The sequence below is a fragment of the Haloarcula limicola genome, from assembly GCF_010119205.1.
In the GTDB taxonomy this organism is placed as follows: Archaea; Halobacteriota; Halobacteria; order Halobacteriales; family Haloarculaceae; genus Haloarcula; species Haloarcula limicola.
Window position 1 is genome coordinate 115344 of record NZ_WRXM01000005.1, and the last position, 57671, is coordinate 173014.

Below are 57671 nucleotides of genomic sequence, written 5' to 3' on the forward strand. Positions count from 1 at the left end.
TAGAGACGTCCTATGACTGGGATTAGACGACAACTCGCCTCAGTCCTGTGGGTCGGACTTCTCATCGGTAGCTCAGTTGCAGTTGGGGCTGCAGCTATCAGTTCACCCGCTGCGGCAAATACGGAAGGGATGATTCTCGATGTCGACTTAGTTGATGTGCAGGATGCAGACGGTGATGGCAATATCTCCAACTTCAACGTCTCAATCGAAGCGGATACGCGGATCTCTGAAATACAGGGAGTAGGTCAGGGAGAGCCCTACTTCGAGATACAAATTGGGGACGAAACACGAACAACCGTCGTCGTTGACCGGAAGAACGGAACATTTCAATACGAATTCAACGGATCCGGTGTGGCAGCGACTGCTGGAGAGGTCTCGCTCAGTGTAGCGCTGATGGATTCAGAAATTAGTGGCGGTGCAACTGTAGACGAATTTACTGGGACGGTTTCCTATGAACCTGCAGTCGAAGACCTATCTGAGCGGCAGCTCGCTCGTCGAGGTATCGAATCACTCGTACCTACGTACAATGAGTACTCTGGAAAGGTATTCAACAAATCGTTCTGGGGAAGTAACTCTGAGCAGAATATTCAACGGGGCATTGACGCAGCGAACCCGATTCCAGAATCGAGTCGTGACATAGCCATCGAGGGACTCACTCGATACGCAGGTTCGAAGGCTGTGTCGACGTGGACAGCAATTCAGGCAGGAGTCTGGACAGGGATTGCATTCACCGAGTGGAAGATCGAACGTCTACTCGAGCTTCCGAACGACCGCGGAGAAGGGAGTTACAGAGAGTTCTCTACTCAGCTTACGAAGTTAGAAGAAAATACGGAGGCAATTAAACAGGCAGACACTCAGCACGAGCGAGAGCGACTCATCACTGACCGCGCAGAGTTGCTCCGTGACTTTTACTCGACGGAACAAGCATACAAGCGGAATATTCAGGCTTCTATCAATGACGATGAGGGTCTGGATTTAGACGGTGCGTTCTGGGACTTCTGGGAAGTAAACCAGAAGGATTACGACCTCTTTGTATCGGAATTTAGCGACCTGGAGAAACATTTGATCGCAGATTACTACTGGACACAGATGTATCTCAACCCCGGCGGAACTGAGTATACGAATCTCACGACAGCTGGGCCAGGAAATGAGCTACAAAACAGTACACCAAAGCCAGCTGTAATTGATGTCACACACCCAGAGTCAATTCGCGTGGGCGAGACAGCAGAAATATCGGTGGAAGCCACAAACAAGGGTGACGGAGCTCCGTATCAGACGATCGCTGTCTCGTTCCCGGACACCGAAAGCGCTGACAACATCAGAATTTCGGACTCAGGATTCAGTAACCCGAGCTACGCAACGGTCTTCCCAGCAGGAGATTCTCTGAACGGAAAGTATGGTACTGAAGCAAATATTACGAGTCAGTACCCGCTCGCCGAGGTCGGCGGGGCATGGGACAGCGGCGTTCGCCGAACATTTACTGTAGAAGCAACGCCAGCGGAGACTGGGACATACACGTTCTACGTGAAAACTGTTGCACAGGACGGTGCCTGGCACCGTGACCCGTCAATCAACGGGACCGATGTACAAGACCAGCAGCAAGAGTACGTTTACTCGTACACTATCAATGTCTCTGGCAACCAAACTACGTCTGGAGGGGGACAAAATGCCCAATCCGTAGTTACGGTTCGTCAGGTCTCCAGACCGGACTTCCCCGAGGTTACTGCTTATACGAGCGTAAAGGACGCTACTGGCGACCCAATAACGGGGCTCTCGGAAAGCGAGTTTGACGTACTGGAAGACGGTACCGATCAAACGATCCAATCCGTTGAGCCTGTCGAACGGACTGGTGGGCCCGGTGTCAGTGTCTCTCTCGTTCTTGACCGCAGCGGGAGCATGCAGGGTCAAAAGAGTCAAGACTCGAAAGTCGCCGCGAATCAGTTCGTCGACCAACTGGACACAGAGGACGAAGCACAAGTAATCGCGTTCGATACCAATGTGGAGTTCAAACAGCGGTGGACCAAAGACAAAGGCCGACTCTCCACCTCGATAGATTCGATCGCGGTCCGTGGCGATACTGCACTCTGGCAGGCCACAACAACTGGTATTGAACAAGCGGAGCCGAGAGTTGGTCGCTCTGCGGTAATCGTACTTACTGACGGAAAGAATAATCGCCCACCACAAAATGTCGACCGGGCCATCCAACGAGCACAACAAGCTGGCGTTCCGGTCTATACGATCGGTTTAGGCCCAGACGTCAGTGAGCGGAACCTCCGGCGACTTGCCGAAGAGACGGGTGGGAGCTATTACAAATCCCCGAGCAGTTCCGATCTGGCTGCGATTTACAACCAGATCCGACAGAGCCTGGTTGCGGAATATAAGCTCACGTACGAAACGACGAACCAAGCAACCGACGGCTCTACTCGAGACGTTGAGGTCGCCGTTGACGCCAACGGAAACCGTGGCTCGGATACTGGAACGTATGAAGCGCCATGCGCGCCGCTGCCAACCGCTGCGTATGATGTCTCACCTACGTCGCCAGCGGCCGGTGAGCAAGTAACATTCGATGGGAGTGCCAGTTCCCCTAACGGCGGGCAGTTGGTGAGCTACGAGTGGGACTTCGACAATGACGGTGTTGTCGATGCAACCGGAGAACGTGTCACAACTACGTACGCCAATACCGGGACCTACGAGGCGAAGCTCACGGTCAAGAAAACCTGTGGTGCAACTGACGTCAAAGTCGAGCAGATAGATGTCAGTGATGCGTCGTCTGGTCAGGAGTCAGTCACCACGCAAGGCGAGGAAATCTTCGAAGTGATTTCGACCTCTGCTGATGAAACTGTGACCTATCAATTTGTCGTCGAGGGGACGATTGCTGGCGCTGAAGCCGACGGCAACAGTGACGAACTCGGCATGGACGACGATCCATGGGGCGACTCCGTAACGGAACGAAATGGCGAGAAAGTAGTGACTGGTCGCACCGGGACGAACGAAGGCGATGTCTTCGAAATCGATGGCACGATTAAATCATTCGAGCGGGTTAAGGGCCGTTCAGGTCTCCGACTCGAACTCTCTAACAAGGATGTTACGGAGACGCTTGCTGGGGAGAGCGCAACAGGCGGGGCTTCCAGTAGCGGCCCTGGGGCGGGCGGGGAGAGTGAGCCATCGACGTTGGAAATCGTTTCGACCGATGAGGATGTTGAGTTCACCTACGAGATTACCGTTGATGGGACGGCAGAGCGAGCAGAGACGTCTGATGAGGTCTCCTCAATTGGTGAGGACAACGACCGGATCAGTAGTAACGGCGACGGGACGGTGACGATATCCGGCGAGACAGGCAATCTCCAGGGTGATGCATTCGAGATTACAGGGGAAATTGATTCGTTCAAAAAAATGAGCGGTGAATCCGGGGTCGAGCTCCGGCTCGATGGAACGGATGTGACCGATCAGTTCGTCTCCGAAGACGACACTGGGGCGAGTACAGGCTCGGATACCCAATCGGAGTTTGCGATCATCTCGACGGACCAGGACGCCGAACTCAGGTATGAATTCAGAGTCGATGGCGAGGTTGAGCGAGCGGAACTCTCCGACAGTGTGACTTCGATTGATGAAGACAACGATGCGATCACCGAAAATGGTGATGGGACGACCACAGTTACTGGTGAGACTGGGAATGGCGAAGGTGATGCATACACGGTAACTGGTGATATCATCTCATTCGAAAAGACTGATGGTGACTCTTCGTTCCGGCTTGAACTGGATGGTGAGGATGTCACTGACGAGCTTACTGTGGTTATGCCCGTCGACTCGATTGGTGTTGCGGATGTGGGTCCGGTTTTAAAGGTGCGAGTAGGAGACCGGTGAGGAGACTCTGGACTACAATACGGTGGCAGTTCCCAGTCTCTCGGTGACTGGCAATGGGAGTTGTTAGTTCGTAATTGCTGGCACGGACACATCGTCTTTCTGGAAACGCTTCGTATCGCTGAAAGAGGATCGTGAGTGACTGGGAGGACGAAGAACTCCTCCCCTATCGGGACTTCGTCGACCGATTAGTGACGCTCCGAGAACAGGCCACCCAGAGCGACTCCTCCTACGAAGTAGTCGATGTCGCAGACCGGCATGATGAGTCGACTGTCTCACTGACGACTGTGCATGCCGCGAAGGGACAGGAGTATCCAATAGTATTCCTCTGTGATCTGCTGAAGCAATCAACCTTGCCGAAGACACAACATAATCGGTTTATCGCGAACCGACAGCGCGGATTCACGCTCCGTCCGAAAGCATCCGACCTGCCGTTCCCACCGGACGTCTCCTTCCCAACACCGAATGACGACGACAGTGCATGGATTGGCGAGAATCGAGATGTGAGTGGGATTCCAGAATTGACTGGGCCAGTCTGGTTATCTGATGCACGGAACGACACTGGTGACCTCCAGTACCAGAATCCATTGAACGACTATGTCGAAGCAGAACAGGCCGAATTCTGGCGGATGTTCTATGTCGCCTTCACCCGAGCAGAAAACCACCTCTTCCTCGGTGTGTCGCAGTTAGAAGAGTGGATAGATTTTACAGACTATACAACCTGGAACGTCGCATTCAACGAGTTCATGATGCCCACTGGTGGCTGGGAGTCCGATGGAGTGACTGTCCCTATTCAAGGAGGACCAAACGATCCGGGTTCTCTGGGCATTGGGGTCAATGAAATCCCGTCTGGCGAGCCAGAGACAGCTGAGACGATTACTGCCCCAGACTTGGAGATGCACCTGGAAAGCCCGCCGAGTAATCGCCGAGAGACAGTCCCCTTCCGCCCTGCTCGCGTCTCGGCAACACAGGTGCACGAACTCATGGAGTGCCAACGCCGGTATCAGTACCAACACATACAGGAAATATCAGCCAGTCGGTTGCAGGTCACCAGCACAGCCCCACTCGAGGTTGACTCAACAGAGAAACCGACGCCCAGCGGCTTGAGCCCAGACCAGTGGGGGAATAGGGTGCACGAAGCTCTCGAGCGATACATCAAAGATGAGTCGTCGTTGAAAGCCTACCTTCGAAAACTCACTGACCCTGTCCGAGAGACAATTGAGCAAATAATCGCTGATGCAGAAGCACATACCACTGAGTTCCGAGAGGCGACCGATGCCCCGGATCAAGTTTACGCCGAATTCACAGTCTCGACGACGCTCAATGTCAATGGGTCTTCGCTTCGAGTCGACGGCGATATTGACCTCCTCTATCAGCGGAAGGGTACTTGGTATCTAGTCGACTACAAAACTGCAGCGCGGCCCGATGACGAGTATGAGAAGCTGCAATATGAACGCCAGTTACGCACGTACGCGTGGTTACTCGAGCGTGAGTACGACATTTCAGTCCAAGAAGCGACGCTGATATACATCGATCTCGAAAGCGACCCACTCTGTGAGTCTGAGCCAGTTCGTGGGGACTTAGAGACAGACGACTTTGCGACGGAGCTACAGGACCGAATTGCTGGGCTCGAGATTGCTTCCTCAGCGGGGCTTACCGCCGAACCAGCGGAACATCGTTGTAGCCTGTGTCCGTATAGCGCCACTCGAGGTGGGCCCTGTGAAAACGGCTGAAGCTCACGTTGGCATATCGGTCAAGTATCAATCAGTCTTCGTGAACTGCCGCCGAGCGAAGGTCAAGACGAGGGTTGTCGAGCGGTCGAACCGCTAGAGCACGAACCGGGCGATTAGTGTGGCCAAGCGGTGGCCCGAGTTCGCGACTGAACGGACTGAGGGAGTGGCGTGTTCTTCACGAAGGCCGACGTGGAGACCGCGCTGACTGCTGAATTGGGCAAAGAGCCGCACCGACAGACGGTCAAACGTGTCTGGGAGAAATTGATCGAGATTGGTGGTAATGACCTCGTTGAGAAGACTCGGCAAGTGGGCCGAGACCAGGCGAAGACGGAGTTATTGGTGATGGACATAGAGACCGCCGAAGGACTGGTCGAGCAACGCTACGTTGGGCTGGATCTCTTGGAGAATGGCGACCGGAAAGCAACGACTGACGGCGTCACACCCGTTGTTGTGGAGTCGTCGACCTAACCCTGTGATGAGCACGGTCTAAGAAGGGAATCGACACAGAACCGACACTGCTGGACGCGGTGGCACGTGCCCTGCTGCCGCTGACGCTGCTGTGTGCTAGCTGCAGTAACTGGGATCGACCCCATTTGTACAGGCGTGGAGTGAGTGGGCGTCACACGGACAGAGCGACCAGTCCCGGTTCGCTGCTCACAACGGGTGTGGCGCTACCACAAATCCGCTGGAACACAGTGGAACAATCCCTTATTAGAGCGATAATAAAACGATCATCACCAGTAGCAGGTGATACGATGTCGAAAGAGACGAGCCGCCGAAATATCCTGAAGAGTGTCGCGAGCGCAGGCGCCGCCCTCCCGTTGCTCTCGAGCGAGGTTGCGGCCGCTCAGCCAACATGCCGCACCGCGACTGCAACACTCCCCGACGATGCCTGGCCGGCAGTTGGTCACGACGCCGGTCGGACGTACTACAATCCAGGCACTAGTGGCCCGCAAACCGGAATCAGCGAGCGCTGGACAGCGTCGATTCCCACTCGTGAATTCCCAACCGTCGCCGGGGGCAAGGTCTACATCGGCGGCGCGTCACTCCGTGCGCTCGACGTAGACGACGGCAGCCAGACCTGGGCGCGTAGTCCACCGAACTGTCGGTACACGACACCCACTATCGGCCCCGAGGCGATCTACTCGGCCGTGACCAATCAGAACGACGATGGCGAACAGGATGTGACGATCCAAGCCTTCGACGCCTCGAATGGCTCGCGGCGCTGGGCAACTGACCCGCTCGTCGAAGGCGAGTCCGTGGGGGCCTCGGCTCCAGTTCTCGTCGACGGGATGATATTTGGGCTGGTCCAAACTGGGCAGGAACGGTCCTTCTATGCCATCTCAGTAGACTCTCGCGAGGTTGAGTGGCGACACACTGTGGAGCAGCCAGTCGCCGAATTCGCGGTCACGGACGGGACGCTGGTCTACGCGGTCGAGGATAGGGTCCGTGCCATCTCCACCACCGACGACACAGTGCAGTGGGCCGTCAATAGTCCACCTGTCCAGGGCCTTGCGGCCGCGTCCGAGACGGTCGTCGTCGTGTCTGGCAACACCGTCACCGCGCTGGCTATTGGAGACGGCACCGAACGCTGGCGCTCTGAACTCGGGCCGAGCGGCGAGTTGGGCTTCCGTGGAACGAATAGTTTCAGCCAGCCCGCAATCACCGACGGGTCGGTTATCATCGGAACAGTCTCGTCGCTCTTTCCGAGAGTCATACAGGAGGGTGGGGCGACGCTCTACAAACGAGACCTGGTGACCGGTGACCGAGAGGAGTCACGCGGAGTCGTGCTGCGGCCCACCGTCCCGGACGACTTCGACGTCTACTACGAAACGCCACTCATCAGCTACGGCTGGGGGCGCCCGACCGTGAGTTCGGACACGATATTCGTCCCGCAGTTCGGCTCAATAGACGGCAGTTCCACTGGCGACTACCAATCCGGTCTGGTCGCCATCGATAGAGAAACGTTCCAAGTTCAGTGGACCTCGACAGAGATTCCGTTCTTACCCGTCATCCTCGCCGAGAATCGCCTCTTCGCTATTTCGACTCGCTCCTACGAATCCTACCTTACAATGTTCGAAGAGCCAGTAACGGACGAAACGTAAATAGCCTCGCGGTACACGGCGAGGCTTCGAGTCTCGCAGGGTTGCTGTCTGGTGGCTACGGGAGCCGGGAGCGACCCTATTCTTGCAGGCGTGGAGTGAGTGGTCGTCACACGAACGGAGCGACCAGTCCTGATTCGCGGTTCACAACGGTGTGACGGACAGCCTCGAATGGCCATACTGTTTGTTCGTCTTTTTTGAGCTTTGTACTGCGATTCGCCCTCGAACTCTCTGTCGATACAAGGATACTCTACCGATCGAATTCGAGCCTGACCAGCGGTGGCAGTATTGGTGGTAGTGAACCTGCCTACCGCGACTGAGAGAAAGTTCTCACTTACTAAACGAGGGGTCGTCGTACCATTTCAGATGAGCCACATGACAGACCAGCAACCGTGGGCAACGCGAACGACGACTGATCACGACGAAATTCGCGAGTGGGTTGAGGCTAGAGGTGCGACCCCCGCACACGTCACAGCCACGGCCAGCGAAGGCGACCTCGGCATCCTCCGGATTGACTTCCCAGCGGCCGACGTGAACCTCGAGCCGGTCGAGTGGGACGACTTCTTCGCGAAGTTCGACCGGGAAGAACTCGCGTTCCGCTACCAAGAGGCGAAGCGCGACGGCGAGCAGAGCTATTTCCATCGCTTCGTGAGCCGCGACGTGATGCCGGGACGGACGCTGACGACCACCGACCACGACCGCATCCGCAAGTGGGCCGAGGCCCGCGACGCCACGCCGTCACACGTTATCGATACCGGGGCCGGGGACGACGTGGGCGTGCTCAGACTGGACTTTCCGGAGGCGGAACCCGACCCATCCCTCGAGGAGATCGCCTGGGAGGACTTCTTTACCAAGTTCGATCGGGAGGGGCTCGCGCTTCGCTATCAGGAGACCAAAGCGAGCGGCGAGCAGAGCTATTTCCATCGATTCGTCCAACGCGAAGAGCTGGGCATCACCGACGCGGTAGACGCGGACGTTTCGGTGGTGGCCGTCGGAACAGCACCGACTGGCACGACGCCCGAGACCGGCTTGACGGTCGGGCTTGTTGTCGACGAGATACACGAAGACGCCCGTGGGTACGACCATTGGAACAAGAACGACGAGTACCTCGTCTTCCGGAACGAGGGCGACGAGGCACTGGACCTTACCGGGTGGACCGTCCAGAACGAGGACGGTCACACCTACCAGTTCCCCGAAGAGTTCCACTTAGGGTCTCGGAAAACGGTAACGCTCTATACAGGGTCCGGCGACGACAGCGACGACCGACTTCACTGGGGGGCCAAACGTGCGGTTTGGAAGAACACGGGTGACGAGGTTACCGTGAGCGACGATGAAGGACGCAGCGTGATACGAGAATCGTACTGAATGGAGCTGCCGTAGACACTTGGGTCCCACGAGGACGCGGTTAGTCGTGAGATTGGTGCCGCGAACCAGTCCCCGGACGGGCCCGCTGTCTCGACGCTCGTCGTCCGGTCACCGATACAGGGAGTGATAGCCAAGCAAAGTCAAAACCCCGTTCGTCGACGGTTGAACCGCCAGTACACGTACCAGGCGATCAGCGTTGCGAAGCAGTGGCCAGAGTTCGCGACGGAACAGAGAGATGGATGCGGCGTGTTTTTCACCAAGGACGATGTGGCGACCCCGTTGACCGCCGAGCTGGGGAAACGTGCCGGATACAGTAGATGTCTTCATTGCGGATCTCTTGGTTCCTCTCAAACGGTCTCTAAGAGAAAAAGAGATCACTCCTCGCTGTCAAAATAACGACTCAAGCGAGGGGTAGTATCCGATCAGGCGCGACTTCACGGACAAGACTCGACACGGTTTGTGTTGGCATCGTACTCCACCACACCGAAATCATCCATCTTTGGAAGGTGAAGGTGATGAAGTGTGACTGCAACCTGCTTGATGCGCTCTTCAGTGGCTGTGTCCGTATCGTTTTCTCGAGTGGCGACAGCCGCCGCCAGCGCCTCGAGTTCAACCGGGGTAGTCTGTTCCGTGAGTACCTTGAGCGTCGTTCTTCGTCGGTCTGACGAGAGTATTTCGTAGTACTCACTGTTACTCAACTGCTCGAGTGCCGGGTACGCGCTCGTTCCCTGTGGTGTGGACTGGCTCATAGTTGTGCTCTCTCATCCAACCGGCGCCCGCCGGCGTAACTGCTATTCAGACCCCATCGCCCGTAACATCATACTCTACGTGATTAGGCACCGTCCGAGAATATGCTGTATCCCGTCAGTTTCATTTCCGACCTCTCATATTCGGAAATATATAGAAAACCTATCCTCTTCTATTGCACAGGGCACCCTCCAACAGCGGAGTGTTGATACTGGTCGGCCGTGAGTATACTGTAATGGCCAATAGCCCGTTAACGGATGCACTTCGGGAAACACTCGTGCTCTTCGAGGAAGCCGGCGTCCCATGGACGACGACTGAGGTAGCGGACCGCCTCGACCTTGGCCGACGAAGCACATACGAACGATTAGAGCGCCTCGTCGATGCAGACCGACTCGATACCAAGAAAGTGGGTGGGAATGGGCGCGTGTGGTGGCGACCACGTGAGCACTCTGACTCCGCTACACCCGACTGGGAGGCAACAACCGGGTCCCTAGCTAGCAACGTACTCGACACCGCCGACGTCGGTATATTCATCCTTGATTCGGAGTTCGAGGTAGCGTGGATCAACGAGGCCGCCGAGCGGTATTTTGGCATCGAACGTGAGTGGGTGCTCGGCCAAGCTAAGCGGACACTCGTCGACGAGTCCATCGCACCAGTTATCGAGAACTCGGAGTCGTTTGTCGATACCGTCCTGGCGACATATGAAGACAACACGGACACCGAACGCTTCGAGTGTCACGTGACTCCTGGCGACGGACGCGAGGAGCGATGGCTCGAACACCGGAGTACGCCCATCGACTCGGGTGCGTACACTGGCGGCCGGGTCGAACTATATTACGACGTGACTGACCGAAAACGAGAGGAGAGCGCCCACCGGACCGACCGCAAACAATTGGCGTCCCTCGTCAATGCGGTTGAGGAGTATGCCATTTTCCTGCTTGACCCCGATGGCCACGTTCAGACGTGGAATCCCGGCGCGGCGCGTATCAAGGGGTACGATGCCGAGGATATCATCGGCGAGCACATCTCGACGTTCTACACCAATGTGGACTGCACTGCGGGTGTTCCGGCTGAGAACCTAGCGAAAGCAGCCGAAAAGGGGTGGATCGAAGACGAGGGGTGGCGTATGCGCGCCGACGGCTCTCGGTTCTGGGCAAATGTCACTATCACGGCAATCCGAGATGACGACGGGACCCTCGATGGATACGCGAAGGTTACCCGCGACATGACTAGCCGTCGGGAACGGGAACGACAGCTGCGACGTGAACGAGATCTCACCGACCGGATTGTCAACATGAGTCCAGTGGGTATCATGGTCCTCGACAGTGACGGAAATCACGTCCGAATAAACGAACGTGCGAAGGATGTCCTTGAGATACCAGACAATCAAACGGAGTCCTATTCACGTAGCGATCGGACGGTATACGACGTAGATGGGAACCTCGTGTCACCCGACGAGCATCCTGCCGCTCGGACGTTAGAGACTGGCGAAGCCGTATTCGACTGGGAAGCGAAGGTCGAACTCCCGGACGGCGGGCATCGGTGGCTGTCAGTGAACGCGGCACCGGTATTCGATGATAACGGAGTAATCGAACGCGTAATCGTCACTGGCGAGGACATTACACGGCTCAAATCACAGGCCCAGCGTCTCGAACGCCAGCGTGACGATCTCGAAAGTGAGCTCGAAACCATTTTCGAGCGTGTCGACGACGGGTTTGTCGCGCTTGATGACGACCTCCGGTTCACGTACGTCAACGAGCGGGCGGGCGAGTTCTTGAAGCGGTCGCCGGCCGAACTTCTAGGCACGTACATCTGGGAGGCGCTCGAACCGGGGTCGAAAGTGGTAGACGCCTTCGAGGAGGCCCTCGAAACCCAGCAGTCTCTCTCCTTTGAGGAGTTCTACGACCCCATCGGAGCTTGGTTTGAAAGTCATGTGTATCCTTCCGAGGATGGTCTGTCGGTCTACTTCCGCGATGTGACCAGACGCAAGGAGCGAGAACGCCAACTCGAAGAGTACGAGACGATTGTGGAGACGGTGGCCGATGGCGTCTACGCAGTCGACGAGAACTACCGATTTACGGCGGTGAACGAGGGATACACGGAGCTGGTCGGCTACGATCGCGAGGAACTGCTTGGCAGTCATATTACTGCGGTAGTCGACGAAGAAGCACTCGCGGTCGGAGAGCAACGACGCAAAGCACTCCTCGATAGCGAGGACGACACGGGAAGCGTCGAACTCGAAATCGAGACGGCGACCGGTGAACGGCTCACAGTTGAGAGCCGTTATGCAGAACTTCCGTCCGATGGCGAGTTCGAGGGAACCGCTGGCGTTGTCCGAGACATTACCGATCGGAAGAAACGTGAGCGGCAACTCGAGGAATACAGGCGCCACTTCGAGACGCTTATCGAGAACTTCCCTGCTGGGGCCGTCGCCCTTGTCGACGAGAACCTCCGGTATACTACGTTCGCGGGGACGCCAGAGGGAGCGACAAACGTGACGAGAGCGGATCTCGAGGGGTCACTCGCTCGTGATGTCCTCCCATCCCAAATCGCAGATGTCGTCATCCCACGATATGAGGACGCACTTAGTGGTCAAAGCTCCGAGTTCAGGGATGTAATCGACGGGAGGATCTACCAGTTTCACTTCGTTCCCGTCCGCGACGACGATGGCGATATCTTTGCCGCTACGGCAATGTCCCAGGACATCACGGAATTGAAAACACGCGAACGGGAACTCGAGACCCGTGTCCGCCAACAGGAAGTCGTCACTAACCTGGGGCAGCGCGCCTTGGCAGACCGAGACCTCGACGAACTGATGGCGGAGGCCGCCGAGCTCGTCGCGGAAACGCTCGATAACGACTACTGTAAAGTCCTGGACCTCGACGCCGATGCAGAGGAACTCCTGCTCCGTCAGGGCGTTGGCTGGGATGACGGTATCGTCGGCGAGGCGACCGTCTCATCCGCCGAGGCTGATTCGCAGGCGGCGTATACGCTGGCATCTAAGGCACCCGTCAGTACCGAGGACCTCGACACGGAGACGCGCTTCAGCGGACCGGATCTGCTTACGAACCATGACGTCCACAGCGGGATCAGCACAATCATTGGCCCCCATGATGATCCGTGGGGCATCCTGGGAACCCACGACACCGAGTGTACGCGATTCTCAGACCACGACATCAACTTCGTCCAGTCAATTTCCAACATCCTCGCAGGTGCTATCGAGAGTCACGGCCACGAACGGGAACTTCTCCGTCAGCGTGAGGAACTCGCCGCACTGAACAACATCAACCAGGTCGTCCAGGGGATTACCGACGCAGTCATCGACCAGTCAACACGCGAGGAAATCGAAACGATCGTCTGCGAGCGCCTCGCTGCCGCTGATTCGTACTCGTTCGCCTGGATCGGCGACGTCGATGCCACTACGGAGACCGTGGACCTCCGGGCCGAGGCGGGTGTCGAAGGGTATCTCGACGACATCACTATCACCATCGACCCGGACGATGACCGGAGCAAGGGTCCGACGGGACGAGCGTTCCACACCGGCGAGGTGCAGACGTTGCACGAACTCTCAGCTGACGACCGCTACGATCCCTGGCGCAGCACCGCTGAAGAGTATGGCTTCCGGTCGTCGGCTGCGATCCCGATCGTCCACGAGAACACTACCTACGGGGTGTTGAACGTCTACGCCGAGCGCCCAAACGCGTTCAGAGGACACGAGTGTAACGTGATCGTGCAACTCGGTGAAATCGTTGGCCACGCAATCGCCGCCGTCGAGCGGAAACGCGCGCTGTTGAGCGATGAAGTCGTCGAACTACAATTCCAGATCGAGAACGTTTTCGAGTCACTGGGCATTGACGGTCGTGAGACAGAACCGATCTACCTTGAACAGACGGTTCCGATTGCCAACGATGACTACCTCCTCTTCGGGCGGACGACGCCGGCAGGTATTGATACCGTGGAAAAGATAGTCGAGGGAATTCCCTTTTACGAAAGTGTCACCTTCCGCGACGATGGTGATGAGGTTGTGTTCGAACTTCGGGTCTCTGAACCCCCGATTCTGTCTGTCATTGCCTCGCTGGGCGGTTCCATTCCCGAGGCCGTCATCGAAGGGGGCGATTATCGCCTGACGGTCCACCTTCCGCCGAGCGGGGACGTTCGGGAAGTAATCGATCAGATACAGGAGGTGTATCCCAATGCGAATCTGCTGAAGCGCCACCAACGATCGCTCCATGGTCATGGCGAACCCACGGCTCCCGAATTGATGTCCGACCTGACCGCACGACAGCGGTCCGCGCTGGAAACCGCCTTCCATACTGGCTTTTTCCAGTGGCCTCGTGAGACCTCAGGCGAAGAAGTCGCTTCGTTACTCGATGTTTCGCCGCCGACGTTCCACCAGCACCTTCGGAAAGCAGAGCAGAAGGTGTTCGAATCGGTGCTCTCGTCTAGGACTTCGACCAGAACGGCTCGCCGGGCCTGGGTCGTCCTAAACGCGGACTAGGGGAACGCTTACGACGAATGAGGGATGTACATGTATCGATACGCCGTCCCAACCCGAGGTCAGGCAGGTGCCGTAGGCGGAGACGACAGCAACCGATGAGTAGACCTTCGAACCGACGCTTTCGCCACCGGACCAAGAGCGCGATACTGACACGACGGACCATCTGCGACAGTTCGGCTACCTAACCTGAGCGCGCAATGGCTGAATTACTGAAGAGTAAGCTGATCACGTCTGCCTTCTCATCGCTCACCTCGCTAAGATAGCAGGTAGGTCAGGCCACTCGGTCCAAACACAAGCTCACAAACCAGCCCTCACCATTACTCACACCGCCGAACCTGGACCGATTCCGCAGTCACAGTCACCGCACACCCGTTGAACTGCAGGGAGACTTCCGCATGGGACTGTGCCGACCCAGCCACATCGTCAAACATCCTGTTGAGGTGTGGACGAGTGCTGCTCGGCCGAGTGACACTCACATCGTACACACGAAAACGGCTACGTGCGTTGGCTTACAATGGACACATCATGGGCACCGATAAGAAGCGCGTGCAGTTTCGGGCCCCAAATCGACTCATCGACCGAGCCGACGCACTGGCCGCAGTCCTTGGGGAAGACCGAACAGACGTCCTCGTGACCGCACTTCGGGAGTACCTCCAAGACGCCGCTCACGACGACGCACGCACCCAGGAGATTGCTGCCGCCTATTACGACGATGAGATCACCTTCGAGCAGCTCAAAGCGCTCGTCGGCGCCGAAGAGGCGGCAAACCTCCGAGTGTTGAAACAGCAGTTGGACGAGGACTTCATCGACGAAGTCGCTGACGCATAGATGTCGCGGCTTATCGCAGACGCCTCCGCCCTCGTGAGTCTCGGGATCGTTACTGACAACGACCCCGATCCACTCACACTTTGTCTCTCCAAGTACGAGGTCGTCGTCCCAACGGTGGTCATCGATGAACTCCGGGAGATTGCCTCCTACGATGACGTCCATGGGCACGCCGCGTCCGCCGTACTCGACCAAGCGGAGTCATTCACGACACAGTCGGTCGACCTTGATGCCGAGTTTCCGCTCGATGACGGTGAAAACGCGGCGGTCACACTCGCGAACGAACGTGAGGCTGCACTCTTCCTCTGTGACGAATTCAATCAGCTTGGCTTGATTCACGCCTCACTCGCTGATACCCGGCTCGTGATGACACCGACACTGCTCTCAGTTCTCGTTCGAACTGACCACCTATCAGCGGCCGATGCGTGGCTGCTCCTCGATGAGATTAGCGACGCCCGTAGCTGGGGCGCGAACAGCTACGTGCAGCGAGCTCGCTCGTTGCTCGAAGCGCCCTGACACCGAGGCTGTCGCCGCTCGATCTCATCGACTTCCTCCCGCCCCTGAAACCGCACATCGCGTAGACGACATCTCCTCGCTCGAAAATTGGTGGCGCTTCCGCCTCGGTCACTATTCGGTTTCCTCGCTCGGATGTGGCTCGCTGGCGGCGTGGTCGCGCCACGATTCTTTGTCTTCCGTACCGAACTGCTCGTTGAATAGAGCCGTCGCCCGCTCGTAGCCACTATACCCGTCGAGTCGATCGGTGTCATCGGTTATCGCCCAGTACATCGCTTTGTGTTCGACGAGGTCGCGATCCTTCAATCGCGAGAGTGCGGTGCTGACCGCGCCCTCGTCAACATCGATCTGAGAGGCGATCTCACGGGCCTTGAACGCCCGATCTTCGTTGGCAACGAGAAATCCGAGGACTTGATCGGGGACGGAGAGGTCCGCGAGTTCATCCTCGCTCGTGTTCTCGAATGTGTCTCGATCGATAGACATCGTTGAGTGAATCTACGTCGCCCACCGTGAAGAGCGTTAGATTTGAAAACGACGAAAATACTGAAAGCAATGATATTGAATCCGCATGTGACATCCTCCGCACCGTGAACGGTGCGGCTTCCCAGCATCAGAATACCAGCTAAGTGCTGCTGTTGCTGGCAGAGGGTTCCGACCCGTGGAAGGCCGAGAAGGTCATCTGCGAGAGGGTCTCGTTCGTCTCTCGGTGGGTCGTGGCACTGTCACAGGCGCTCCCATTCTGTGAAAGAGGAATCATGCAATCTGCCGGCTCCCGTACGGTGGCTAAATAAATCGACCGTTCAGGCAGAAGCACCCAGAGCTAATCAGTGAGGCGCAACGAAAGACACAGTATTCTGTGCCAGCATAGATTACTGTATGCCCAGTATTACAGTCAATGTGGACGACGACCTCAAAGCGCGAATGGAGAACCACCCGGAAATCAACTGGAGTGAAGTCACGCGACAAGCCATCCAAGAGAAAATCGAAGCGCTCGAAGTGATGGACGAACTCACCGGGGAAAGCGAACTCACCGAGAATGACGTGCAGGAAATCGCCGATAAAATCAACAAGCGTGGACGCCAGCGTGTCGACGAGGAATCGGTGTAGACTCGACGAATGAAGCTGGTCATCGATGCCAACGTCGATATCTCCGCGCTCATCGCGGATTCGAAAACGCGAGCGCTAATCGTTACCCTGGATCCGGATCTGTTGACTCCTGCATTCGTCCACGAAGAAGTCGAGACCTACGAAGACCTGATCGTCGAGAAATCCGGGATGGAACCAGAGCGAGTCACGCAGTTTCTCGATCTCTTGTTCCAGTACATCGAGGTCGTTCCAGCCGACGATTTTTATCCGGTTATCGAGAGAGCAGAAGCAGAACTCGGTGAGACCGATCCTGACGATGTGCTCTATCTCGCGTGTGCACTCGCGAGCGATGCAGCCATCTGGAGCGATGACGCTGATTTCGACGAACAGACGCTCGTGGAGACCTACTCGACGAGCGATGTGGTTGACTCGTTCGACACGCGGTAATCCAAAATCAGCTCCGACTGGTTGACCAAGTTAGGGCCGCCTCTAACACCTTTTGTCTGGTAGCTGCAGGTGCCGGGAGCGACCCACTCTTTTTCAGAAGTGAAGAGTGTTCGTAACACGAATGGAGCGACCAGTCCCGATCTACTGTTCATAACGGGTGTGACATCCTTTCCAGCCGAAGATGTCTATCCAAGACATCTCGGCACAAACGAGAAGCCGTATCGAGACCCTCAACGAATAGACAAGCGTCGTACGATCGCCACAGCGGGTTTCGGTTACTCTTCAAACGGATTGTCGGGCGTCGTGAGACGAGTGATCGCAGCGACACTATCGAATCCGTCATCGAAGCTGTAGAGATAGTCGATCTCTTCTCGCTGCATCGCTGCGACGATGATTGCATCGGTCAGGGAGAGTGACTCGTATCGTCGAAATAACGATCGGCCGGCGTCGAAGTCAACCTTCGGCGTCTGCTGCAGCGAGAACCCACTGCTCTCGATGAGTGCATCGAGCGTTTCAGTCGCGATGTCGTGTCCAGCTCTTGCCTGGAGGTAGTTGAGTGTCTCTTCGAGTACATCACTGAGGACGTACGCCGTCGGGAGTGTGCCTTGGTCGATAGCCTGTGCGATCGCCGCTCCACGCTCGTGGTTTTGGTCGCGAGTGAGACGTGCTGCGATGAGAATATTCGCATCGACAACGACGACGGCCATCAGTAGTCGCCCGCAATGAGATCGTGATCGTCGGCCGCGTCAGTTGGTTCGCCGATATCGACTGGCTCCAACTCCGAGAACGCACCATACTGTTGTTTCACGAGTGTGACTGAGAGTTGCCCGTCTTCGTCGACGTGCCACCGGAGTTTGTCGCCTGCTTCGACACCCGCCTCTCGTCGGATCGCTGCCGGGACGGTAACCGAGAAACTCTCATTCACCGTCGTTTCGTCTTCCACCTCGTGGGACATAGACGCAGATTCGGCGTGGTCACAAAAATAATTTGTCCCCAAATTTGCCCGTTCGTGCTGTCATAGAGTGCAGCAACTGGGTGCGACCCCAGTTGTGCAGGCGTGGAGTGAGTGGTCGTCACATGAACGGAGCGACCAGTTCCGATTCCCGGCTCACAACGGGTGTGACGGACCGTCTCCAGAAAGGGTTTGAGGACTGCTCAAGGCAAGATCACGAGCGTAGCGATAACCGAATCGTGCGAGTGGGCACTCTCCTACAACATTTTTCATAGTGGCCGGCCCAGCGTCTGTATGAGTTCGCCGTACCCGGAGACGCTCCCCAGCCTGTTCGATCAGGCTCTACGGAAGTACGCCGACCGCCCCGCGCTCCAAGACGGGACCCAATCACTAACATACGGAACCATTGACGAGCGGTCGGAGCGGATGGCCAGCGCACTAGCGTCGCTCGGTATCGGGCTCGAAGATCGGGTTGGCGTTCTCCTCGAGAATGCGGCGAACGTGCCGGTCGTCGACATCGGTATCTTACGGGCCGGCGGCACCCGTCTTCCGCTCAATCCACAGCACAGCGTCGACGAGTTACGGTATCTCCTTTCTGACTCCCAGGCGGAGACGGTCGTCTGTGACGCGGCGCGACTTGAAGCGCTCAACGCCGTCTCATCGGCGGTCGACTCGCTCCAACGGTGATTGTTGTCGGTGCCGACGGCGATGACTCGATCTCAATGGACGGCATCGATGTCCACCGATACGAAACCCTCCTTGACAGTCACGACGGCGAGTTCGATCGTCCCTCTCCCTCCCCGGAAGCCATCGCCGGCCACTTCTACACCGGCGGGACAACGGGCGAACCGAAGGGGGTTCTATACACCCATCGATGCCTCGTGGAGAATCTCCAGGCGCATCTGCTCGAGTTCGGATTCGCGGGAGACGATGTCGGGCTGTTGACGACACCACTGTCGCACTCGGCCGGAACGTTCTGTCTGGCGGCGCTTCTCGGGGGTGGCAAAGTGCTGATCCGGGACCAGTTCGATCCGGACGAAGCGGCCGAGATTATCGAGCACGCCGGCGTGACGTGGACATTTCTCGTCCCGACGATGATCTATCGCTTGCTCGACGCAGATAGCCTCGCGGCCGTCAACCACTCATCGCTCACCCGAATTATCTACGGTGCCGCGCCAATGCGGACCGACCGGCTCAAAGAGGGTATCGAGCGAATTGGGCCTGTCTTTCACCAGTTCTACGGACAGACAGAAGTCCCGAACCTCATCACGACGTTTCCGCCGGCAGAACATGCCCAGGCTGCTGAGGCAGGCGACCTCGCCCGTCTGCAGTCCGCCGGGACGCCTTGCCTCCGAGCGACTGTCGAGGTCCGCGACGCGGACACGGATGACCCGCTCCCGCCCGGCGAAACTGGAGAGATTGCCGTCGCCGCGCCGTACGCGTTCGAGGAGTACTTTGGTCGGCCTGAGACGACAGCCGAGACCCGTCGCGATGGCTGGGTGTATACCGGTGATATTGGCAGACTCGACGACGCGGGCTACCTCACATTAGTCGATCGGAGTAGTGACGTCATCGTCACCGGCGGCATGAACGTCTACGGCCGGTCCGTCGAACAGGTCCTGCGGGAGCATCCAGACGTCGCAGAGGCTATCGTCGTCGGTGTTCCAGACGAGGAGTGGGGCGAGGCCGTCCATGCCGTGCTGGTGCCAGCGGAAACGACGATCGACCGCGAGAGTGTCGAGACAGTGGCCGACGAGCGGTTGGCGCCGTACAAGAAACCGAAGTCCTATGAGATCATCGAGTCGCTCCCGACGACTAATCTCGGTAAGATCGACCGAAGCAAAATCAGGGAGCGATATTGGGACGACGAGGCGCGCTCGATTCACTAACCGGAGGTGCCGCTCAGTTCGACAGCGTCGCCTCGACTCGCTCGAACGTCGCGTGTAGCCGGTCGACGATGTCATCGGCCGCTGCGCGGTCGATAGTCAGTGGCGGCTACAGATTCCCGATGACCGAGTCGCGAACGTTATCAGAGACGACCGGATTGCGGCGGTTACGCTCACCGGAAGCACTCGCGCCGGGCGGGCGGTGGCCGCCGAAAGTGGCGAGGCCCTCAAAAAGACCGTCCTCGAACTCGGCGGAAGCGACCCGTTCATTGTCCTCGACGATGCGCCGATCGAAACGGTCGCCGAGCGTGCTGCGTCGGCCCGCACACTGAACGCTGGACAGTCGTGCATCTCCGCTAAACGAATCGTCGTCCACGATGGAATTGCCGACGAGTTTCTCAGCGCGTTCACGCGGGAGATGAAATCGCTTACCGTCGGCGATCCTGCCGACGAAGCGACGGACATCGGCCCCTTAGCCAGAGCCGACCTACTCGAACAACTTGATGAGCAAGTCCAAGCTTCCGTTGATGCCGGTGCTACTATCGTTACGGGTGGCGAACCGCTCTCCCGAACAGGATACTTCTATCCGCCAACAGTATTGACTGCTGTTCCAGATGGGTGTCCAGCTGCTGAGGAAGAGCTTTTCGGACCGGTCGCAACTGTCACCTCCGTCTCCGACGAGGAGACGGCGGTCAGCGTCGCGAACGACTCTCAGTACGGTCTTGGGGCGAGCGTCTGGACCGGAGATACCGACCGCGGTGAAAATCTCGTCTCCAAAATCGAATCTGGGAATGTCTTCGTTAATCAGATTGTACAGTCCGATCCGCGACTCCCTTTTGGCGGTATCGAGCAGTCGGGATACGGGTCGGAACTCTCCGATCACGGTATTCGAGAGTTCACCAATCCGAAAACGGTTTGGGTTGAATGACTCACCTCTTTCTTCGCGAACTGTCGCCAAGCCAAAGTCAAGACGAGGTTCGTCGAGCGCTCGAACCGCTAGAACACGTATCGGGCGATTAGCGTCGCCAAGCGCTGATTAGAGTTCGCCACTGAGCGAACCGACGGGAGTGGCGTGTCGTGAGATCGGTGCCGTGAACCAGTCCCCGGACGGGCCCACTGCCTCGACGCTCTCCGTCCAGTCACCGTTACAGGGAGTGAGAATACGACTCTATTAGCGACTCGCGTTCCCAGGATCGGGGAACCGTCGAGCTCGTCGACAAAGATGGCCTTGAGACAGTCCTGAACGAAGCCGCACGTATCGAGTGGGACAAACAGGTTGCCGCTAACGACTAATGTGGTGCCTCTGGTAGTTATTGTATCCTTAGAGAGGCAAAATTAATACGCTACACCGGCGGTTCGAGGAGTTCATATTCCTCCCCAAGTAGCTCCCATACTTCGTGGGCTTCTGCAAGCGAATCGATGTCTTTCCGAGCGGTTAGGTAGTGGTAGCATCAGATTCGGGCTGAATGTAGATATTGCTGCCACACTTGACCGAGACCCGGCAGCCACTGTAATTAAACGAAAGAATGCCATCAGTGGCTGACTCAGCAACCGCCTCAAGTGCTTCGGGATTGATGGTATTACGAAGCGGAGTGAGAGTGACCGGGTCCTTACCAACGGCAGCCGCGACGGAACAAATAATTAGTGTACTGAGTGGCTGGTCCGAATAGCGTTCCAGATCTACTGCGTACCGCCCATCGTCGAGCTCCTTGAGTTTAATCCCAGTAGTCTGGTCCCGTAATGGGTTCTGTGCGCTCATTCTTGCTACGTCAGTCCGTATTATTAGCTGTCCTATAACCCTGCTCACATATAGTTGATAACCAATCAGTACTATCCTATAAGCAATAAAAGAATGGTTAACAAACAAAGTGGGCCCTGTGCCTGTGGTTGATGGAAGATCAGACCTCTCCAACCGATTTCTCGCTCAACATTCAAGAATCCGATGAGATTGCCGAGGTATTTGTCGGGTATAGAACAACAGATGGGGAGGAAATCATCCTTACCTCAGCAGAACTGCCTGTCAGGGCTACTCTCCAAAGCAGCAAGCTTCAAACCGAATAGCTGTGATTTCAAACAGGAGATGGTGAGTGTTGGAGTGTATTGACATCCGCGAAGCGACGTTCATCCGCGAGACGATGCAAGCCAGAAGTCCCGTGCTTAGCGATGGAGCGGGTGGTACAAACAAGAACAGTCGTCCGTTACGATGTCGAATCGCTTCGTGCGACTAATATTCTTGACAGCCACCAACGACTGAAGTCGTGAGCTTTCTCCTTGCTTTTGTGTAACGGACCGCCGTTCTCTTCTGGTGTCTTTGCCTCGAAGGGGGGCAAATAAGTTACGGATGCATTGAACAGTTGATTGGCAGAGTGGCCCCCGGTATGCTGTGGATTTCACACTTGGGAAACAGGAATCTTATCCGGAAGCGCCTTCAGGGCGCCGCATCGGTAGATGCTTTCTCGTTTCCACTCGTCATTGATTCGATTCACGAGTGCCTCATCGTGGTTCGATGGTGACTGACAGGTCGTCGATATAGTGGGTCGCGTCGGCTTCCCAGATAACGGCGGTTCCGACAGCAAAATATAGTGTGTCAGTCGATAGTTCCGGAGTTGTCCACTCAAAACTGTATTCTCGCCAGCCATCCGACAACCAGAGCGGTTCTCGAAGCCCGCCAAACGGTGTTTCTCCGAATTCGGTTGAATTCACGCCAAGTTGTGGGAAGTCTTCTTCGACTTCCGCGGGTTCCGGACCGAGTCGCATTACTGCATGACGGATCGTGTTGAACGATTCCGACTCGCTCCAGAATTGCCCTGTCGCCTTGATCTGGTATGCCTGTCCGGGTTCAACAGCGATCGGATGGGCTCCCCAAGTCACGCCGTCGTCGTAATCGCCCTCGTTCCATACTCGAAGCGAGCGGTTGCCCTCGGCCGATTCTGCCCCGGAGATGTCTACCTCCCACTCGAAATCCGCGAGGTCTACTTCCGGACCGATTGTCGCACGAGTATCCCACTCACTGAGACCGTCTTCGAATCCTTCGGTAAAGTCAGAGGTGTTACTCTGGCCGATACAGCCCGCAATGCCAGTGATGCCAATTGCGGCACTAGTCTGGAGTAGATCACGACGAAGCACACATCTAAAAATAGTACAAGAGGTATAACTACTGGGTCTCTGTTCACTATTGTATCGCATCAAAATAGCCTCTACAGCGATTAATATTGGCGTAGACCTGGTTTGTGTACGTTTAACGGAGCAATCCCTTGAGACTTGGTTACTCACTCTCTCTCTCTCTCTCTCGAACGGACTGTTAGGCAACCGCGGCCACAGAATCCCGCTGATCCAAGCCATGTATGGTGCACAGAGCGTCACGAAGACACCGGTGAACAGACAGACGATTGCAATTCCCAAGTAGATACTAGCTGGTAGCGCCGACTCTGCTTCGAGGTCCAGAACATGGTCTTTACGCGCATCGACGACGGGAAGATCGTCGAACGATGGGTGCAGCCGGATACGCTTGGCATGCTGGCCCAACTCGGAATCGTCTCACCGCCGAGTGACGTCCCAGTCCAGTCGTGACCGTCTCGGAGACACTTTCTTAAGAGAAGATTCCCATGGAAATCGTATTCATCACGTACGAATCAGCGTTGGCGGTTGACGAGATCGACTCGCTGTTCCGAGAACGCGCCGAGCGGTATCGTGCGATGGATGGGTTGCTCCAGAAGTTCTATCTCCGCGATGAGAAGAATGGACGGGTCGGTGGGATCTACGTTTTCGAGTCCGCGGCGTCTGCAGATGCGCTATTCGAGTCAGACATTCATGCTAGCCTGAGAGAAGCATACAAGGTACGGGACATCGACATCGCACGGTATCAGGTGATGTTCCCCCTCTACGAGTCCGCAGATTTTCCTGAGTCACCCTAGCTTCGATTCTTGACCGCTTTCAGGGCAATCGATTCGCACTGTCATCGGTAGCTGTGAGTCCGTTCACGGAGCGTTTGCGTTGGTGCTGACTACGCGCGGTGTCTGCGTGGGCGACGAAAGGAATAGTATCTTCTAACGAGCTCCGCCCTCGAACTCTCAGCTCACACTTTGGCAGTTACGAGCCGCACCTGAATAGCGTATCTGTATCAGGTATACAGATACAAGAGATGCACGGGACACGACCCACAGATCCGGCCGAACAGTCGCGTCCATCCTGCCCGGCGCTATTGCTACGACCGAAACCTATACATGAGGGTAGAGAAAACCATAGATTAGACGAGTCTAATTGAGAGTTTAGATATAATGCCATACGAGAGAGAGCCCAAACGAACGATGACGCGACGAGACGCGCTACGCGCTGGCGGTGCAGCGGTGCTGGGGGGGTTGGCTGGGTGCACGGCGCTGCCGAGCGCACCGATACAGGCTGGAAGTGATAGTGACGAGGGAAGCGACGATCCGGTCGTCGTGGCCTCGTTCTTCAGTTTCTTCGACTTCGGCCGGCAGATCGCTGATGGAACCCCACTGACGGTGGAAAATCTCGTGCCAACGGGGTTGCACGGCCACGGTTGGGAGCCCAATGCCAGTATCACACAGCGCATCATTGAGGCGGACGCGTTCATCCACGTCGGGGAGGACTTCCAGCCCTGGGCCGACCGCGCCATCCGGACAATCAAGGGTGACGACGTGGACACAGCCCTAATTAACGCCCGGCAAGGCATCGAGCTGGTAGACTTAGCCACGTCCCTTGACCGCGAGGAGGAAGGTGTCGGCGCTCAGCGCGGCCAGGATCCACACTTTTGGCTGGATCCTCGGCGCGCAAAGGCGTCTGTCGACAACATCGCGACCGGGTTCGCTGAGATCGTTCCGGAGCATGCTGAGACCTTTCGTGAAAATGCCGAGACGTACAAGTCCGAGGTTCTTGCCAGCATAGACGCGGACTATCAGGCAATCTTCGACCGAGCTCAACGCGACATCGTCCAGCTGGCCGCGCACAACGCGTTCCAATACATTGGCGTGCGCTACGGCGTACGGATGCGACCGTTAGTGACGAACCTCGCGGCGAGCGGCGACGTCAAGCCCGCCGACATTCAGGAGGCGGCGACGGTCATCCGCGAGAACGATATTCGGTATATCGCCAACGGTATCTTTGAGTCCCAGCGCCCGGCCCAGCAGCTCGTCCGCGAGACGAATGTCGAGGCGTACTTCCCCGTGACACCATACGCCGGCGTCCGCGAGGAGTGGGTCGAGGAGAACTGGGGCTACGAGGAGATAGCGTACAACATCAACATGCCCACGTTTGAGATCGTCCTCGGGAACAAGACACCTGCGGACGCCACTCCGCGGGAGGGGTGGATCGAGCAGTGGCGAAACTTCGAACCAATATGAGTACACAGGATACCGATTCCGTAACGGCAGCTGATACAGACGAGCGGGCGACTACCGAGACGGATACGGATACACCGTCGAGCAATCCAGTTGTCGACCTCACGGACGTTACCTTCGGCTATACAGCGACGCCCGTGGTCGAAGATATCTCACTAGAAATCTACCCGGGTGAGTACGTTGCCATTGTGGGGCCAAACGGCTCCGGGAAGTCGACGCTAATGCAGCTGATGTTGGGACTGCTCGAGCCAGACACTGGGACGGCACATCTGTTCGGCGAACATGCTAACCGGTTCGACGACGGGGAGCGAATCGGCTACGTCGCCCAGCAGGCTAACGCCGCGAAGGAAATGCCGATCACTGTCCGCGAGGTAGTGAAGATGGGTCGGTTCCCACACATCGGGTTTGGACGCCTGTCGAGTGAGGACTGGACCATCGTCGACGACGCGCTCACGACCGTCGGGATGAGTGCATTCGCTGACCGGCGCGTCACACAGCTGTCGGGTGGCCAACGCCAGCGCGCATTCATCGCACGGGCACTGGCAAGCGAGGCCGAGCTGCTCGTACTTGATGAGCCGACTGTCGGCGTCGACGCCGAGTCGGTCGACGCCTTCTACGAGTTACTGGCGACGCTCAACGCGGAGGGTATCACTGTCCTCCTTATCGAGCACGATCTCGGAGCGATTGTCGAGCACGCCGACCGCGCTGTCTGCCTGAATCGCGAGGTCTACTTCGACGGCCCGACCGGCGAATTCGTCGACAGCGACGCGCTGGCTCGGGCGTTTGGGACCGAGGCAGGGTTTCTCACGGGGGCAAACAGATGAGCGTGGGCGTCCCAGCCACTCTTCTGCCAAGTGTCCTCGCCGTGGGTGTGGACCTATCGCTAGTCGTCCCGCTGCAGGGCGGACTCGGCGCCATCGGCGACCTGATCTTCGGTGTCCTTCTGTGGTTCTTGGAGCAGTGGTACTGGTTGATGGACTGGGTGTACTATTTCACGGGTCTCGAGATGCTGAACCCGCGCTACCGGTTTATGCACCGGGCGCTGCTCGTCGGACTCTGCGTCGGCGTGATGGCGCCGCTTATCGGGACGTTTCTCGTCCACCGACAACTTGCACTCATCGGCGATGCGCTGGCCCACACCGGATTTGCCGGAGTCGCCATTGGACTATTCCTGAACGCCGTCATCGACCTGGGGGTCTCGCCCTACCTCACCGCCGTCGTTGTGGCGATGATTGCCGCGCTATTCATCGAGCTCATTTCTGAGGCCACGGATGCCTATAACGATGTCTCGATGGCGATCGTCTTATCGACAGGCTTCGCGTTGGGGACGACGCTTATCAGCCTTAACGCAGGGGGCCTCGCCGTCGGCGTCAACCAATTCCTCTTTGGCAACCTCTCGACGGTGTCACCGCAAAGCGCAGCAATCCTCCTGGTGCTGTTCGCCGTCATCGTCGGGACAGTAGCCGTGACGCGCAACCAACTCCTGTACGTCACCTTCGACGAGACCGCGGCCGCAGTTTCTGGCATCTCTGTCAACTGGTACAATCGAGTGATGGTCATGCTGACGGCGATGGTCGTCGTCGGCGCAATGCAGATCATGGGGGTCATCCTCGTCGCGGCGATGCTCGTGGTTCCAGTCGCTGGCGCAACCCAGGTGTCCCGAAGTTTCTCCGAATCGCTTGTTGTCTCGGTCGTCCTCGCGGAACTCGCAGTGTTACTGGGGATCGCCGTCGCCTACTACGGCGGCGTCACGGCCGGTGGCGTCATCGTCCTCGTCGCCGTGGGCATCTACATCTGTGCCGTCGCGCTGGGGAAGGTTCAGTCCGCTCGTCGTGAACAGGACACACCTGATATGGGTAGCATCGAGGGCAATAATACTGAGATGGGCACCGGAATGGGGGATGACTGATGGGCATAGCTAGTGGGGGCGACCCATCAGACGGTCACACCCGAAATGACAAGGGTGGGCAGCCGAATAGATCGACAGGAATGCTGAGCGCGGTCATGGAGGACTACATCAAGGCGATTTATACCATCGAGAGGGATAGCGATGGGCGAGTGTCGACCTCCGCGCTTGCCGACCATCTCGAGGTCACCGCACCGACCGTCACCTCCATGCTGAAAAAGCTCGAAGAACGCGGCCTGGCCGACCGTGAGGAGTACAAAGGTGTACGGCTCACGGAAGAGGGCAAACTCGTCGCTCTCGAGATCCTCCGGCACCATCGTCTTCTCGAAGCGTTCTTGACCGACCAACTCGATTATGACTGGGCTGACGTCCATGACGAGGCCGACAGACTCGAACACCACGTCTCCGAGGAGTTGACCAACCGCATTGCCGAGGCCCTAGGTAACCCCCCAGTTGACCCGCACGGCGATCCGATTCCCGACGCCAACCTATCCGTTCCCACGGAGAGCGACACCATTCGTCTTGCCGACGCTAACGAGGGCAAGCGTGTAACTGTCCGGCGAATCCGCCACCAAGGTGACGCGGAATTGCGTTACCTCGCAGATGCCGGCGTTCGACCGGAGGTCGAGCTCACAATAGTTGATGTCGCGCCATTCGGGATGATCACCGTCGAGACACCAGCAGGCGAGCAGAGCCTCCCGGAAGACATTTCACAACTCATCGAGGTTGTTCCAGTGGCCGCCGCAGACGGCGTCGAGATGTAGGTACGGCCATCATCCGACGAGGATTCCTGATGCACTCGAAAGTGAACTTAGGACCTCATCTGCTGAATCAGTTCTCGAATTGCATCCTGCTTCTGGTACCCGATCACAGAAAAAAGGATGACAGCGCTGATAAGCACCAGTGCCGAGGTGACCTGCCCATTGGCTAACTCCCCGCCAGCGTAGACGGTGATAACGTACGCCGGGAAACGACCGACGATAATAACGGCGAGAAACGTCCGGAGTCGCCACGTCGTAAGGCCACTCAGAAAACAAATCGCGTCGTCCGGGAGCCCAGGAATGAGCACGAATGCTAGTAGTCCTGGGATGCCAACTCGATCGACGAACCCATCGAAGCGGGTCATCACATCTTCGTGGAGCAGACGTTCGACCAGCGGTCGCCCAAACCGCTTGGCGAGGCTGAACGCGACTGCACTTCCCAGCAACACACCGGCAAGACTGTATACGGTTCCCGCAACCGGGCCAAACAGGTATCCAGCGACGAGTGCGAGGATTTGTCCAGGTATCGGAGCGACGATGACCTGGAGGGCTTGGAGAAGGACGAAGACGAGTGGCGCGAAAACACCAAATTGACTAATCCACTCACGGAGTGCCTGAGCGTCGAAAATAAACGGTGCGTACTGACGAGCACCAAGATATGCAGCCACGAATGCAATAGTCAAAAAGACGAGTCCCACTACTCCGCGCCAGAGAGCAGCTCTAGAGGAGAAGACACGCATTCGTTTCATCACGAGTCGCAAGACAGCATGAATCTTGTCCCCTGGCCACGTTTCTCGACAGTCCTCGCCACAGCAGAAAAGTGCAGTACCTCTTTTTCGCAACCAGTACAACTGTTAGTGTACAGGGCTTCCAGATCCCGTTTCTGCGACCGCCATTGGACGCAGTGACCCTGCCACCGGCACTGCTGTGTGCTAGCTGTCGGAACCAAGACTAGCTCAGTAGCTGCAAGAGTGGAGTGTGCAATCATAAACGAACGGAGCGACCAGTCTCAAATTGTGGTTCACAATGGGTATGACGAACATCAACCCCAGCAGCATACCTTAGCTTCAGACCACCTCAGTACCAACGAATTCAGAACCACTATGCAGATAATAACTACGGGTACTTAGAACAATAGTGGTGGTGAAGGGGAATCACATAGTGTCACACGCACTTTTCCCCACCCCTTCGCTTCGGTGATAGTGGAGTGACCCACACGTACTGAAGTGCATCTCTCTCGTCGACAGACAACGCTAGCTCTGCCGATGCCCGAGGCAGCCATTGCCGTCGGCTGGTGACAGCGACCAGTACCGAGCATCTCAATACGATTCGACAGGCACGCCGTCGAACGCCTCGAAATCAGCCGTATTCTGTGTCACGACAGTCGCTCCGAGTTCTTTCGCGACGGCTGCGATCAGAAGATCGCCGGTAAGGGCATTGATTGTGTCTTGCTTCAACTCGTCGTCTTGGCGTAAGCCCGCCTCTAGCTCTCCGGCGACGACGGCGTGATCGAACTCGAAGGGGATGATGGTCGTCCACTCGAACTTTGCGCGCAGTTCAGTCGGGCTGAGCTTCCCCTGTATCGCCCGCCCAACCGCGAGTTCCTTCATATTCAATGTCGTCGTCACGAACTCGTGGTCGTCGTGGGCCGCCAGATATTCCTCGATCGACATCCGGCCGGCCCAATAGTGAATGAGAAAGGTCGTATCGAGGAGTTTCATTCGTCCCGGTCCTGGTCCCCGCACGTAGACTCTGACTCCGTCTCCATCGCATCAGCGAGTTCTTCGAGTGCGTCTTGCTGGCGTGTTGCGAGGCCGCTACTCGTCTGCGTGCGAGACTCGGCGGCGATGCGTTCGAGAGCCGCTGCCGCGTCTGATTCTAGTCCCCCAAACCCGTCGCGCCAGTCGCCCGGCGATTCGTCTAACAGCCTGTCCATCAGGTCCGTGAAACTCTCACCCTCGCGCTTTCTGGCTTTCAGGCGCTCATACACGTCGTCTCGAACGCCGATGGTTTTCGTCCCCATACTTTGTGTTTGTGTACACAAACACAAAATACTGTCCTCACTCACCACCAACGCCGACTCGATACCGCCGTTTCACTCCCGGTCGACAGTGAAAACTCGGTCGTCGCTCCCTGGAGTCTCGTAGGCCACCTCGACGACGCGTGGCTGTCCCTCGGCCACCGTCACGACACACCGGAAATCGTAGCTCGCGTTCCCACACTCGACGGTCGCCGTCTCGTCATAGGGAGAATACTCACCGACGACGAGGGTGAGGCGTCCAGCATCGACAGTGTAGCCGACGGACTCCAGTGTTGGTTCGTTGCAGTGAGCAGGATCCATGCTCCCAGTCACGGTCACGTGCTGCCCATCGAAGGTCGCATTGACATCCTCCTCAGTCGGGGCGTGACTATCAACAACCCGAAAGGTCGCCGTGACACCGTCGGCAGTCTGCTGGATCGCAGTCGGCGTGTTCTGGGGCTTCGCTGGTGAGGAGGTGGGCGCCTGATCAACACCGCCGGGGGTTGTCAACGGGTCGGTAGTTGTGTCCGTCTCCCTGAGACAGCCAGCAAGTGTGACACTACCAGCGACGGCAGCGAGGAGGGCTCGTCGGCGCATAACTCGAACCTTACACCACGTAAATAAACAACTGGGGGCCGCTCTAGTTTCGCTTTGACCCTTTCGAGTGGAGCGACGGTAGCTAACCAACAATCCTAAGTGAATCTCGACCACTGTTGGTTAGCAAATGAGCAACCGTTCCCATGCCGAGGCGGCACTTGCAGAACTCCAGAAGGTAGACAGAGCGTCGTTGGACGAGTCAGCGGCCACGACCTACGACCAGACAGCCGATCACCTCGAATCCCTTCTCGATGACCTCAACACAGCAACCACGGACGACCGGCCGACCGACGTCAAGACCCCGGACGACTGGGACGAGGATGAGTGGACAGACCAACTCCAAGCGGCGCGTGAGAAAGCGGCACTGCCGCCGACCAAGGGAACGCTCACAACGAAGACGATCGACGACCGTGACTACTACTATCTCCAGTGGCGAGACGGTGAGATCATCAGGAGCCAATACGTGGGTCCGGTCGATCCAGCTTGAACGAACTACAAATCACGAACAAAGCACCATCCCACCCCTTGGTTCCGCTGTTAGCGGTCCAAACTATGACTTCTTCGTAGTCGACGAACACGAAATCAGCCTAGAGAAACAACCCAACCCACCTGACGAACTGGGGACCCACACACCCCTCGTCCAGAGTGAAAACCGAGGCAGAGTAGGCGGGGCAGTCCACATGAAAGAGGGGTGGACTGAACATGAAAATGCCGAAAAAGACAAACAGAAGAGCGATACCAGCAGATACCAGGATGTCAGTTATCTGAAAAGTGAGAGTAAGTTTCGCTTGAGTCGAACGAATGGCGTATTCGTTCTTCTGTATGCTGAATGCACTTGGAGGATTGTTGGTGAAGATAGCTAATAAATCTTCTAGGTAGCAGCAGAGTGTAATCTGCATATTATTGAGATGGTATCTACATCAAGTTCATAGGCTACTTTGCTGTTATCCAGTTAGTTTTCTCCAATCCCGTCGCTACATCAGTTACACTCTGGACGAGGGGTGTGTGCCTTCCCTTCGCCACAGAGACCGATCCTTTGAATCTCTGGTGTGGCTCAACAGAGTACTGCGCTGGGAATGGCCCCTCTCTGTACGAGAGTCAAAGCCAATCTACAAGCGGAGCAGGCCGAGTGCCGCGGGGCTCAAGCCCCGAGGTAGTTCACAGAGATTCAAGGAGGAAGCCCACGACTTCAGTCGTGGGAGGAGTCCGACTGTCCCCCGCAATCCACCACCGATGGCACGGCCGGTTTCGCCACCCGAGGAGTTAAATGTTAACACGCCCATATCTGTGATACACTCCCGGTCGGCCAAATGTGTCGTCCGTGGAGGGGCCTCCGTAGATACGCCTTGAAATCGCGAACGGATGACACAGCGCCTCTCTGGTCGGATTCCCCGACCATGAAGTGGTGGGAGTCCACCGATGATTAAAGCGGTGTGAAGCAGATTCGGACGCAGACCACAGGTCGGAAAACCACGCAGGAACTCCTTCCGTGTGCCCGACCTTCTGTTGTACAACCCGCCCTCGACGGCGGAAGAAGTGTGGGCCGAAACCCCCCGCGGGGGAAAGCCCACGACTGAAGTCGTGGGTAACTTACGATGAATACACTCTGCACGAGGGGTGTGTCTCTCTTCGTAATCCCCCAGTATTCTGGAGATGGAATCCACAGTTAGTAATATGAGAGGCCTGCAGTCCCCCTATCAGCTTTGGCTGGACTACGAACTCCCGGACGATCTTGGAACAGTAGAGCATCACCGATCAAGACCAATCAGTTCCTCAATTTCCTCCGTCAGTGCCTCTTGGTCGCCGATATGCACGGTCAGAACGGGGATCGGTGAGAGGCGGACTACTTTCTCTGCCACACTTCCGAGTAGATAGCGTTCAAACCCGGTCTTCCCGCGAGTCCCCATCACAATGAGATCGATATCGTTCTCCATCGCGTAGGTAATGATGACAACGGCGGGGTCGCCCCACCGCACTTCTTGGACAGCCTCACACTCCGCCTCGGTAACCTGTTCTGCAACTGCCCGCGTGGCATCATACCCGTCGTTTTCCAATGCCGAGTTCACTTGGTCTCGTGCATCGTCAGGGACTGACATATATGCCCGCTCGTCCACAACATAGAGTGAGTGCACCCGCCCTCCAGATCTCTCCACAATACCAAGTGCCTGCTCTGTGACCTGCTCCATCCCGCTGCTTCCATCTGTCGGAACTAGGATTTCGTCGTACATGTCTAATTGAAGCGCCTATTGACACATAAGGATAGGGACAGATTGGGTCAAGTGACATCAGAGACGGTCTAAATTTCTCCGCTAAAGTAAGTCAGATTTCTGGAGGTGAACCTCAAAACGATTCACGAGTTCGATGATCGAGAGTTGAGTGACTCAAGGACTGAGTCGACGAGTACCTCCGAGAGACCAGTATACGCTGTAGGGTCCGTGAGCGACTCGATTCGGTTCTCAGAAAGATGTTCAGTGACACGGTCGTCCGCTAGTAGACAGTCTCGGAGATCTCGTCCTGTCTCAATCGCTTGCATCGCATTATCGTGAACCACACTGTGCGCAGTCTGGCGGCCGACATGTTCTGCCAGCGCAATCATGATCGCTTCGGACATCACCAGTGAGCCCGCTTCTTGAAGATTCTGCTCCATCGTATCTTGGTGAATCTCGAGTCCGCTAAGATTCTCTTTCGTATTTTTGAGCATCCGACCGAGATAGCAGCAGGACGTCGGAATGATAGCAAACTCAGCGTACCAAGCTGAGCGATCACGATCGCCCATCGGTTCCATTAGTTCGTTCATCGTATCTGCGTGTGATCGCACAAGTCGTGCCAGCCCCACATTCAACTGCGAGAACACGGGATTTTGTTTATGCGGGTTCGTACTGCTTCCTAACGTATTTCCGGGAATTGTTTCGTCAAGCTCATCGATTTCTGGCCGGTTGAGAAAGAGTATCTCTCGCGACATTCTGCTTAGTAGGCCAGCGATCATCGCGAACACGTTCAGCAGTTCCGCAAATCGGTCTCGGGTAGCTGTCCAGCTGGTTCGTGGCGCGTTCAACCCCAGCTCGTCGGCAAACGAGTCCACTATCTGAACCCCGTTATCTTCGATCGCAGAAAGCGTACCGCTCGCACCAGAGAGATGAACGACAAATAGCCGTTCGGCAAGGTTATCCAGTCGACAGATATGCCGATCTATTTCATCCACCCACGTCGCTGCCTTGTGACCGAATGTAATTGGTGGACCGTTCATAAATTGGGTTCGACCGACCATCGGTACGTCACGGTAGGTTCCAGCCAACTCAACCAACTGGTCACGAATGGATAGGGCATCGCGTATGATGCACTCGTAAGCTTCCTGCAGTTGTAGAACTATGATAGTATCAGAGATATCTTGTGTCGAGGCCCCCCAATGAACGTACTCGCCCGCGGCTCCAAGGTCCTCTTTCCACGCTTCGATTATACTCATCGAAAACAGACCGATTTCCGCAACATTGGCTGCAACCTGTTCGAGATCGAGATGGTTGAGTGACGCTTTCTCGGTGATCGCCTCAGCGCAGTCAGCTGGGACTATCCCGTGTTTCGCTTCCGCTCTCGCTAGTGCAGCCTCTACTTCCAGGAATTTCGTGATGAAAGCCTCTTCGTGGAAAATATTCCGCATCTCACTCGTACTGAACGTATCCCTAAAGAGGACACCACCAAGTAGAGGGTTCACGTTTACTTTGACAACCCTTCTCGTCTTATTCTCTTCGTTAAATTACTTAAAAGGGAAGATTCCTCTAGTCGTTCGCTGAATCTCTATTTGTTGCTCCTAATCTTACTCTCTTATTCTACAGACGCACACACATACAGACATTATATTAATATATCATAGGTAGTACTATCAAAAATAGACGTATATGTTTATAAATGGAGATTTGTGTCTATAATTGGCAATTCTTAGTTGATATTAGGCATATAGATGGGTCATTCGAAGATTCGAAATGGGATGTCACTGCGAGAAGTTAAATTGGCGAACGGAAGTTGACGAGTAGTTCGATATCGCTCTAACTAAATTATTATAGATTTAAACTATATTCGAATTATATTATATATTACATAGGTGGAAAAGATAGTAGAAATAGAATAAACCTGAGCCCCCTTTTGATTCGAGGGGCCATTATTAAGCCATCAAAATATCACTCGTATAGCGAAGAGACTCACAGTACTGATAATAAGAAGATAGAACAACACTGTCAGAAACGGCCGGACACCGGTTTGTCGGAGGTTCTTGGTCTGGATCCCACAGCCCAGTCCGACGAAGGCGAAGACGAACAGCCAGTCCGAGGCCATCCCGACGGTGTCTACAAATCCCGTCGAGATACCGGGCAGATTAGCGATGGCGGCGACGAGGAAGAAACCGACGAGAAACTTCGGGAACTGTTCCCAGAACATCCGCGGAGACGCCCGTTCGTCGCTGTTGAGCGAGTAGGAAAACGAGTACGCGAGGACAACTAGTCCGATAAGTGAGTTCCGCGTGAGCTTCGTCAGCGTCGCCCACTCGCCAGCGGTCTGGCTGTAAGCGAAGCCTGCGGCGGCAACCGGGCCGGTGCTGAACATGCTAAGTCCGGACCAGATCCCGAACGATACTGAGGACATATCCAAGACGCTCCCCGCTATGGGGAACGCGACCAGCGTGAGCGCGTCGAAGACGAGGATCGTCGCGGTGGCGTACGCGATGTCGTTCTCCGATGCGTCGATAGTCCCTGCGACGGCGAGGACCGCGGAGACGCCGCAGATACTCGATCCGGTCGCCAGCAGCGCCGGGGTTCGCCCAGTGAGACCGAAAACGTAGCGAGCGAGGAACTCGACTACGAGAATTCCGAACGCGACGACTGCGACGGTCAGACCGAGGATCCGCGGTCCGGCGTCGATGACATCGCTCAATGAGATGCTGGCCCCCAACAGGACGATGCCGACTTCTAAGAGGAGTTTGTACGCGTCGACGCCCGGTTCCAGCGACTCTGGGAGCCCGTAGGTGTTGCTGAGGAGCGCACCGAACAGCACGGCGAAGATGAGCGGCGTTCCCCACCCGAGAAACGACGCGGAGAGTTTCGCGGCGACGCCGAGACTCACCAGTAAGAGGAGTCCAGGGAGGAGCGTCCGCGTCGACCGAGGCCCGTCACCCATCTCACACCAGCACGAGCGCGGCGAGACAGAGGGCGAGACCGAGGATGGTCGCTTGCCAGCCTCGTTCTAATTCGTGCCACCAGCGATGGACAGTGCTAACGCTACTCGTGGTGGGGAGAGTCTGCTGGACTTTCATGATACCGTTGCTCGCACAATTGAGACGGAAATACTTTAATTTACTGCACAAGGTCGCTCGCTCGGTGCGAGAGCGCTGTCTTGAGGCCGTCGGACGAGAGCGGAATTGGCTCGAGAGCGACCGAGAAACGGATCGAAGTCGAGACCGACTAGTTCAGGTTGAGTCGGGGGAGCGCTCTGTCTCGGTCGTAGGCTTCGGTCAGCACCATCAGCCCGGCACAGAGGAGACCGACGAGGATGAGCATGGGCAGACCGACCGGCATGACCTGCGGCGGGACCATCAACAGGAGCGAACTGAGAATGGCGAACCCGCGTGCGACCTTGTTCTCGACCGGCCAGCCCCACAGGCCGATCTGGATGAGGATGACGGCCAGGCCGAGCGCCAGCGTGTCGATGACGATGTCGGTCACCGGCATCTGCAGCAGGATGGCCGGACGGTAGACGTACCGCAACGGGATGATGAACGTCGGCAGGACCATCTTCATCGCCTTGAGCGCGACCGTGATCGGGTCGGCGTCCGCGACCTGTCCCGCGGCGAAGGCGGCGAGCGCGACGGGCGGGGTGATCGTCGAGTACACCGCGAAGGTGAAAATGAAGAACTGCGCTTTCAGGCCGCCCATGTCCACGGCGACGAGCGCGGGGCCGAGCAGCGCGGCCGCGAGGATGTAGGCCGCGGTGGTGGGCATCCCGAACCCGAGGACGATGGAGAAGGCGGCGACCAGCACCAACAGCAGGATGACGACGCCGCCGGCCAGCGCGACGACCCACTGCCCGAAGATGACGCCCAGTCCGGAGGTGTTGAGCGTTCCGAGGACGATAGAGGCACACGCCGTCGCCATCGCGATCTGGGTCGCGTTGCGAGCGCCCTTGTCCAGCGCGATCGCCAGTTCGTCGACGCCGACCCGAGACTGGGGCTGCAGCGCGGCGACGAACATCAGGACGATGACGCTGAAGAAGACGGCGCGGTAGATGGTGTAGCCCTCGAAGAGCATGTAGAAGAGGACGACGATGGTGACGAAGAAAGAGGCGGCGTAGCCGGGCTGTGATTTCAGCACCTCCGTCGGCGTCTGGATCTCCGCTTCGGGGATCGGCTGAATCCCCTGATTTATGGTCTCCGCGTGGACGGAGAAGTAGACCGAGAGGTAGTACAACGCCGCTGGTATCACCGCCGCGAGGGCGATGACGATGTAGTCGATGCCGAGGAACTGCGCCATGATGAACGCCCCGGCACCCATGATGGGCGGCATGATCTGGCCGCCACACGAGGCGGCGACTTCGGTTGCCCCGGCGAAGGAGTTCTTGTAGCCGAACTTCTTCATCGTCGGGATGGTGAAGATGCCGGTCCCGTAGACGTTCGCCGCCGCGCTCCCCGAGAGGCTGCCGAAGAGCGTGCTGGCGACGACGGCGATCTTCGCCGCGCCGCCCTGCCGTCGACCGACCAACGCCTTCGCGAAGTCGAGCAGGAATCGGCCCGCGCCGGTCACTTCGAGGAACGCCGCCATGACCACGAACAGGAAGATGAACGTCGCGGAGACGCGTGTCGGGATACCCCAGAGGCCGTTCGTCGTGACGAACAGGCCGTCGACCCAGTTCGAGGTCGGGACGGCCGGGCTGGTGAACGGCGCGGGGAGCATGTTCGAGAAGAACCCGCCGACCAGAATCATCGTCACGATGGCCGCGAGCAGTCGGCCGACGATCCGCCGCGTGGCCTCGATGACGAGGACGATCGAGATGACCGTGTAGACGAAGTCGAGCTGGGCCGGCGCGGTCACGTACGCCGTCTTGTTCAGCATCCGATTGTAGTTCGTGATGACGTAGGCCATCCCGCTCAGCGAGAGCGCTATCAGGACGAGATCGATGAGCCGATATCTGATCTCGTGCCGTCCCATGAACGGGACGATCGCGAAGGTGAGCGCAGCTAGGAGATAGACGTGTGCGGAGCGCTGGACGAGCGATCCGAAGATACCGAACGCGCCCGTATAGAGGTGAAACAGCGACGTAACGATCGCCAGCAGCGAGATAGCGAACTGGCCGCTCGTGCGTAGTTTGCCGGATAGTGCGTCGTCGGTCGTCGATTGCGTTGTCGTTGTCATGGATAGCTCCGTTCGGTCAGCCGATGATTCGGACGAGGACGATCGCGGCGAAAGCGACGCCGAGCGCCCAGATTACGAGTCGTTTCGCCCCCCGGTTCCACGTGGTCTCGAGCAACGTCGCCCTGAGCCCGAGGAACCCGTGCGTGAACACGGCGACGAGCGTCAGGTCGAGCAGCGGTTGATAGATCCCCAGCCCGTAGAGCGCCGTAAGTCCGAAGACCTGCACGGCGACGTGGACCGCTAAGAGAAGCACGAGCAAGACCGCGGTCGCGCGGTGGAGTATCCAGGGCGCGTATCCCACCGTCGCGGGCGACCGGGTAGCTGTTGCACCGCTCATATGATCACCCACGTCAGTACGGCCGTGAGACCGGTGGCAACGACGGTTCCCTTGAACAGTTGCTCGATGTGGTCCACACCCCGACTGGAGGATTCGACGACGAGTAGCCGGAGTCCGTTGATGCCGTGGAAGAAGAGGACGCTCAGCACCGCGACCGTGAACAGCTTGCCCGAGGGGGGTTGCACGCTCGTCGAGGCACCGGTGAGCATCGGGGCGACGAGGTGATAGCCGACCCAGCCGAGCAACAGCCACCCCGTCACTCGATGGAGCGCAAACGCGACGTGCGGGACGGAGAACTCCCGCCACGACCCGATATTGGAGACTTCCCGGCGGTACACCTTCGTGCTCTCTTTTCCCATGGTATACTTCCACATCCAACGTTAGTATAATATAGGTTTTGCTAAGAGACCTGTCATTATGTCTGCAGTCTACAGGTCTCGCTGTGAGAACGGCGTCGCTGACACGCCCCGTCGCAGGGTGGAACAAGGCAGGTCGTGCCACGTGTCCACACGCGGCAGTAGATTTATGGTGGCGTAACGGCCATCCATGTGCATGGTCAACATCATCGAGCTGGTCCCGATGAAGATACTGTTCGTCGTCATCTTCAGCCTGCTCCCCATCGCTCTCACGCTCCGTGAAGTCGGCTACGAGAACGTCTCGACGACGAGCTGGGTCGGGTTCGGGTTGTTGTTTCTCGGCGTCCTCCTCACTTACGTCGTCGCCAACACGGTCACGAGCGTCCAGATGCAGACGTACCTCTGGCCGCTGCTGTCGATCTCCGCGGTCGGGCTGTTGCTCTATCGGCGCGAGCTGAAACACCAGGACCGCTTCGACGAGCAGTCCGTCGAGCGCGGTGGAACAGACTACAGCTAAGCCGACTCGATCTCGCTTCGAAGCGGTCGAATCGGCCGATCCAGTTTTCGGGTCTTCACACCGCCTTGCTGACGGTCGCGTTCGACGGCGAGAGCCGACAGCGTTCTCCGTCAGCCGGCGCAACTGGTCTCTCGGCGAGAAAATAATCGGACAGCGAGAGAAGTCCGCTTTCAGAAGTCCCCGACACCCTCTTCCTTGTAGGCTTTCGCGGCGCCGGGGTGGATCTCGAACGGACACGGGTTGGTCATATCGCTCCCGACCTCGAACGGGCTGAGCAGCCCGGTCGACTGCTGAATCTGGTCTGCTCTCGCCATGACGCCCTTCGTCACCGTGTAGACGGCCTCCTCGGAGACGCCCTTGTGCGTGTTGATGAGACCGCTGTCCTGCATGCATTTGAGCGGCTCCTGCTGCTGGGGGAAGACGCCTTCGAGGTCGGCTTTCAGGACGCCGTACTGCTCTTTGATCTGCGTCCGGAACTCCTCTTTCCAGTCGAGGTACTTCACTTCCGAACCCGACGCGATGTTGTTGAGCCAGCCGAGGTCGCGGCCGCCGACGGCGAGGATGGCGTCGACCTGTCCGTCGGAGAACAGCTGTGCGGCGTCGTTCCAGCCGACCCGGCGGTAGGACCCGCCGAGTTCCTGTATCGCACTCTGAGAGTAGTTCAGGTTCTCCAGGACGGTGTCCCACAGGTAGCCGCCGAAGGTCCCCTTCGGTTGGTTCGTCACGTTGATGGCGTAGTCGTCTTCCGCGGCCGCCGTCAGCGTGTCGTACGGGAAATCAGCCTGTGCGACCACGAAGAAGAACAGCTCGCTCTGGTCTGCGAGGACGCTCCGGAGATTGCTCGGCGGCTGCTCCCAGTCCTGATCGGAATAGGGGCCGTCGACGTTCTTCGCGAGCGTGCCCGCGGCGAGCGTCGTGTGCCCGAGGTCGATCTCCTGGTTTTGGAGCCGCGTGTTGTTCCCCACCCAGCCGCCGGGGAGGATGTTGTACGTCAGTTTCGGATACTCGGCGGAGGCACCCGACAACATCGCGTTCATGATGGCGTAGCCGGTCCCGCCGGGGGACCCGCCTGCCGTCTCCAGCAGGATCTGACCGCTGCTACCGCCACCGCCGTCGCCCGACTGAGTTCCGTTCCCCGACCCGCCGTCGCCGCCGCTCGTCCCGCCGCCACCATCGCCGCCATCGCCAGTGCTGTCTTCCGTACAACCCGCTAACCCCGCGATTCCTGCCGCTCCGGTTATCTTCAGTACTCGACGGCGCGATACCCTATCTACCGATTGCTTTCTTCCTGTCATGACACGACACACCGTGACACACACGAACAATAATAATAATATTATCGGTTATCACGGCCCTCGCAGAAGATTATTCGAGTCGTATTCTTTCGAATATATCGCGAGCGATCGTCCGAAGGCCGGAACTACCCTACCCTTTAATAGCTATTCTCGTCACAACAGCAAACGATGTACAGCATACTACTCGCCGTAGACGACGACCGAGAGACCGCGGACCACCTCGTAGACGCCGTCGGGCGACTCATCGATGCCGTCGACCGGTGCGAGATCACGCTCGTTCACGTGTTCAGAAACGCCCAGATCTCACAGCGCGTCTCGATCCACCAGCTGGCGAGCGGGTACGACGACGAGGCGTTCGATCACCAGATTCCCGTCAGCGTCCAGGAGACGGCGGAGGCGCTCGAAGCGTCGTCGGCGACCGTCGAACTGGAGTTCGCCAGCGGGGAGCCATCCTCGGAGATAACCCGCATCGCGAGGGCCAGAGACGTCGATAACATCCACATCGGCGGGAAGAACACGTCGCCCGCAGGCAAGGCGATCTTCGGCAGCGTCACCCAGTCGGTCATCTTCGGAACGGACGTTCCGGTGACCGTCTGTGGGAAGTCAAAGTAGAGGGCGGCCTACTCGCGTAGCTCTCTCACCTGTTCCCAGAGGTCGGCGGGGACGTCGATACGCTCTCGCGTGCGGTCGCGGCTGACGGAATGTTCGCCCGGAAGCCGGATTTCCTCGACCGTCGCGTTCGTCTCTGTCTGCTTGAGTGCGCGCAGGAACGCCGACATTCGATCGACAGCGCCTCGTGAACCCAGCACTGCGGGGTCGATAGCGAGGAAGAGGTCGCCCTTCGTACAGGGGTCTTCCGTGTGATACGTGCCGGTCACGTCCTCGCCCATCGCCGCGCCGACCAGCCCGCCGGCCAGCACTTCGACGGCGATCGCCAACCCCGAGCCTTTCGGCCCGCCGAACGGCAGGATGGTGCCCTCCAACGCGGCTTCGGGGTCCGTCGTCGGTTCGCCCTCGGCGTCCAACGCGACCCCCTCGGGAATCGATTCGCCCGCCTCCCGCTTTTCGAGGACGGTCCCGCGGGCGATAGCCGAGGTGGACATGTCGAGGTTGAAGACGGGGTCGGTCGGCAGCCCGATGGCGATCGGGTTCGTTCCCAATACGGGTTCAACGCCGCCGTAGGGCGGCATCGCCGGCTCCGTGTTCGTCATCGCGATGCCGACGTAGCCCTCGCGCTGGAGTTGATCCGTGTAGTACCCCAGCATCCCGAGGTGGTTCGAGTCGTTGACGCCCACCGCACCGACGCCGAACTCGTCGGCGCGGTCCATCACCTCACCCGTTGCCGCCGACGCCACGACCGGGCCCAGACGGGACCCGCCGCTGAGCGTCGCCGCGCCGCCGCGCTCGGCGACGACTTCGATCTCGCCCGCGGGATCGACGTTGCCGTGTTCGATGCCGCGGACGAACCGCGGCAGTCGCAACAGGCCGTGGGAGTGCTTGCCGCGGGCGTCCGCGCTCACCAGCACTTGCGCCGTCTGTTCGGCGTCGGCGTCGCTGATACCATGGGCGCGAAAGGCGTCGGCGGCGACCGAAACCACACGTGACCGATCGAGTTCCATCTTACGTCGAGGGACCGATGCGGTGGATGGCGAACTGGCTCTCGCCCAGCGCCTCGCTCAGGGTGACCTTGCCGTTCACCACGTCGACGATCTCGTCCCAGAGCTGGTCGGTCGCCCACTCGAAGGACTCGTCGCCGACCAGGGCTTCGCTGACGTCGACGTCGGTCTCCTCGGGGACGCGTTCGGCGCTTCCGGGATTCCCGGTGATCTTGATCGTCGGCATCACCGCGTTCGAGAGCGTGTGGCCCTGTCCCGTCGAGATGACCATGAAGTGCGCGCCGCCCGCGCCGATCCCTGTTACGGATTCGGCACCGTGGCCGGGCGTATCCATGATGTACATCCCCGAATCGCGGGGAATCTTCGCGCCGTAGTCGATGATATCTTGGATGGGGCCGTCGCCGGACTTGACGAGCGCACCGAGCGATTTCTCCTCGATAGTGGTGAGTCCGCCGTCCATGTTGTCCGGGGTAGGCTGTGCGCCGCGGACGTCGTAACCCGTAGCCTGAAGCCGTTCGTCCCAGTGCCCGACGCGTTCGAGGATCTCCTGTTTTACTTCGTCGTTGACCGCGCGCTCGGCGAGTTCGTTCTCACCGCCGAAGAACTCGGGCGTCTCGGCGAAGCAACCGCGCCCGCCGTGCTCGTCGATGAGTCGCCAGACGGCGTTGGCCGTCGCCTTGTGCTGGCAGAGCCCGCTGGTCGTGTCCGAAGTGGCGCAGTTGATGCCGAAGGTCAGGTTCGACATGTCCGAGGGGACGCGCTTCTGGGCGCTGGCGTCCTGTGCGATCTCCTGGGCGGAGTTGACTGTCCGCTTCAGGGCGTTCATGACGCCTTTCTCTCGGTGAATGTTGACCGAGTCGCTCGGTCGGCCCGTTTCAGCGATGTCTTCTGCGAGTTCGTCGCCGTCGACGATTTCGCCGGCGTGGGCGACGACGACCGCGCCGTAGGTGTTGGGATGCGTTGCGTACCCCAGCAGGGTGCGATAGGTCTGGAAGACGTCGGGTTTGGTCTGACAGCGCCCGAGCGGGTGGGTGATCGGAATGGCGTCTTCGACGATGTCCGCTGCCCGCTTGACCGTATCGTTGGCGTAGGGTGCCGTCGAGACGATGACCGTGTGGTTGCGAATGCCGACGCTGCCGTCGTCGCGTTCGTATCCGAGGAATTGGTTGTCGTTCATTGTCTTACTCACTCACTACCTTCGCTTGGTCGTCGTCGGCGAGGTCGCCGCGACCGTAATTCGACTCGACGTTGTGGACGTGAACCCGGTCACCGGGTTCGATATCTTCTGTCGCGTTACCGATGCTCTTGCCGTACTTCGTGATGGTCTCACCGTTCGGAATCGGCTGGATGGCGAACTTGTGTCCGAAGCCGATGTCCTCCGCTATCTCGATGGTCTTCGTCTCGCCGTCGATGTTCAGTTCGATCGATTCTCCGCCTTGCATGTCTCGCAGTACCGTCGCGACGTTGTCGCTCGGCTCTACGATTGCTACGTGCCTTTCTACCATGGCTCGTTCATACGTCTACGAGATTCGATTAAATAATTTTGGGTAGCGGTTAGTGCGAGCGGCCGGTTGGCGTCACTCTCTGAACCCTTCGTGGCAGGGGAGTACGAACCGACCGTTTCGAGTGCCGTTCCCGGGCGCAGTTCGACTCTGACACGCGAGCGTCGCCGCGCCTGTCAGTATTCGTACGGAATCTTTTTACTCACCTCTCTTGTAGTCCGGCCAATATGGCTGCCCCACTGGCCGGAGTGAGCAATTTCTCACCGCAGACCATCGCGTACGGACTCGCCGTCCTCCTCCTCGGCGGTTTCGTGAAGGGAACCGTCGGGTTCGCCGTCGGACTGGTCGTCGTCGCCGGACTCGTCCAGGTCTTCCCGGCGAAGGAAGTGACGATCATCCTCTCGGTCCCGTTCTTGCTGTCGAACGTGATCGTCCTGAAAGAGGAAGGCGTCCCGTCCCGCTTTCTCAGACAGCAGGTCCCGTTCATCGGCGCGCTGTTCGTCGGTCTCGTCCTGGGTGTCATCCTCCTGAGCATCATCTCCTCGCAGGTGCTGTATCTCCTGCTGGCCGCCTACATCGCGCTGTTCCTCGCGATAAGCCAGGACAAGCTCGTCGCCTACGCGGAGAAGACCGGTCTGAGCGTCGGCAGCGGTCTCTTCGCGGGACTGCTCGGCGGTGTCATCGGCGTCCCGGGACCGCCCCTCGTAGTCCACACCTACATTCAGGTCGCAGAGGAAAACACCGAGTTCGTCGCCGGCGTCTCCTCGCTCTTCCTCGTTGCACACCTCCTCCGTATCGGAATCCTCGCAAGCGACAGATTGCTCGGGGTCCGTGGACTCGTCATCGGGGTGCTTCTGACGATTCCCATCTGGATCGGTGTCGTCCTCGGCGTTCGGTTCCGGGACTATATTCCGGACAGACGCTTCGAACAGACGATCAAGGTCTTCCTCGCAATCATCGGCGTCCGGTTGCTGATGAACGGATTGTCGCTGTAGCGCCGTCACAGCCCCTCGTCGCTGTGGGCAAGCTATTTGTCCCCGTATCACGTGCTACCACGCATGTCAACGGATGCAATGGAAGAAGAGGCCGAGCTGTCCGGTAGCGACTGGTCGGACTCACCGTTTCCGGACAGCCTGATTCACGCGTGGCTGTCGTTGCTCGAAGCGGCGATGCTCGGCGGGCTGACCACGTTCGTGATCACCATGCTGGAGGGGGGAGAGATCATCCCGAACGTCCTCGCGGAACTCCGAGTCGGACTCGGCGTCTTCGCGATTACGTTCGTCGTTCTCGTCTACGTCCGACACTTCCGCGACTGAGAGCCGAACGATCGAAAACGGTGATGAGCGGTCAGGGCGATATCGCTACTGCGTGAGCTCTTCGAGGCGCTCTGAGCGCATCTCTTCGGCCGCGTCGAGGCTCTCGCGGAGGTCATTGACCCGGACGCGGTGTTCGTCGACGGTCGCGCGCTGGTCCTGAATCCGTCGGCGCACCTCTTTCGGTGCGGGACCGCCCGGCCCGTCGTGGACTTCGACAAACGCCTCCGGGTCGAGCGCCGCCTGGACGAACTCGTCGTCGATATCCAGTCGCTCGCCGACTATCTCTTCTGCGGACTCGTTGACGAGGTCGCTGCCGACGTCGGAGGCGGTCATGTCACTGTTGATCGCCCGGAGCACCATGTCGCCGACGATGCGGTGAGCGGTCCGATAAGAGAGGTCCGTGTTCCGGTGGATCCGCGAGGCGAGTTCGGTACAGGAGGCGAACCCGTCTTCGGCCTCTCGCATCATCGCCTCCGCGTCGAAGGTGGTCGACTCGATAGTCCCGTTCAGGAGCCGGAGCGACCGACTCGTCTCGTCGAACGCCTCGAAGAGGGGGTAGACCGCGTCCTCCTCGACGTCCTTGATGTCTTGGTAGTTCGTGTTGTGGAGCGTCTCTTGGACCGAGGTGGCCTTCGCGGTGACGTGGCCCGACCGGGCGCGGACGTACTCGAAGGGGTAGGGGTTCTTCTTCTGTGGCATCATGCTGCTGGACCCGGCGTACTCGTCGCCGATCTCGGCGAAGCCGAACTCGCGCGTGTGCCACGTGTAGACGTCCTGGCAGAAGCGGCTGAGCGTCGTCATCATGTTCGCCATCGCGGAGGCCGGTTCCATGTGGTGGTCGCCGCCGGCCACGCAGTCGATGGTGTTGTTCTTGAACCCGTCGAAACCGAGCAGTTCGGCGACCAGCTCGCGATCTAGTGGATATGACGCACCGGCCAGCGCCCCACAGCCGAGGGTACACTCGTTGACGGTATCGTAGGAATCGTACAGTCGGTCGAAGTCCCGTTCGAGCGCGCTCGTGATGGCGAGGATGTAGTGGCCAACGGTGGAGATCTGGGCGTGCTGGTAGTGCGTCCACTGAGGCATGACGGTCTCGACCTCGCGCTGAGCGATATCCAGTAACGTTTCCCGGAGGTCGTTCAGCTGGTCGAGGACGGTGATGAGACGCTCGCGCGTCTCCATGCGGGCGAGCGGTTCCGGCCGGGTCCGGCCGATGTTGATGTTGCCCGCGATCTCCTCGGTTGTCTCCTCTATCAGCACCTGCTCCATATGGGAGTAGAAGTACTCGTAGTCCGGGTTGTACTCCCCGAGGGCTTCAGAGCCTTCTTCTTGTAGGTCTTCGAGTGCTTCGAGGAGCGTCGCGCCCTCTGACTCGGGGACGAGGTCGGTCTCGACGAGCATCAGGACCCACGCTTTGTTCGTCTCGACGAGGTGGTCGAAGTAGTGTTCGCGTTTGAACTCGTAGACCGGCTCTTCGATGGTCTCCGTGTATATCTCTCCGGGTGACGCCTCTAATCGCTCCCGCGAGATACTGTCATCTCCTGTCATACACATCCGGAGTTCGGGGTATTGGTATATAAAAGTGGGTCACGAACCGAACACGAACCCGTCCCCCTTGTTCACACTACCCAATAGACTAAAGTGGGCAGGAACGTAACTCCGGCCATGGCAGCGTACGAGGAGCGAGAGACAGATATCCTGATCGTCGGTGCCGGGGGCGCTGGCATGTTCGCGGCGCTGTACGCGGACGATAACACCCCCGACGACACCGACATCACGGTCGTCGTGAAGAAACTGGCCGGTAAGAGCGGCTGTACGCGCATGGTACAGGGTGGGTACAACGCCGTGTTACATCCCGAGGACTCTATCGACCGCCACTACGAAGACACGATCAAGGGCGGGAAGTTCCTCAACGACCAGGAGATCGCCCGCGAACTCGTCGAGGGCGCGCCGAAGATAATCCGCAAACTGGAGAACGAACTCGGCGTCTTCTTCGACCGCGACGAGGACGGCCACATCCACCAGAAACCCTTCGCCGGGCAGTCCTTCGACAGGACGGTCCACAAGGGCGACCTCACCGGCATCGAGATCATGACCAAACTGCGCGACGAGTTGCTCACCCGCGACGTCGAGTTTCTCGAAGAGACGCGAGCCATCGACATTCTGACCGACGAGTCCGGAGCCGGCGCGGCCGGATCGCTGTTGTTGGACATGCGGAGAGGCGAGTTCATCGCGATGGCGTCGCGGATGACCCTCTTGGCGACCGGTGCCGGCGCAACGATGTACAATATCTCGACGCCCGCTCTGGAGAAGTCGGCCGACGGGCAGGCGATGGCCTACCGGCGCGGTGCCCGGTTCCAAGACATGGAGATGATGCAGTTCCACCCGACCGGTCTCCTCGCCGGGGATACGAAGCTCACGGGCGGCGTCATCGAGGAGGGCATCCGGGGCGAGGGCGCGCACCTCTACAACGGCGAGGACGAGCGCTTCCTGCGCGAGTACGCGCCCGAGACGATGGAGCGGTCCTGCCGTGACGTGGTCTCCATCGCGAGCTACAAGGAGATCATGGCGGGCCGCGGGACCGAGAACGGCGGCGTCTGGCTCGACGCGACCCACCTCGGTGCGGACGTCGTCGAGGAGAAGTTCCCGGGCATGACCGAGCGGACGCGAAACGTCGGACAGGACCTCTCGAACACCCGCGTCGAAGTCTCGCCGACGTCGCACTACCACATGGGCGGGGCCGTCATCGACGAGCAGTGTCACAGCGACGTCCCGCGGTTGTTCGTCGCCGGCGAGGACGCCGGCGGCGCACACGGGGCGAACCGCCTGGGCGGAAACGGCGTCGTCGACTCGACCGTCCTCGGGAAGTGCGCCGGCGAGGCGATGGCCGAGGAGTTCCACGACCACGAGATCGGCGATATCTCACACTCACAGGTGACAGACATCATCGACCGGGTCACCGCGCCCCTAGAGCGGGAGGAAGGCGAGGACATCTACGAACTCAGAGAGGACCTCGAGATGACGATGTGGGAGTGCGTCGGCGTCGTCCGCGAGGAGTCGGAGCTGGAGGAGAGCCTCGATCGCATCGAATCGTACAAGGAACGGCTGGAGCGGGTCTCGGTCCCGGGGAGCAAGCGATACAACCTGACGTGGAACGAGGTTATGGACGTTCGGAATCTCATTATCGCCGCCGAGATGGTCGCCCGCAGCGCGCTCTTCCGCGAGGAGAGCCGCGGTGCGCACTACCGCAACGACTTCCCCGAACCCGACGACGAGAACTGGCTGGCGAACGTCTACGTCCAACAGGGCGACGACGGTATGGAGACGTCACGCGAAGACGTCCGCTTTACGCGGATTCACCCCTCCGAGTTAGAGGTCGAGCCGACCATTCCGAACACCGACGCAGTACAGGGCGACGACTGAACGCGATCTATCACACGACTCGACGATGACCACGAGCAACGTAACCGTTCACCGGTACGACCCCGAGATAGACGACGAACCGACGTTCGAAAACTACGAGGTGCCTGTATCGGAGGCCACCTCGGTGCTGGACACGCTGTTTCACATTCAGGAGGAGCAAAAGGAGAACCTCTCCTTTCGGTTCTCATGCCGGCAGGGCGTCTGCGGGAGCTGCGGGATGGAGATCAACGGCGAGGCGCGCCTCGCGTGTCAGACCGCGGTCTCCGACCTCGACGATCCCGACGACATCCGCGTTCGCCCGCTGTACAATTTACCGGTCATCAAGGACCTCACCGTCGACATGGACGACTTCTTCGAGAAGTTCGTCGAGATCGACCCCTCGTTCGAGTCCGAATCGCTCGACGAAACGACGGACACGGCGGTAATCGACCCCGACTCAACGGAGCGACAGCGCATCGCGCCGCGGACGGATTGCATCGGCTGTGGAGCCTGTTTCTCCGGCTGTAGCGTCGCCGGGGAGACGTATCTCGGCCCGGCAGCCATCAACAAGGCGCTGACGCTGATCGAGGACTCCCGGGACGACAAGACCGAGGAGCGACTCGAACGGCTTCAGGAGCAAGACGGGGTCTGGGGCTGTCACACCCAGGGGAACTGCTCGAACGTCTGCCCGAAGGACATCCCCATCTCCGAGGGGATACAGTACCTCAAACGGGAGGCGATCAAACACGGCGTGAAGGACGCGCTGTTCCCGAGCAGCGACTGAGGCACGGCGTTCTGTTTCTGGTCTTTTTCCCCCGCTGACGATCGAGTTCAACGGAGAGAAACGACCGTAGCACCGTCATATCCTCGTCTGGCCGGCCGTCGCGTTGTTTGATGATAGTGAACAAGATATATATCCCAGGGGAGGGTATGAAGAGGTATGACACACGGAAACGAGACGAAAACGATTCTCTCGGACGAACGCTTACTCGACCTGATCGAGGCGCTCCACGAGCGCTCGACGGCCGGCGTCACCGAGCTGGCCCAGGCGACGGACCTCTCGAAGGGAGCCGTACACGCGCATCTGGCGACGCTCGAAGGCCGAGGGTTCGTCGTCAACAACGAGGGCCGGTATCGCCTCGGTCTCGAATTCCTCCGACATGGTATCCCCGTCAGAAACCAGTACGAGTACGAAGCGATGTGTGCGAAGGCCGAGCAACTTGCCGAGGAAACCGGCGAACGCGTCTGGGCGCAGGTCGAAGAGAACGGGATGGCGTACTACGTCTGCGGGGCCAGAGGCGAACACCACATCGAGCCGCCCGTCCGTATCGGTGAGCGCGCCCACCTCCACCAGATCGCGGGCGGGAAAGCGATGCTGTCGTGTCTAACCGACGACCGAATCCGCGAGATCGTGGCCAAACACGGCCTCCCGGCGGCGACGGAACACACCATCACGGACGAGGAGACGCTGTTCGCTGAGATTGAACGCATCCGCGAACGGGGATACGCCTATAACCGCGAGGAGTCCGTTTTGGGCCTACACGCGGTCAGCACGCCGATAAAGAAGGACGCGCACGGTGTCTACGGTGCGCTAGTCATCTCGGGACCGGCGAACCGGCTCACGGGAGAGAAGCTGGAATCGGAGTTGCCGAAGCTCCTGCTCGGCGCGGTGAACGAACTGGAGATAAACATCAGATACAGCTGAATACACGTCTCTACTGCCGATTTTATATATACTCGACTTCGAGTAAGATAACACATGTACGGACATTATATCTTCTGACCCTGTGCCAGTCATCGGTCCAGATACGTTCCGGCGCCGTTAGATGCGAGTGAACACGCGCCGATTACGCGCCGCTCGGGTAGGGCTGTGCCGAACGGAGAGGCGAGACTGACACCGATCCCATCCAAGAAACACACGCTTATAATAACTAACGTACGTCTGTTATCGGGAACTGTCCGTCACGTCAGTAAATCCTACACAAACGTTAAAAGAATACACTCGATCTCTCAATACTGTCGACAGATGTTCACTGCGGTTGAACGGCGTGCAATTCCGGTCGTCACCTGACGACGACTGCGCCTTTCATCCCCATGGACTTGTGCGGCGTACAGTAGTAGAGGTGCGTCCCACTATCTTCGAAAGTATGTTCGTAGGTAGTGCCTGACTCGGCGACCGGCGATCCGGAATCGAGCGGGCCATCGCCCTGTGAGACGACGTTGTGAGCGTTTCCTTCGCCAGTCCACTCCCACATGACGGTCGTCCCGGACGAGATCTCGATCGCGACCGGAGCGTAGGCGTAGGCCCCTCCGTTACCCTCAGCCCCGACTTTGACCGAGACGGCGTCCGAGGACGCTTTCACTACGAGGTCCCCGTCGAAGTTCGCCGAGTTGCTGAGGTACTCAGAAACCTCGCTTCCAGCCGGTGTCGTCTGTGCTGCCCCGCCGGAGTCGCCGCTGCCGTCGCCGTTCGAACCGCCGCTCGATCCGTCGCTTGACCCGCCACAGCCGGCGAGGAGTCCGACACTCGAAACGACGGCGATGCGACGGGCGAAGCTACGTCTGTTCAGCTGGCTCGTCATGTAACTGACCTTCCTATTCGAGATATAAAAGCAGTTTTCTACCGGTGATTTTTTCACCATCTCTCAGAATCCGACGGCGTTCCCATCCTTTCGCGGATCGGTCGCCGCCGAGAGCGTCCCATCGTCGTATCGGGCTAGTTGACCGCCACCGAACGCGCCGAACGGGAGGACCTCAATATCATGTCCTCGCCTAGAGAGCTTCGAGCCGACTCGGCCGGCGAGTCCCTCTTCGACCGCGAGGCGGCCGTTGGCCTTATATCGCCATCGGGGCTGTTCAACGGCGGTCTGCAGCGAGTGGTCGTAATCCAGGATATTCGAGAGCAGTTGGAGGTGGCCCTGTGGCTGCATGAACCCGCCCATGACGCCGAAGCCGAGCCAGTCATCGTCGCCGAGTCGTGTGATCGCGGGGATGAGGGTGTGGAACGGTCGCTTCCGCGGCTCGATACGGTTCGGGTTGTCGGACGAGAGCGAGAAAGAGCCCCCGCGGTTCTGGAGCGCGATTCCTGTGTCGCCGGCGACGATGCCGCTGCCGAATTGCTTGTAGCGAGAGTTGATGAACGTCACGACGTTTCCCGCGGCGTCCGCGGCGGTGAGTAAGACCGTATCGGCATGTTCGGCTCGGGGGACGCCGAGCGGCACGTCTGTGAGCGCCGTCTCGCCGATGTGTTCAGCTCGCTCCGCCGCGTAGGACTTCGACGCCAGCGGGGGGCTCTCCTCAAACGTCGGGTCGGTAATGTAGTGGTGGCCGTCCCGGAAGGCGAGCTTGAGCGCTTCAGCGAAGTAGTGGACGCGCTCGGCGGCGTCGTACCGATGGCTTCCCGCGTCGACTTCCTCGGCGAGATTGAGCGCTTCAAGCGCGATGAGGCCCTGATTGTTCGGCGGGAGTTCGAAGACCTCCGCGCCGCGATAGGTCGTGCTCACCGGATCGACCAATTCCGGCTCGAAGGCGGCGAGGTCCTCGGTCGTCAGTAGGCCGCCATGGGACTGGACCGTCTCGGCGATGGCCTGCCCGATTTCGCCCTCGTAGACGGCTTCCGCGCCGTGAGTAGCGATACGCTGTAGCGACCGACTGAGGTTTTCGAGCCGCATCTCCTCGCCGGCACGCGGGGCGCGTCCGTCCTTGAGGAACTGTTCGCGACCGTTCGCGTCAACGAACTGGTCGCTCGCGACCTGCCAGTCGTCGGCGATCACTTCTGTAACCGGGAAGCCCTCCGTCGCGTAGTCGATCGCGGGTTGCAGCACGTCCGCCAGCGTCAGTTTCCCGAATTCCGAAACGGTCAGTTCCCACCCTTTAGCCGCTCCCGGCACGGTCACGGCGAGCGGCCCACGAAACGGCATCGATGCATCTCCCGGCGAGACGCCCTGGTGCTCGGCTGCGAGCGCGCGAACTCGGTCGCGGGTCGCCTCGGCCGGGGTGAACCCACAGCTTCGCATCCCGCCGACCTCGCCGTCCGCGGTTCGAAAACACGCGAAGGCATCCCCACCAAGCCCCGTGTTCACCGGTTCGACGACGCTGAGCGCGGCGGCCGTCGCCACCGCCGCGTCGAAGGCGTTGCCGCCCGCACGCAGCGTATCGAGCCCCGCTTCGGCCGCAAGGGGTTGGCTCGTCGCCACGACGCCGTGTGGCGCGTATACCGTCGAGCGCTCCGAGACGAGCGCGTCCGTGTTACTAGCTCGCATTACAGAGAGGAGCGAACCTAGATTGAAATTCCATTAGGTAAGAGCAAATATATCCTGTTATAGGTCGAGACGATAGGTACGACCTGATTGTTTAACCTCGGGGCATCCACCCTTCCCCAATGTCACAGCACACCGTTATCGTTACGGATCACGACTTCGAGGACCTGTCCATCGAATGCGAAGGGCTCGCTGACGTCGCCGACGTCGTCGAACTCATCGGCGACGTGGGCGAGGACGCCGCCGACGCGCTCGGAGCAGATGTGGTCGCCAGCGACCCGTTCCTCTCCGCGGAAGACGTAGCGGACGACCTTCCCCCGCGACGGTCCTTTCAGCACCCACCGATTATACGAACCCATACCGGTGACTCGAACCACGAGATACTCGGCATAGTCTGCGAAATCCTCAACGAGCTGGACGATTCGGCCCAAATCGATTGTTTCTAGGAATACCATTGCACTCACTCGCCATATTTCAGAACGTCTCCTGATAGCTATCCACAGCCTCATTTCCGTGATGTCGCTGTTGACGTCAACAGAAGCGGGGGGATCATCAGTCCTAAACTACGCGACACGACCGAACAGAACAAGCGGGGCGAGTGCGGAGTGAAAAGTAGAATCGCTATTCGGCTCGCCACTTATACGTCAGAATCGATCTCATCAAGAGCTTCTGTCGCAACATCCCCCAGCTCCCCGGCTTCGATATGTGAATATCGCTCTCGTACCATCTCCTCGGAGTTGTCGAGATAGCGGGCTGCAACCGTATATCCGAACGCTCTAACGAGGACCTCTCCCATCCCCCGTCGACCGCCGTGCGGAGCAAGATAGTCGTGTTTCGGATGGTCGATGTCGATCTCCGCCGCGTCTGAGAGTCGCTGGAGAATCGATCGTGCACCGTCCGTTGTAATCGACGGCGGTCGCACGTCTTCCTCAAGCGCTAGCAACAGGTCGCGCGCGTACTCGTCACGTCGCTCATCGATTGCGTCTGGGCGTTCCCCTCGGTCAGCCAGTTCGCCCTGCACGAGCGTTGCGAGCGTTCGCTGGTCGAACGTCGGGAACACTGGCCAGCGCTCAGTCGGTGGGTCAATGAGCTTGCGGTAGCTCCGCAGCGGCGAAATCACGGGGTCGGGGAGGCTTGCGGCATCCCACCGCTGTTTCTTCCGGTAGACGTCCATACTTCCATCCTCGAGCGAGATATCCTCCCAGCGAACCCCGCGCCGGCGCGGATCGTTCGGATCTCGGAGCAGTTCGCCAACGCGAACGGCTGTGTACGCGAGCACGAACACGAGCGCACGGTCACGAGCTGCTTTCAGTGCTATGTATCGCGCCCGCTGCTTATCGAGAGATTCAGTATCCTCCGGAAGTGTCGTGTACGTCTCGATAGCGTCTCGGGCCCGCTCGTCGACGTGGCGGGTGAGTGCGTGACGCTGCTCAGACGTCCAGGCCTGCTGATCACCAGGCTTGCGACCGTCGTCATCGGGCAGTGGTGCCATCGCACTCGCCCGCTGGGCGTAGTGCGCTTCGAGATACCCTTCGTTGACGCACCAGCCACACCACGCAGAGATATAGCGATAATAGGTTTGTACGGTATTCTGCTTGAGCCCTCGATCACCAGCGAGATGGCGAGCGTATTCACGGAAGACGCGTTCGTCGAGGTCTTCGAAGGTGGGTTCCCGGTCAACGTCGTTGGGGACGACCCCGGTCCAGTCATCGTCACCGCGGTCACCGGCAGTCCACTCAACGAACCGCTCGAGTTCGCGTGCTGCGTTGCGCCGATAGTTTCCGCCGTCACCACCACGGCCTTTCCCCTTGTCCTGGAGGTACCGCTCGAAGCTGTCCGCAAGCGATGTCGAAAGTGCGCGGTCAGGCATCACCCGGACCTCCCTGTTCCTGCGAGCCCGGTCTTGGCTGCTCTCCCCCGGGTGAAGCAACGTTCTGAATCGAGTGCAGCATTCGGGCTTCACCGACGGCGTCGGGGTACTAAAAACTGGTCGTGATTATGCTCGTAATCACGACCACTTGGCATATTCGACTTATCGACAGAATTCGATAGTTTAGAGCCACCTAACGTCGAATTTCTACACTGGGAGATTTTATATATCATATAGCGCTATACAAAATCCCGTGCCGCTCTATCTGTTGAGAAGGGGTTCCCAGCAACTCTTTCCGACTCTTTGTCTCTTCAGGCACAGAATCGGCTTTATGTCTTATTTAGGGAAGCCAAGTAGAATTACGCCGGCTCGACCGGCCCGACGTATTGGCTCTTGATCTGGTCGCCCTCTCGCCACTGCAGGTAGTAGTAACTTCGCCCATCGATACGCTTCGTCGTTAGAGTCCCTTTTCCAGTCGGGACATTGGCTTTCTTACGGGCGATTTCGAGGACCTTGTCCCAATCCTCGTCATCATCCCACCTATCAGGGGCCTCGATGTCTTGCTCCTTTTCGGCGCTTGGCTGTCATCGAGAACCTCAACTAGCGCCTCGACGGCGATGACCGCGTCTTCGTGAACTACTTCTACATGGTTGCTGTCTGGTTCGATGTCTTGCAGTGTCTCCAGTGCTCGCATTGCTTGATCGGCGTCGTTCATGGGCTAACCAATACGAGCCGGATAATTAGCTATTTTGTTGGTTAGTTTGAGAATATCTCTACTATCGAAGTGTGATTGATACATGGTTTCTGAAAAGTAGTACTGGATATTGACCAACGTCTCACCGACTCCCCAGATTCGCTACGGCCGCCGGTCGTTCCAGTCGGGTTCGCTACCGTATTATCGACGTGGCGATCGTGGTACTCCCGCTCGGCCGTCACAGGCCTGGTCAGAAGGGCCGCGAAACAGATTTTCGAGACGTCCTAGCAGTTGCAGAAGAAATCGACCTCAAGACAGTCACACCTCGCTTGCAGCGGGGCGATGAAGATGCGCTACGTGAGCAACTCAAGCCTGGACTGGAGATTTTAGAGAGTGACGAACTCAAGCACGGCTTTCGGAGTGACGTTGGAGCATCTGCTGTCTCAGAAGAGACAGTTACCGCTCTCCAAGAGTATCTGTCTTAGCAGATTGATCAGCTGAGCTGACAACGATTACGGGCCTTGTCGATCAATACCCAAGAGACAGGCATCGCCAACCGAGTCTGCATATCCACCCTCCGGATTTCACGAGAGTTTCTAGAGAAAATGTGGGAGTTCTCGAAAATGCGATTGCGCAACTTCACACTGAGAACCGATGGAGAAACTCGTCGAACGGAACCGTGTTTCCGCCCTGACTGTTCTACAAGCGAATAGTTAATTATCTCACAACTCGTCCGTGCTAGACGATGGCACCCACTGCCGGAGTGCCCGATACACTCGCTCGACCAACCCGCCGTCGATTCCTGCAGACGCTCGGAATCAGCACGGCGGCCTCGCTAGCCGGCTGTGGATTATTCGGCAGCGACAGTAGTGACAACGCGGCCCCACCGGCATCGGGTAGCGAGTCTCCGTCGTCCGATCCAGGAGATCCGGCCGGGGAATTTGTCGGTGTCGTCGGGTCCGATGCCAATTCGTTGAACTGGCTCTTTACAAACGATACGACATCGGGCGCATTCGTTGGCTTGACGTTGGACGGAGCCTGGGCAGTCGACGACGACCAGAACGTGTTCCCCCTCTGGGCGGAGCCATCGACCGACGATGGACAGATCTATCGAATCACACTCCGAGAGAACCTCCAGTGGGGCGGCGGCTACGGACAGATGACCGCGGATGATTGGGTGTATATGATTCGGAACGTCTTCCAGGGGGAAGACAACTGGGCGGGCTACACGAGTGCGGGCGATTGGTTCCGGCAGGGTGAGCCAATTCCAGTTGAGCAAATCGATGACCGCACGTTCGAGATTCGACTTCCGGAAGTTGACCCGTCGTTTCCGCTGAAACCCATCTTGTGGGGGCAGAACTGCCTTCCACGAGGAATTCTTGAGAAATATGTCCCGGAGAAGGATGCGGCGGGACTCCAGCGAGATGAGGAAATAACCACGCTCCAGTATACAGGGAATCTCGGTCCGTACACTTTCGACCGATGGCAGCGGGAATCGCAGTTTGTCGCCACGCGAAACGAGGATTATTATATCCGTGAGGTAGCGGGTCTCGGCGACGAATGGCAGAATGCGCCATACTTCCAGTCGTATCGAATCCAGGTGATTGCTGAAGAGTCCTCGCGACTTAACGCACTGCGTAACGGGGAGGTAACGACTGCTGGAATTCCGCCGAAGAACGCCCAAGAGTTTCGGGATCTCGAAAGCGTTGACGTCTACGTCCAGCCCCAGCCGTTCGTCCAGGCGATTAAGTTTAACATGCGCGCAAACGGCTGGCGCCCGTTTCGAGAGGTTGCGGTTCGGCAAGCGTTTGCCTGTGCAATCGACAAGCGAGTCCTCGCGGAGAATCTCTATCGCGGCTTCGCCGAACCAGCGTTTACGATGCAGCCGCGTTTTTCCAAGTGGTACGTCGAGGAGGGACTGCAACAGTATCTGTTCGGCATTGACGATCTCTATGGGCAGGAACCGGCCATGACTCGCATGCGGCAGGGCATCGAGGGGACAGGCTATCGCTACGACGGGACAACGCTCGTAGGTTCCGACGGTGCACCGGTGCGGCTATCGCTATATGCCAGTTCAGCGAGCGAGACGAATCAGACGCTGGCCGAACTTCTCGCCCAAGAGATCGAATCGAATCTCGGTATCGCCGTTCGCATCGAAACGATTCCCGGCAACACATTTCAGCAAAAGTACGCCGCGAACGCGCCACCAAGGGGGCGAGAAGTTCCGTGGAGCGCGGGGACGTTCAACGGGGGGCCGCGCGACATCTCGGTCAGTCAGGAACCGTGGGACATGTCCGTCGTCCTCGGATTCAATACGTATCCCCGGACACCGAGTTCGAGTGCCACGTTCTTCGACGAGCGGGGGAATATCAACTACTACGGCTACGTTCCGGAATCGAATATCCCGGAACTGTACGCTGAAGCGTCCCAGACTATCGACGAACAGCGACGGCGTGAACT

Annotated in this window: 53 protein-coding genes and 4 pseudogenes (1 of these 57 only partly in view); 31 read left to right on the plus strand and 26 right to left on the minus strand. The window is 58.4% G+C overall.

Annotated elements, in window-relative coordinates; all coding sequences use genetic code 11:
* Positions 1-12: 12 nt before the first annotated feature.
* The 5 genes and pseudogenes from GO488_RS18705 to GO488_RS19855 all read left to right on the plus strand — a co-directional run bounded on the left by GO488_RS18705 (position 13) and on the right by GO488_RS19855 (position 9061).
* Positions 13-3864, plus strand: coding sequence for a VWA domain-containing protein (locus GO488_RS18705; protein WP_162319366.1), 3852 nt, complete (start codon positions 13-15; stop codon positions 3862-3864).
* Positions 3865-3995: 131 nt separating this feature from the next.
* On the plus strand, positions 3996-5594 hold the full coding sequence (locus tag GO488_RS18710; RefSeq protein WP_162319367.1) for a PD-(D/E)XK nuclease family protein: 1599 nt from the start codon (positions 3996-3998) through the stop codon (positions 5592-5594).
* Between the two features lie 37 nt (positions 5595-5631).
* Positions 5632-6062, plus strand: a pseudogene (locus tag GO488_RS18715) (hypothetical protein); the annotation flags it as partial.
* 287 nt (positions 6063-6349) lie between these two features.
* On the plus strand, positions 6350-7699 hold the full coding sequence (locus GO488_RS18720; RefSeq protein WP_162319368.1) for an outer membrane protein assembly factor BamB family protein: 1350 nt from the start codon (positions 6350-6352) through the stop codon (positions 7697-7699).
* Between the two features lie 363 nt (positions 7700-8062).
* Entirely contained in the window at positions 8063-9061 is a 999-nt protein-coding gene (locus tag GO488_RS19855) for a lamin tail domain-containing protein (RefSeq protein ID WP_162319369.1), read from the plus strand.
* Between the two features lie 434 nt (positions 9062-9495).
* Here the strand turns inward: GO488_RS19855 and GO488_RS18730 are convergent, their stop codons facing one another.
* A complete protein-coding gene (locus tag GO488_RS18730) occupies positions 9496-9810 on the minus strand; it encodes a DUF7344 domain-containing protein (protein ID WP_162319370.1) in 315 nt (104 codons plus the stop codon).
* A 233-nt stretch (positions 9811-10043) separates the two neighbouring features.
* On the opposite strand from GO488_RS18730, the gene GO488_RS19905 reads away from it, so the two are divergent.
* The 3 genes from GO488_RS19905 (at position 10044) to GO488_RS18760 (ending at position 15647) form a co-directional block, all read left to right on the plus strand.
* On the plus strand, positions 10044-14306 hold the full coding sequence (locus tag GO488_RS19905) for a PAS domain-containing protein (RefSeq protein WP_206674441.1): 4263 nt from the start codon (positions 10044-10046) through the stop codon (positions 14304-14306).
* Between the two features lie 525 nt (positions 14307-14831).
* Complete coding sequence (locus GO488_RS18755; RefSeq protein WP_162319371.1) at positions 14832-15134, plus strand: hypothetical protein; 303 nt, start codon at positions 14832-14834, stop codon at positions 15132-15134.
* On the plus strand, positions 15135-15647 hold the full coding sequence (locus GO488_RS18760; RefSeq protein ID WP_162319372.1) for a PIN domain-containing protein: 513 nt from the start codon (positions 15135-15137) through the stop codon (positions 15645-15647).
* Positions 15648-15758: 111 nt separating this feature from the next.
* On the opposite strand, the gene GO488_RS18765 is transcribed toward GO488_RS18760, so the two are convergent.
* Positions 15759-16127, minus strand: coding sequence for a MarR family transcriptional regulator (locus GO488_RS18765; RefSeq protein WP_162319373.1), 369 nt, complete (start codon positions 16125-16127; stop codon positions 15759-15761).
* A 393-nt stretch (positions 16128-16520) separates the two neighbouring features.
* Here GO488_RS18765 and GO488_RS18770 point away from each other — a divergent pair, with 393 nt between their 5' ends.
* Together GO488_RS18770 and GO488_RS18775 are read left to right on the plus strand one after the other, a co-directional pair.
* Positions 16521-16751 carry a hypothetical protein gene (locus tag GO488_RS18770; RefSeq protein WP_162319374.1) on the plus strand — a complete coding sequence of 77 codons (231 nt, stop codon included), beginning with the start codon at positions 16521-16523 and terminating at the stop codon, positions 16749-16751.
* Between the two features lie 9 nt (positions 16752-16760).
* The gene (locus tag GO488_RS18775) at positions 16761-17177 is read left to right on the plus strand and encodes a PIN domain-containing protein (protein ID WP_162319375.1); all 417 of its coding nucleotides are present in this window, start codon (positions 16761-16763) and stop codon (positions 17175-17177) included.
* A gap of 275 nt (positions 17178-17452) precedes the next feature.
* Here GO488_RS18775 and GO488_RS18780 read toward each other — a convergent pair whose 3' ends face one another.
* Positions 17453-17884, minus strand: a complete 432-nt coding sequence (locus GO488_RS18780; RefSeq protein ID WP_162319376.1) for a type II toxin-antitoxin system VapC family toxin — start codon at positions 17882-17884, stop codon at positions 17453-17455.
* Positions 17884-18132, minus strand: a complete 249-nt coding sequence (locus GO488_RS18785; RefSeq protein WP_162319377.1) for an AbrB/MazE/SpoVT family DNA-binding domain-containing protein — start codon at positions 18130-18132, stop codon at positions 17884-17886. Before GO488_RS18785 ends, GO488_RS18780 begins: the two co-directional genes overlap by 1 nt.
* A gap of 291 nt (positions 18133-18423) precedes the next feature.
* Between GO488_RS18785 and GO488_RS20125 the strand changes: the two genes are divergently transcribed.
* The 3 genes and pseudogenes from GO488_RS20125 to GO488_RS18800 form a co-directional block, all read left to right on the plus strand.
* Complete coding sequence (locus tag GO488_RS20125) at positions 18424-18816, plus strand: AMP-binding protein (protein WP_162319378.1); 393 nt, start codon at positions 18424-18426, stop codon at positions 18814-18816.
* A 35-nt stretch (positions 18817-18851) separates the two neighbouring features.
* A complete protein-coding gene (locus tag GO488_RS20130; protein WP_162319379.1) occupies positions 18852-20018 on the plus strand; it encodes an AMP-binding protein in 1167 nt (388 codons plus the stop codon).
* Between the two features lie 106 nt (positions 20019-20124).
* A pseudogene (locus GO488_RS18800) lies at positions 20125-20943 on the plus strand (aldehyde dehydrogenase family protein); the annotation flags it as partial.
* A gap of 507 nt (positions 20944-21450) precedes the next feature.
* Here GO488_RS18800 and GO488_RS20275 read toward each other — a convergent pair.
* On the minus strand, positions 21451-21774 hold the full coding sequence (locus GO488_RS20275) for a HalOD1 output domain-containing protein (RefSeq protein ID WP_162319380.1): 324 nt from the start codon (positions 21772-21774) through the stop codon (positions 21451-21453).
* A 131-nt stretch (positions 21775-21905) separates the two neighbouring features.
* Here GO488_RS20275 and GO488_RS18810 point away from each other — a divergent pair, with 131 nt between their 5' ends.
* Positions 21906-22076 (plus strand): hypothetical protein, encoded by a 171-nt coding sequence (locus tag GO488_RS18810; protein WP_162319381.1) that lies wholly within the window; start codon positions 21906-21908, stop codon positions 22074-22076.
* A 432-nt stretch (positions 22077-22508) separates the two neighbouring features.
* Here GO488_RS18810 and GO488_RS18815 read toward each other — a convergent pair whose 3' ends face one another.
* Positions 22509-23141 (minus strand): hypothetical protein, encoded by a 633-nt coding sequence (locus GO488_RS18815; protein ID WP_162319382.1) that lies wholly within the window; start codon positions 23139-23141, stop codon positions 22509-22511.
* A 309-nt stretch (positions 23142-23450) separates the two neighbouring features.
* Here GO488_RS18815 and GO488_RS18820 point away from each other — a divergent pair.
* From GO488_RS18820 to GO488_RS18845, 6 genes and pseudogenes are all read left to right on the plus strand, one after another.
* A pseudogene (locus tag GO488_RS18820) lies at positions 23451-23585 on the plus strand (ester cyclase); the annotation flags it as partial.
* Between the two features lie 35 nt (positions 23586-23620).
* Positions 23621-23929, plus strand: a complete 309-nt coding sequence (locus tag GO488_RS18825; RefSeq protein WP_162319384.1) for a YdhR family protein — start codon at positions 23621-23623, stop codon at positions 23927-23929.
* Positions 23930-24322: 393 nt separating this feature from the next.
* Complete coding sequence (locus tag GO488_RS18830) at positions 24323-25375, plus strand: metal ABC transporter substrate-binding protein (RefSeq protein ID WP_162319385.1); 1053 nt, start codon at positions 24323-24325, stop codon at positions 25373-25375.
* On the plus strand, positions 25372-26196 hold the full coding sequence (locus tag GO488_RS18835; RefSeq protein ID WP_162319386.1) for a metal ABC transporter ATP-binding protein: 825 nt from the start codon (positions 25372-25374) through the stop codon (positions 26194-26196). The genes GO488_RS18830 and GO488_RS18835 overlap by 4 nt, the downstream gene beginning before the upstream one ends.
* Positions 26193-27281, plus strand: a complete 1089-nt coding sequence (locus tag GO488_RS18840) for a metal ABC transporter permease (protein WP_162319387.1) — start codon at positions 26193-26195, stop codon at positions 27279-27281. The genes GO488_RS18835 and GO488_RS18840 overlap by 4 nt, the downstream gene beginning before the upstream one ends.
* 80 nt (positions 27282-27361) lie before the next feature.
* Positions 27362-28042: a metal-dependent transcriptional regulator gene (locus tag GO488_RS18845; RefSeq protein WP_162319456.1), complete on the plus strand. Its 681-nt coding sequence runs from the start codon at positions 27362-27364 to the stop codon at positions 28040-28042.
* 47 nt (positions 28043-28089) lie between these two features.
* Here the strand turns inward: GO488_RS18845 and GO488_RS18850 are convergent, their stop codons facing one another.
* From GO488_RS18850 to GO488_RS18865, 4 genes are all read right to left on the minus strand, one after another.
* On the minus strand, positions 28090-28779 hold the full coding sequence (locus GO488_RS18850) for a TVP38/TMEM64 family protein (protein WP_162319388.1): 690 nt from the start codon (positions 28777-28779) through the stop codon (positions 28090-28092).
* Between the two features lie 579 nt (positions 28780-29358).
* Positions 29359-29760, minus strand: coding sequence for a type II toxin-antitoxin system VapC family toxin (locus GO488_RS18855; RefSeq protein WP_162319389.1), 402 nt, complete (start codon positions 29758-29760; stop codon positions 29359-29361).
* Positions 29757-30062 (minus strand): antitoxin VapB family protein, encoded by a 306-nt coding sequence (locus tag GO488_RS18860; RefSeq protein WP_162319390.1) that lies wholly within the window; start codon positions 30060-30062, stop codon positions 29757-29759. Before GO488_RS18860 ends, GO488_RS18855 begins: the two co-directional genes overlap by 4 nt.
* Positions 30063-30134: 72 nt before the next feature.
* On the minus strand, positions 30135-30656 hold the full coding sequence (locus GO488_RS18865) for a hypothetical protein (RefSeq protein WP_162319391.1): 522 nt from the start codon (positions 30654-30656) through the stop codon (positions 30135-30137).
* 127 nt (positions 30657-30783) lie between these two features.
* Between GO488_RS18865 and GO488_RS18870 the strand changes: the two genes are divergently transcribed.
* Positions 30784-31143, plus strand: a complete 360-nt coding sequence (locus GO488_RS18870; protein ID WP_162319290.1) for a DUF6788 family protein — start codon at positions 30784-30786, stop codon at positions 31141-31143.
* A gap of 1261 nt (positions 31144-32404) precedes the next feature.
* Here the strand turns inward: GO488_RS18870 and GO488_RS18875 are convergent.
* The 6 genes from GO488_RS18875 to GO488_RS18900 all read right to left on the minus strand — a co-directional run bounded on the left by GO488_RS18875 (position 32405) and on the right by GO488_RS18900 (position 38743).
* Complete coding sequence (locus GO488_RS18875; RefSeq protein ID WP_162319392.1) at positions 32405-32884, minus strand: universal stress protein; 480 nt, start codon at positions 32882-32884, stop codon at positions 32405-32407.
* A gap of 122 nt (positions 32885-33006) precedes the next feature.
* Positions 33007-34365 carry a class-II fumarase/aspartase family protein gene (locus GO488_RS18880; protein WP_162319393.1) on the minus strand — a complete coding sequence of 453 codons (1359 nt, stop codon included), beginning with the start codon at positions 34363-34365 and terminating at the stop codon, positions 33007-33009.
* Positions 34366-34820: 455 nt separating this feature from the next.
* Positions 34821-35819, minus strand: coding sequence for a YeiH family protein (locus GO488_RS18885; RefSeq protein ID WP_162319394.1), 999 nt, complete (start codon positions 35817-35819; stop codon positions 34821-34823).
* Between the two features lie 284 nt (positions 35820-36103).
* Positions 36104-38047 carry a TRAP transporter permease gene (locus GO488_RS18890; RefSeq protein ID WP_162319395.1) on the minus strand — a complete coding sequence of 648 codons (1944 nt, stop codon included), beginning with the start codon at positions 38045-38047 and terminating at the stop codon, positions 36104-36106.
* A 16-nt stretch (positions 38048-38063) separates the two neighbouring features.
* Positions 38064-38384: a hypothetical protein gene (locus GO488_RS18895; RefSeq protein ID WP_162319396.1), complete on the minus strand. Its 321-nt coding sequence runs from the start codon at positions 38382-38384 to the stop codon at positions 38064-38066.
* The gene (locus GO488_RS18900; protein WP_162319397.1) at positions 38381-38743 is read right to left on the minus strand and encodes a succinate dehydrogenase/fumarate reductase transmembrane subunit; all 363 of its coding nucleotides are present in this window, start codon (positions 38741-38743) and stop codon (positions 38381-38383) included. The genes GO488_RS18895 and GO488_RS18900 overlap by 4 nt, the downstream gene beginning before the upstream one ends.
* A gap of 193 nt (positions 38744-38936) precedes the next feature.
* Between GO488_RS18900 and GO488_RS18905 the strand changes: the two genes are divergently transcribed.
* Positions 38937-39257, plus strand: coding sequence for a hypothetical protein (locus tag GO488_RS18905; protein ID WP_162319398.1), 321 nt, complete (start codon positions 38937-38939; stop codon positions 39255-39257).
* A 170-nt stretch (positions 39258-39427) separates the two neighbouring features.
* Here the strand turns inward: GO488_RS18905 and GO488_RS18910 are convergent, their stop codons facing one another.
* Positions 39428-40552 (minus strand): TAXI family TRAP transporter solute-binding subunit, encoded by a 1125-nt coding sequence (locus GO488_RS18910; protein WP_162319399.1) that lies wholly within the window; start codon positions 40550-40552, stop codon positions 39428-39430.
* 168 nt (positions 40553-40720) lie between these two features.
* On the opposite strand from GO488_RS18910, the gene GO488_RS18915 reads away from it, so the two are divergent.
* Positions 40721-41164, plus strand: coding sequence for a universal stress protein (locus GO488_RS18915; protein ID WP_162319400.1), 444 nt, complete (start codon positions 40721-40723; stop codon positions 41162-41164).
* Between the two features lie 8 nt (positions 41165-41172).
* Here GO488_RS18915 and GO488_RS18920 read toward each other — a convergent pair whose 3' ends face one another.
* Genes GO488_RS18920 through GO488_RS18930 form a run of 3 tightly spaced genes read right to left on the minus strand, consistent with a single transcriptional unit; the run spans position 41173 to position 43673 of the window.
* Entirely contained in the window at positions 41173-42171 is a 999-nt protein-coding gene (locus GO488_RS18920; protein WP_162319401.1) for an Ldh family oxidoreductase, read from the minus strand.
* Between the two features lies 1 nt (position 42172).
* A complete protein-coding gene (locus GO488_RS18925; protein ID WP_162319402.1) occupies positions 42173-43345 on the minus strand; it encodes a UxaA family hydrolase in 1173 nt (390 codons plus the stop codon).
* 4 nt (positions 43346-43349) lie between these two features.
* Positions 43350-43673, minus strand: coding sequence for a UxaA family hydrolase (locus GO488_RS18930; protein WP_162319403.1), 324 nt, complete (start codon positions 43671-43673; stop codon positions 43350-43352).
* A 224-nt stretch (positions 43674-43897) separates the two neighbouring features.
* Between GO488_RS18930 and GO488_RS18935 the strand changes: the two genes are divergently transcribed.
* Complete coding sequence (locus tag GO488_RS18935; RefSeq protein WP_162319404.1) at positions 43898-44665, plus strand: sulfite exporter TauE/SafE family protein; 768 nt, start codon at positions 43898-43900, stop codon at positions 44663-44665.
* A 63-nt stretch (positions 44666-44728) separates the two neighbouring features.
* The gene (locus GO488_RS18940; RefSeq protein ID WP_162319405.1) at positions 44729-44986 is read left to right on the plus strand and encodes a hypothetical protein; all 258 of its coding nucleotides are present in this window, start codon (positions 44729-44731) and stop codon (positions 44984-44986) included.
* A 45-nt stretch (positions 44987-45031) separates the two neighbouring features.
* Here GO488_RS18940 and argH read toward each other — a convergent pair whose 3' ends face one another.
* Positions 45032-46534 carry an argininosuccinate lyase gene (gene argH, locus GO488_RS18945; RefSeq protein WP_162319406.1) on the minus strand — a complete coding sequence of 501 codons (1503 nt, stop codon included), beginning with the start codon at positions 46532-46534 and terminating at the stop codon, positions 45032-45034.
* A 117-nt stretch (positions 46535-46651) separates the two neighbouring features.
* Between argH and GO488_RS18950 the strand changes: the two genes are divergently transcribed.
* The 3 genes from GO488_RS18950 to GO488_RS18960 all read left to right on the plus strand — a co-directional run bounded on the left by GO488_RS18950 (position 46652) and on the right by GO488_RS18960 (position 50093).
* Complete coding sequence (locus GO488_RS18950; RefSeq protein WP_162319407.1) at positions 46652-48409, plus strand: FAD-binding protein; 1758 nt, start codon at positions 46652-46654, stop codon at positions 48407-48409.
* A gap of 25 nt (positions 48410-48434) precedes the next feature.
* A complete protein-coding gene (locus GO488_RS18955; protein ID WP_162319408.1) occupies positions 48435-49172 on the plus strand; it encodes a succinate dehydrogenase/fumarate reductase iron-sulfur subunit in 738 nt (245 codons plus the stop codon).
* A 156-nt stretch (positions 49173-49328) separates the two neighbouring features.
* Positions 49329-50093, plus strand: a complete 765-nt coding sequence (locus GO488_RS18960; RefSeq protein ID WP_162319409.1) for an IclR family transcriptional regulator — start codon at positions 49329-49331, stop codon at positions 50091-50093.
* A gap of 358 nt (positions 50094-50451) precedes the next feature.
* On the opposite strand, the gene GO488_RS18965 is transcribed toward GO488_RS18960, so the two are convergent.
* Positions 50452-50970 (minus strand): halocyanin domain-containing protein, encoded by a 519-nt coding sequence (locus GO488_RS18965; RefSeq protein ID WP_162319410.1) that lies wholly within the window; start codon positions 50968-50970, stop codon positions 50452-50454.
* A 63-nt stretch (positions 50971-51033) separates the two neighbouring features.
* Complete coding sequence (ggt, locus tag GO488_RS18970; protein ID WP_162319411.1) at positions 51034-52650, minus strand: gamma-glutamyltransferase; 1617 nt, start codon at positions 52648-52650, stop codon at positions 51034-51036.
* A gap of 119 nt (positions 52651-52769) precedes the next feature.
* Between ggt and GO488_RS18975 the strand changes: the two genes are divergently transcribed.
* Positions 52770-53093, plus strand: a complete 324-nt coding sequence (locus GO488_RS18975; RefSeq protein WP_162319412.1) for a hypothetical protein — start codon at positions 52770-52772, stop codon at positions 53091-53093.
* A gap of 191 nt (positions 53094-53284) precedes the next feature.
* Here GO488_RS18975 and GO488_RS18980 read toward each other — a convergent pair whose 3' ends face one another.
* The 3 genes from GO488_RS18980 to GO488_RS18985 all read right to left on the minus strand — a co-directional run bounded on the left by GO488_RS18980 (position 53285) and on the right by GO488_RS18985 (position 55232).
* Positions 53285-54517: a phage integrase SAM-like domain-containing protein gene (locus GO488_RS18980; RefSeq protein WP_162319413.1), complete on the minus strand. Its 1233-nt coding sequence runs from the start codon at positions 54515-54517 to the stop codon at positions 53285-53287.
* A gap of 359 nt (positions 54518-54876) precedes the next feature.
* The gene (locus tag GO488_RS20310) at positions 54877-55020 is read right to left on the minus strand and encodes a DUF6788 family protein (RefSeq protein WP_479682648.1); all 144 of its coding nucleotides are present in this window, start codon (positions 55018-55020) and stop codon (positions 54877-54879) included.
* A complete protein-coding gene (locus GO488_RS18985; RefSeq protein WP_162319414.1) occupies positions 54975-55232 on the minus strand; it encodes a hypothetical protein in 258 nt (85 codons plus the stop codon). The genes GO488_RS20310 and GO488_RS18985 overlap by 46 nt, the downstream gene beginning before the upstream one ends.
* Positions 55233-55408: 176 nt before the next feature.
* Between GO488_RS18985 and GO488_RS20155 the strand changes: the two are divergent.
* Positions 55409-55696: pseudogene (locus GO488_RS20155) on the plus strand (hypothetical protein); the annotation flags it as partial.
* 260 nt (positions 55697-55956) lie between these two features.
* Positions 55957-57671 carry the 5' portion of an ABC transporter substrate-binding protein gene (locus GO488_RS18995; RefSeq protein ID WP_162319415.1) on the plus strand. It continues 154 nt past the right edge of the window, so the window shows 1715 of its 1869 coding nt (coding positions 1-1715); its start codon is at positions 55957-55959; its stop codon lies off the right edge, out of view.

Excerpts from the sequence above, each read along its gene's own strand:
- GO488_RS18705 (WP_162319366.1), top strand. The coding sequence starts at position 13 with ATGACTGGGATTAGACGACAACTCGCCTCAGTCCTGTGGGTCGGACTT.
- GO488_RS18720 (WP_162319368.1), top strand. The coding sequence starts at position 6,350 with ATGTCGAAAGAGACGAGCCGCCGAAATATCCTGAAGAGTGTCGCGAGC.
- GO488_RS19855 (WP_162319369.1), top strand. The coding sequence starts at position 8,063 with ATGAGCCACATGACAGACCAGCAACCGTGGGCAACGCGAACGACGACT.
- GO488_RS18730 (WP_162319370.1), bottom strand. The coding sequence starts at position 9,810 with ATGAGCCAGTCCACACCACAGGGAACGAGCGCGTACCCGGCACTCGAG.
- GO488_RS19905 (WP_206674441.1), top strand. The coding sequence starts at position 10,044 with ATGGCCAATAGCCCGTTAACGGATGCACTTCGGGAAACACTCGTGCTC.
- GO488_RS18755 (WP_162319371.1), top strand. The coding sequence starts at position 14,832 with ATGGGCACCGATAAGAAGCGCGTGCAGTTTCGGGCCCCAAATCGACTC.
- GO488_RS18760 (WP_162319372.1), top strand. The coding sequence starts at position 15,135 with ATGTCGCGGCTTATCGCAGACGCCTCCGCCCTCGTGAGTCTCGGGATC.
- GO488_RS18765 (WP_162319373.1), bottom strand. The coding sequence starts at position 16,127 with ATGTCTATCGATCGAGACACATTCGAGAACACGAGCGAGGATGAACTC.
- GO488_RS18770 (WP_162319374.1), top strand. The coding sequence starts at position 16,521 with ATGCCCAGTATTACAGTCAATGTGGACGACGACCTCAAAGCGCGAATG.
- GO488_RS18775 (WP_162319375.1), top strand. The coding sequence starts at position 16,761 with ATGAAGCTGGTCATCGATGCCAACGTCGATATCTCCGCGCTCATCGCG.
- GO488_RS18780 (WP_162319376.1), bottom strand. The coding sequence starts at position 17,884 with ATGGCCGTCGTCGTTGTCGATGCGAATATTCTCATCGCAGCACGTCTC.
- GO488_RS18785 (WP_162319377.1), bottom strand. The coding sequence starts at position 18,132 with ATGTCCCACGAGGTGGAAGACGAAACGACGGTGAATGAGAGTTTCTCG.
- GO488_RS20125 (WP_162319378.1), top strand. The coding sequence starts at position 18,424 with ATGAGTTCGCCGTACCCGGAGACGCTCCCCAGCCTGTTCGATCAGGCT.
- GO488_RS20130 (WP_162319379.1), top strand. The coding sequence starts at position 18,852 with ATGGACGGCATCGATGTCCACCGATACGAAACCCTCCTTGACAGTCAC.
- GO488_RS20275 (WP_162319380.1), bottom strand. The coding sequence starts at position 21,774 with ATGAGCGCACAGAACCCATTACGGGACCAGACTACTGGGATTAAACTC.
- GO488_RS18810 (WP_162319381.1), top strand. The coding sequence starts at position 21,906 with ATGGAAGATCAGACCTCTCCAACCGATTTCTCGCTCAACATTCAAGAA.
- GO488_RS18825 (WP_162319384.1), top strand. The coding sequence starts at position 23,621 with ATGGAAATCGTATTCATCACGTACGAATCAGCGTTGGCGGTTGACGAG.
- GO488_RS18830 (WP_162319385.1), top strand. The coding sequence starts at position 24,323 with ATGACGCGACGAGACGCGCTACGCGCTGGCGGTGCAGCGGTGCTGGGG.
- GO488_RS18835 (WP_162319386.1), top strand. The coding sequence starts at position 25,372 with ATGAGTACACAGGATACCGATTCCGTAACGGCAGCTGATACAGACGAG.
- GO488_RS18840 (WP_162319387.1), top strand. The coding sequence starts at position 26,193 with ATGAGCGTGGGCGTCCCAGCCACTCTTCTGCCAAGTGTCCTCGCCGTG.
- GO488_RS18845 (WP_162319456.1), top strand. The coding sequence starts at position 27,362 with ATGCTGAGCGCGGTCATGGAGGACTACATCAAGGCGATTTATACCATC.
- GO488_RS18850 (WP_162319388.1), bottom strand. The coding sequence starts at position 28,779 with ATGCGTGTCTTCTCCTCTAGAGCTGCTCTCTGGCGCGGAGTAGTGGGA.
- GO488_RS18855 (WP_162319389.1), bottom strand. The coding sequence starts at position 29,760 with ATGAAACTCCTCGATACGACCTTTCTCATTCACTATTGGGCCGGCCGG.
- GO488_RS18860 (WP_162319390.1), bottom strand. The coding sequence starts at position 30,062 with ATGGGGACGAAAACCATCGGCGTTCGAGACGACGTGTATGAGCGCCTG.
- GO488_RS18865 (WP_162319391.1), bottom strand. The coding sequence starts at position 30,656 with ATGCGCCGACGAGCCCTCCTCGCTGCCGTCGCTGGTAGTGTCACACTT.
- GO488_RS18870 (WP_162319290.1), top strand. The coding sequence starts at position 30,784 with ATGAGCAACCGTTCCCATGCCGAGGCGGCACTTGCAGAACTCCAGAAG.
- GO488_RS18875 (WP_162319392.1), bottom strand. The coding sequence starts at position 32,884 with ATGTACGACGAAATCCTAGTTCCGACAGATGGAAGCAGCGGGATGGAG.
- GO488_RS18885 (WP_162319394.1), bottom strand. The coding sequence starts at position 35,819 with ATGGGTGACGGGCCTCGGTCGACGCGGACGCTCCTCCCTGGACTCCTC.
- GO488_RS18890 (WP_162319395.1), bottom strand. The coding sequence starts at position 38,047 with ATGACAACGACAACGCAATCGACGACCGACGACGCACTATCCGGCAAA.
- GO488_RS18895 (WP_162319396.1), bottom strand. The coding sequence starts at position 38,384 with ATGAGCGGTGCAACAGCTACCCGGTCGCCCGCGACGGTGGGATACGCG.
- GO488_RS18900 (WP_162319397.1), bottom strand. The coding sequence starts at position 38,743 with ATGGGAAAAGAGAGCACGAAGGTGTACCGCCGGGAAGTCTCCAATATC.
- GO488_RS18905 (WP_162319398.1), top strand. The coding sequence starts at position 38,937 with ATGGTCAACATCATCGAGCTGGTCCCGATGAAGATACTGTTCGTCGTC.
- GO488_RS18910 (WP_162319399.1), bottom strand. The coding sequence starts at position 40,552 with ATGACAGGAAGAAAGCAATCGGTAGATAGGGTATCGCGCCGTCGAGTA.
- GO488_RS18915 (WP_162319400.1), top strand. The coding sequence starts at position 40,721 with ATGTACAGCATACTACTCGCCGTAGACGACGACCGAGAGACCGCGGAC.
- GO488_RS18920 (WP_162319401.1), bottom strand. The coding sequence starts at position 42,171 with ATGGAACTCGATCGGTCACGTGTGGTTTCGGTCGCCGCCGACGCCTTT.
- GO488_RS18925 (WP_162319402.1), bottom strand. The coding sequence starts at position 43,345 with ATGAACGACAACCAATTCCTCGGATACGAACGCGACGACGGCAGCGTC.
- GO488_RS18930 (WP_162319403.1), bottom strand. The coding sequence starts at position 43,673 with ATGGTAGAAAGGCACGTAGCAATCGTAGAGCCGAGCGACAACGTCGCG.
- GO488_RS18935 (WP_162319404.1), top strand. The coding sequence starts at position 43,898 with ATGGCTGCCCCACTGGCCGGAGTGAGCAATTTCTCACCGCAGACCATC.
- GO488_RS18940 (WP_162319405.1), top strand. The coding sequence starts at position 44,729 with ATGTCAACGGATGCAATGGAAGAAGAGGCCGAGCTGTCCGGTAGCGAC.
- argH (WP_162319406.1), bottom strand. The coding sequence starts at position 46,534 with ATGACAGGAGATGACAGTATCTCGCGGGAGCGATTAGAGGCGTCACCC.
- GO488_RS18950 (WP_162319407.1), top strand. The coding sequence starts at position 46,652 with ATGGCAGCGTACGAGGAGCGAGAGACAGATATCCTGATCGTCGGTGCC.
- GO488_RS18955 (WP_162319408.1), top strand. The coding sequence starts at position 48,435 with ATGACCACGAGCAACGTAACCGTTCACCGGTACGACCCCGAGATAGAC.
- GO488_RS18960 (WP_162319409.1), top strand. The coding sequence starts at position 49,329 with ATGACACACGGAAACGAGACGAAAACGATTCTCTCGGACGAACGCTTA.
- GO488_RS18965 (WP_162319410.1), bottom strand. The coding sequence starts at position 50,970 with ATGACGAGCCAGCTGAACAGACGTAGCTTCGCCCGTCGCATCGCCGTC.
- ggt (WP_162319411.1), bottom strand. The coding sequence starts at position 52,650 with ATGCGAGCTAGTAACACGGACGCGCTCGTCTCGGAGCGCTCGACGGTA.
- GO488_RS18975 (WP_162319412.1), top strand. The coding sequence starts at position 52,770 with ATGTCACAGCACACCGTTATCGTTACGGATCACGACTTCGAGGACCTG.
- GO488_RS18980 (WP_162319413.1), bottom strand. The coding sequence starts at position 54,517 with ATGCCTGACCGCGCACTTTCGACATCGCTTGCGGACAGCTTCGAGCGG.
- GO488_RS18985 (WP_162319414.1), bottom strand. The coding sequence starts at position 55,232 with ATGAACGACGCCGATCAAGCAATGCGAGCACTGGAGACACTGCAAGAC.